Here is a 57,671-nt window from a genome sequence, read left to right as displayed (position 1 = left end):
TGTCCGGTCTCCGGGGCGCTGGCAGCGTCGATGAGCTGGTCAGGGGTGAGTCGGGGTCCGAGGAGGGGACGGGACCTCCGCACCGTCCGGTGGGGGCGCCCCGCATCCCCGAGGGTGGGGATCCCGAGGATGCGGGGCTGAGCCAGGCCCGGGGGACGGGCGGTGCCTGGCCTGTTCGCAGTATGTGGAGCCGAACGCGATTCCGGTGTGTGAACCGGGCGGGTCCCCAAGATGGGCTACGTGGGCGGCAGACGACGTCCCGCTGGACGATGGGTAACGTCGCCCTCTCGGGCACAGAGAAAGGGACGAGGCCGGTTCCAGACTTGGAAACCGGCCTCTCACCTGCGGTGCTACTGGTGGGCGATACTGGGTTTGAACCAGTGACCTCTTCCGTGTCAAGGAAGCGCGCTACCGCTGCGCCAATCGCCCGTGTGGAGTTGTGCGACGAGGTGGGTACGGGATTTGAACCCGTGTAGACGGATTTGCAGTCCGTTGCCTCGCCTCTCGGCCAACCCACCGCGGAGGCCAGGCCCCCAAGAAACCTGCCGGTTCTTACCGACCTCAGGTCGGCCAGTGGAACTGACCTCTCCGAGCGGACGACGAGGCTCGAACTCGCGACCTCAACCTTGGCAAGGTTGCGCTCTACCAACTGAGCTACGTCCGCCTGCGTTGCGCAGCCCGGGGGCTGCGGCGCGGTGAGAACAGTAGCCCATGGTCACTTCAGCAACAAAATGGGGGTCCGGTCGGGGCGGCGTGGGGGGAGTGCGGGGCTCCGGCGACGTGAGGTTTCCCCGGTCGACCGGGGAAACCTCAACATGTCGGGCAAAGCAATGCCGGACAAGTGGAGGTTTTGCCCGTCACGTCAGCGTCCCGGCGGCCGCGTCCCCCCGGACCCCGCGCCGCCCGCCCCCACCCACGCCCCCACTGCCGACGCCGCCCCACCCCACGCCCCGGCGCCCTACCCTGACGCCGTGCACCCGAGGAACCCCGCCCGGCCCTCGGGCCGGGCGATGCGGTCTTCGAGACGGTCAAGGTCGTCGGGGGGCGGCCGTTCGCGCTCGACCTGCACCTCGAGCGGCTGGCGAGCGGCGCGGAGATGGCGGGGCTCGGGGAGGTCGACGAGGCGGTCGTACGCCGGGAGGTCGCGGTCGCGCTCCAGGGCGGGCAGCCGCCGCTCGGCCGGCTCCGGATCACCGTGTCGGCCGGCCCCACCGTCACCGTGGCGGCCGGGCCGCTCGCGCCGCCGGCGCCGACGGCCGCGGTCGCGACCGTGCCGTGGCCCCGCAACGAGCGGGGCGCGCTGGTGGGCCTGGAAGTCGACGGCGTACGCCGAGAACGTGGTCGCCCTGGCCCACGCCCGGCGGCGCGGGGCCGACGAGGCGGTGTTCTCCGACGTCGCCGGTCACCTCTGCGAGGGCACGTCGACCAACGTCTTCTACGTCGTCGGCGGTGAGCTGCGCACCCCGACCCTTGCCAGCGGCTGCCTCCCCGGCGTGACCCGCCGGCTGCTGCTCGACTGGTTCGGCGGCACCGAGGTCGACGAGCCGCTCGCGGTCGCTGCCGCGGCCGACGAGGTCATCCTCGTCTCCACGACCCGCGACGTGCAGGGCGTCCACCGCTGGGACGACCGGGAGCTGCCGGCGCCCGGGCCGGTGACCCGCCGGGCGATGGACGTGTGGCGCCAGCGGGAGCCGGAGCTGCTGACGACGCCCACGATGTGAACGCCGGCCGGGGATGCGTTAAAGTCTCCGATCGCGGTCGGCATGGCCGCTCCGGGCGATTGGCGCAGTGGTAGCGCGCTTCGTTCACACCGAAGAGGTCACTGGTTCGAACCCAGTATCGCCCACCTCGAGAAACCCCGCCGGTCCGCCGACCGGCGGGGTTCTGCCGTTCCCCGGACCGAGAGCGACCTCAGGCGCTCTTGCGCCGCCGCAGCCCGGCGGCGTGCAGCCGGCGCACGAGCTCCCGGCTCCGGACGGGCTCGGCGCCGGCCGCGAGCGCGGCGTCGTAGACCTCGGCCGGTACGTCGTAGTGGTCGCGGTCGAACGCGCGCCGCGGCACACCGAGTGCGGCGGCGAACACGTGCAGCTCCTCGTACGACGTGTCCGAGACGAGGTGGGACCAGAGGCGTCCGCGCCAGGGCACGGACGGCGGGTCGATGAGCACGGCCACAGGAGCAGTATGTCCCGCGCGGTCCGCGGGGCCGGTCGATACGATCGACCTCCGGCCGCGACCGGCCGTTCGCCACCAACCCGAGGAGCCCCCGTGTCCGAGATCAAGGTCGTCCGCGTCCACGCCGGTGAGCGGCTGGAGCAGACCACCACGACCGGCACCAAGGCGTGGGAGCTGTTCACGGACGACCCGCAGGTGGTCGCCGCGCGGGTCGGCGGCGACCTGAAGGACCTGTCCTACGAGCTGCGGGACGGCGACGAGGTGGAGAGCGTCCCGATCGACAGCCCCGACGGGCACGACATCCTCCGCCACTCCTGCGCCCACGTGCTGGCGCAGGCCGTGCAGGACCTCTACCCGGACGCCAAGCTCGGCATCGGGCCGCCGATCAGGGACGGCTTCTACTACGACTTCGACGTCGAGACGCCGTTCACCCCGGACGACCTCGCCAAGATCGAGACCCGGATGCGCAAGATCATCAAGGAGAACCAGCGGTTCTCCCGCCGGGTCACCACCGACGACGACGCCCGCGTCGAGCTCGCCGACGAGCCGTACAAGCTCGAGCTGATCGGGCTGAAGGGCAGCGCCGCGGACGCCGCCGAGGGCGCCGGCGCGGAGGTCGGTGCCGGCGAGCTCACGATCTACGACAACATCGGCCGCAACGGCGAGGTCGCCTGGAAGGACCTCTGCCGCGGCCCGCACCTGCCGACCACCAAGCGGATCCCCGCGTTCAAGCTGATGCGCTCCGCCGCGGCGTACTGGCGGGGCGACGAGAAGAACAAGCAGCTGCAGCGCGTCTACGGCACCGCCTGGGAGTCGAAGGAGGCGCTCGACGGCTACCTGCACCGGCTCGAGGAGGCCGAGAAGCGCGACCACCGCAAGCTCGGCCGCGACCTCGACCTGTTCAGCTTCCCCGACGAGATCGGCTCCGGCCTGCCCGTCTTCCACCCCCAAGGGCGGCGTGATCAAGCGGGTGATGGAGGACTACGTCCGCCAGCGCCACATCGAGGAGGGCTTCGAGTACGTCGGCACGCCCCACATCTCCAAGGAGGGGACGTTCCACCTCTCCGGGCACCTGCCCTACTACGCCGACGGGATGTTCCCGCCCATGGAGTTCGAGGGCGCGAACTACTACCTCAAGGCCATGAACTGCCCGATGCACAACCTGATCTTCCGGTCGCGCGGGCGCTCCTACCGCGAGCTGCCGCTGCGGCTGTTCGAGTTCGGGCACGTCTACCGCTACGAGAAGTCCGGTGTGATCCACGGCCTGACCCGGGTGCGCGGGTTCGCCCAGGACGACTCGCACTCCTACGTGACCCCGGAGCAGGCTCCTGACGAGATCCGGCACCTGCTCGGGTTCATCCTCGGCCTGCTGCGCGACTTCGGCCTCGACGACTACTACCTCGAGCTCTCCACGCGCGACGACTCCAAGCCGGACAAGTTCGTCGGCAGCGACGAGGAGTGGGCGGTCGCCACGCAGGTGCTCGAGGACGTCTGCAAGGAGACCGGCCTCGAGCTGGTGCCCGACCCCGGCGGCGCCGCCTACTACGGCCCCAAGGTGTCGGTGCAGGCGCGCGACGCCATCGGCCGCACCTGGCAGATGTCGACGATCCAGTACGACTTCAACCAGCCCAAGGGCTTCGAGCTCGAGTACGCCGCCGCGGACGGCACCCGGAAGCAGCCGGTGATGATCCACTCGGCCAAGTTCGGGTCGATCGAGCGGTTCATCGGCGTCCTCGTCGAGCACTACGCCGGCGCGTTCCCTCCGTGGCTCGCCCCGGTGCAGGTCCAGGGCATCCCGATCGCCGAGCGGCACAACGACTACCTGGCCGACGTCGCCGGGCAGCTCCGGGCGCGCGGCATCCGGGTCGAGGTCGACGACTCCGACGACCGGATGCAGAAGAAGATCCGCAACCGCGCAGCTGCAGAAGGTGCCGTTCATGGTGATCGCGGGCGACCAGGACGTCGAGGCCGGAGCGGTGTCGTTCCGCTACCGCGACGGGCGCCAGGACAACGGCGTCCCGGTGGCGGAGGCGATCGAGCGGGTGACGGCCGCGATCGCCTCCCGCGAGCAGGTCTGACGACGGTGCGGCTCCGGGGGGCGGCGGCCACCGCGGCGGCGGGGGTGCTGCTGTCGCTCCTCGGCGCCTGTGCCGACGACGACCCCGGGAGCGGAGCCGACGACGGCCCGGCCGCGACCGCGTCGCCGACCCCGTCCGAGAGCCCGACCCGGCGCCGCGACCTCGACAAGCAGGGCGACGCGGGCCAGCCCGGCGAGGACGCGAGCGACCTGGCCGAGATGGCCGAGGACCTCGCCGGCGAGCAGGGAGAGATCCCGGCCCGTCTCGAGCCGGTGCAGGGTGCTGACGTCAGCTGGCCGCAGTGCCCGAAGGGCATGGGCATCCCGGAGAAGCGCACCCTCGGGCTGCCGATGCCGGTCGAGGAGGCCGAGTTCGTCGTCATCGGCCTGACCAACGGCCCCGCGTTCACGCCCAACCCGTGCCTGGCCGACCAGGTGGCGTGGGTGCGCGAGCGCGGCCTGATGGCGGCGGCGTACGCCGTCACCAGCTTCCCCGACCGCGCCACCCTGGAGACCTACGGCTGGGACGGCCCCTACCCGGCCCAGGACCGGCTGGGGCGGCTGAAGAACGCCGGCTACCAGCAGGCGCGGTTCAACCTGGACTCGATGTCGGAGGCCGGTCTCACCTCGCCGGTCGTCTGGATCGACGTCGAGCCGGTGCCGTCGTTCGAGTGGAGCGACGACAAGGCCGCCAACGCGGCGGTCGTCGAGGGCGTCGCCCGCGGCTACGCCGACGCCGGCATGGACATCGGCGTCTACTCCACGCCGTACCTGTGGGACGTCGTGGTCGGCGACTTCCGGCTCGGCGGCGTCCCCGAGTGGCGGGCGGCCGGCCAGACCTCGCGCGACGAGGCGCTGGCGCGGTGCGAGTCCGACTGGTCGATCCAGGGCGGGCTCGCCGTCATGGGCCAGTGGGTCGCCGACAGCCGCGACCACAACATCACCTGTCCCGGCATCTCGGCCGACCTCGGCCGCTGGTTCCACCAGTACTAGGAGCGGGGGAGCGGGATGGCCGGACGGCACGACGACGTCGTCGGCGGCGACGGTCGGCGGTTGCGGTGGCAGGAGCACAACCACGCACGCCAGCAGGTGATCATCGACGCCGCGGTCCGGGTGCTCGAGCGCGCGGAGCCGGGCCACGAGGTGCAGGTCCAGCAGATCGCGGACGAGGCCGGCCTCGCCCGCACCGTCATCTACCGGCACTTCCACGACCGCACCGAGCTCGACCGCGCGGTGCAGGAGCGGATCTGCGCCGACCTCGGCGCCCGGCTCCTGCCGCAGCTGTCGTACGACGACCGGCCGGTCGAGGTGATCCGGCGGGTCGTCCACGCCCTCGTGACCTGGGCGGAGGAGCACCGCACCCTGTTCTGGTTCGCCGAGCTCGACCTGCCGGGGCCGGGGCCGGGCCCCTGTCCGAGGCGACCGAGCAGATCGTCGGGCGGATCGAGGTCCTGATGACCGCCGTCTTCGACGACGTGGGCGTCGAGCTCACCGACGACGACCGGGCGGGGCTGGACCCGTGGGTGTTCGCCCTGATCGGCTCGGTCTGGTCGGGTGTCAAGCGGTGGACCATGCGGCCCGAGCGGGTGCCGCCGGCCGACCGCTTCGCCGACATCCTGGCCCACACCGTCTGGGTGCAGCTCGAGGGCATGGCCACCGTCCGGGGGATCCCGGTGCCCGACGTCCCCCTGACCCACCTGGCCCGGCTGCTGCAACAATCCGACCCGTGACCGACCCCGACGGCCTGGAGCGGCTGTGGACGCCGCACCGGATGGCCTACGTCCGTGGCGAGGAGGACGAGCCCGACCCCGAGCGCCCCGAGTGCCCGTTCTGCCGGATCACGCCCGACCCGGCCTCGTCGTCCGACGACGAGCTGGTCGTGGCGCGCGGCACCACGGCGTACGTCGTGCTCAACCTCTACCCCTACAACCCCGGCCACCTGATGGTGCTGCCCTACCGGCACGTCGCCGACTACACCGAGCTCGACGACGCCGAGACGCTCGAGCTGGCCGAGCTGACCAAGCGGGCGCTGGTCACCGTCCGCGAGGTCTCCCAGCCGCACGCGTTCAACGTCGGCCTCAACCTCGGTGGCGTCGCCGGCGGCTCGCTGTCCGGCCACCTGCACCAGCACGTCGTGCCGCGGTGGTCGGGCGACGCCAACTTCATGACCGTGGTCGCCGGCACCAAGACCCTCCCGCAGCTGCTCGGGGGAGACCCGCGACCTCCTCGCCCGGGCCTGGCCGGGGTAGCCTCCACCCTCGTGCTCGAGCGCTTCCGCGATTTCTGGACCCGGTTCTGGTCGCCGGTCGCCCACCTGCTGATCAGGCTGGGCGTGACGCCCAACATGGTCACGCTGGTCGGCACGCTCGGCGTGAGCACCGCTGCGCTCGTCTTCTTCCCCAGGGGCGAGCTGCTGGTCGGCGTGCTGGTCATCACCGCGTTCGTCTTCAGCGACCTGATGGACGGCTACATGGCGCGGCTGACCGGGAAGACGTCGAAGTTCGGCGCGTTCTGGGACTCCACGCTCGACCGGATCGGCGACGGGGCGATCTTCGGCGGCCTGGCGCTCTACTTCGCCGGCGACGGCGACAGCTACCTCTACCTCTGTGTCACCCTCTGGTGCCTGGTGATGGGGTCGGTCACCTCCTACGCCCGGGCCCGCGCCGAGTCGCTCGGGATGGACGCCAAGGGCGGGATCGCCGAGCGGTCCGACCGGCTGGTGTCGATCCTGGTGATGACCGGGCTGTCCGACATCTTCGACCTGCCCGAGCTCATGTACGTCACGCTGTGGGCGCTCGCGGCGGCCAGCACCTACACGGTGGTCTTCCGGATCGTGAAGGTCTACCGCCAGGCCGTCGCCGCCGACGCGGCGTCCGCTCCTGGATCGGAGGACGCCGGCGACGCCGGGCGGGCTTAGGATCCGGCCATGAGCGAGCAGCACGAGCAGGGCACCACGCGGGTCAAGCGGGGCATGGCCGAGATGCTCAAGGGTGGCGTCATCATGGACGTCGTCACCCCCGAGCAGGCGAAGATCGCCGAGGACGCCGGCGCCGTGGCGGTGATGGCGCTGGAGCGGGTGCCGGCCGACATCCGGGCGCAGGGCGGCGTCTCCCGGATGAGCGACCCCGACATGATCGACGGCATCATCGAGGCCGTCTCGATCCCGGTGATGGCCAAGGCGCGGATCGGCCACTTCGCCGAGGCCCAGGTGCTGCAGAGCCTCGGCGTCGACTACGTCGACGAGTCCGAGGTGCTCACGCCCGCCGACTACGAGAACCACATCGACAAGTGGGCGTTCACCGTGCCGTTCGTGTGCGGGGCGACCAACCTCGGCGAGGCGCTGCGCCGGATCACCGAGGGCGCGGCGATGATCCGCTCCAAGGGCGAGGCCGGCACCGGCGACGTGTCCAACGCGGTGACCCACATGCGCACCATCCGCCGCGAGATCCGCCGGCTCGGGTCGCTCGCGGACGACGAGCTGTACGTCGCGGCGAAGGAGCTCCAGGCGCCGTACGACCTGGTCGTCGAGGTGGCGCGAAGCGGCGGGCTGCCGGTCGTGCTGTTCACCGCCGGCGGCATCGCCACCCCGCCGACGCGGCGATGATGATGCAGCTCGGCGCTGAGGGCGTCTTCGTCGGCTCGGGCATCTTCAAGTCCGGCAACCCGGCCCAGCGGGCCGAGGCGATCGTCAAGGCGACGACGTTCCACGACGACCCCGACGTCGTCGCGAAGGTCTCCCGCGGGCTCGGCGAGGCGATGGTCGGCATCAACGTCGAGGAGCTGCCGCAGCCGCACCGGCTCGCCGAGCGCGGCTGGTGACGACCCCGGCCGTCGGCGTCCTCGCGCTCCAGGGCGACGTCCGCGAGCACCTGACGGTCCTGACGGCCCTCGGCGTCGACGCCTTCTCCGTACGGCGGCCGGAGGAGCTCGCCCGCTGCGACGGCCTCGTGCTGCCGGGCGGCGAGTCCACGACGATGGCCAAGCTCGCCCGCACCTTCGGCCTGCTCGACCCCCTGCGGGAGCGGGTCCGGGACGGAATGCCCGCCTTCGGCACCTGCGCGGGGATGATCCTCCTCGCCGACCGGATCGTCGACGGCGCCGAGGGCCAGGAGACCGTCGGCGGCCTCGACGTCACGGTGCGCCGCAACGCGTTCGGCCGCCAGGTCGACTCGTTCGAGGCCGACCTCGCCGTCGCCGGGCTCGACGAGCCGGTGCACGCCAGTTTTCATCCGGGCCCCCTGGGTGGAGGCGGTGGGCGACGGGGTGGAGGTGCTCGCCGAGGCGGCCGGCCACCCGGTCGCCGTACGCCAGGACCGGCTGCTGGCGACGTCTTTCCACCCCGAGGTCGCCGACGAGGGCCGGGTGCACCGGCTCTTCCTGGATCTGGTCCGGCGGTAGACTCGCCCGCCGGTAGCGAGTCGAAGCACTGCGGGAAGAGGGACTGATGTCAGGCCACTCCAAGTGGGCGACCACGAAGCACAAGAAGGCGGTCATCGACGCCCGCCGGGGCAAGCTGTTCGCCAAGCTGATCAAGAACATCGAGGTCGCCGCGAAGTCCGGTGGTCCCGACCCCGCCGGCAACCCGACCCTCTACGACGCCATCCAGAAGGCCAAGAAGCAGTCGGTCCCCAACGACAACATCGACCGGGCGGTCAAGCGCGGCGGCGGGCTCGACGGCGGCGCGGTGGCCTACGAGACGATCATGTACGAGGTCTACGGCCCGCAGGGGGTGGCCCTCCTCGTCGAGTGCCTCACCGACAACCGCAACCGTGCCGCGATGGAGGTCCGCACCGCGGTCACCCGCAACGGCGGCACGATGGCCGACCCGGGCTCGGTCTCGCGGCTGTTCAACCGCAAGGGCGTCGTGGTCGTGCCCAAGGCGCAGGAGGGGAAGGAGGTCACCGAGGACGACGTCCTCGAGGCCACCCTCGACGCCGGCGCCGAGGAGGTCGTCGACCTCGGGGAGTCGTTCGAGGTGCAGTCGGAGGCCAGCGACGTGGTGGCCGTGCGGACGGCGCTGCAGGCCGCCGGCGTCGACTACGACTCCGCCGAGGTGCAGTTCGTCGCGACGATGGACATCCCGGTGTCCGAGAGCGACGCCGCCGCGAAGGTGATCCGGCTGGTCGACGCGGTCGACGACCTCGACGACGTGCAGAACGTCTACTCCAACGCCGACATCCCCGACGACGTCCTCGAGACCGTCGACGCCTGACGCGCCGCCCGCCCCGCGTGTCCTTCGCCGGTCGCGCCGGGGCGCGCGATAGCCTGCGAACACACGTTCGACAGGCGGCGACGCGGGAGGGTGGCGTGATGCGGGTGCTCGGGATCGACCCCGGCCTGACCCGGTGCGGCACCGGCGTGGTCGAGGGAGCGGTCGGCCGACCGCTGCGGATGGTCGACGTGAGCGTGATCCGGACGTCGTCCGACCTCTCGGTGCCCGAGCGGCTGGTCTCGATCGAGGCCGGGCTGGAGGCGCGGCTCGACGAGTACCGCCCCGACGCCGTCGCCATCGAGCGGATCTTCGCGCGGTCCGACGTCAGCACGATCATGGGCACGGCCCAGGCCGCCGGCGTCGCCATGGTCTGCGCCGCCCGCCGAGGGCTGCCGGTCGCGCTGCACACGCCGAGCGAGGTCAAGGCCGCCGTCTCCGGCAACGGCCGGGCCGACAAGGGGCAGGTGGGCGCCATGGTCACCCGGATCCTCCGGCTCGACGCCGCCCCCCGGCCGGCCGACGCCGCCGACGCGCTCGCGCTCGCCATCACCCACATCTGGCGCGGCGGCGCGCAGGCCCGGATCGACGCCGCCCTCGCCGCCGCAGGGAAGAGGAGATGAACCCGTGATCGCCTACGTCCGCGGCCGGGTGGCCGCGCTCACGCTCTCCAGCGCCGTCGTCGACGTCGGGGAGTGGGCCTCGAGCTGATCTGCACCCCCGGCACGCTCGCCGGCCTCCGTCCCGACGCCGAGGCGACGCTGCCCACCAGCCTCGTGGTCCGCGAGGACTCGATGACGCTGTTCGGCTTCGCCGACGAGGACGAGCGGTCGGTCTTCGAGCTGGTCCAGACCGCGTCGGGCGTCGGCCCCAAGCTCGCCCAGGCGATGCTCGCCGTGCTGTCGCCCGACGACCTGCGCCGCGCCGTGGCCACCGACGACCTCAAGACGCTCACCCGGGTGCCGGGCATCGGGCAGAAGGGCGCGCAGCGCATCGTCCTCGAGCTCAAGGACCGCATCGGCGCCCCGACCGGCACCCGCTCGGCCGCGCCGGCGCCCGGTCCGGTGGCCGCCTGGCGCGACCAGGTCCACCAGGGGCTGGTCGGGCTCGGCTGGTCGGCGAAGGACGCCGACCGGGCCGTCGACGCGGTCGCCCCGCAGGCCGAGGCCGACGGTGCCCCGGACGTCGCGGCGCTGCTGCGGGCGGCCCTGCGCACGCTGAGCAAGGCCTGAGCCGGTGCACGAGCACGACCTGGCAGCCGGCGAGGAGGCCCACCTCCGCTCGCTCGTCGCCGCCGAGGCGGAGGGCGACGAGCGTGCCGTCGAGGCGGCGCTGCGTCCGCGCAGCCTCGACGAGGTGGTCGGCCAGGCCCGGGTGCGCGACCAGCTGGGCCTGGTCCTCGAGGCCGCCCGCCAGCGCGGCCGGGCGCCCGACCACGTGCTGCTCTCCGGACCACCCGGGCTGGGCAAGACCACCCTGGCGATGATCATCGCCCACGAGATGAACACCGCGCTGCGGCTCACCAGCGGCCCCGCGATCACCCACGCCGGCGACCTGGCGGCGATCCTCTCCGGGCTCAACGAGGGCGAGGTGCTCTTCGTCGACGAGATCCACCGGATGTCACGGCCGGCCGAGGAGATGCTCTACCTGGCGATGGAGGACTTCCGGGTCGACGTGGTGATCGGGGAAGGGGCCCGGCGCGACCGCGATCCCGCTCGACATCCCGCCGTTCACCCTCGTCGGGGCCACCACCCGCGCCGGGCTGCTCCCGGGGCCGCTGCGCGACCGGTTCGGCTTCACCGCGCACCTCGAGTTCTACGAGCCCGCCGACCTCGACCGGATCGTCCACCGCTCGGCCGGCCTCCTCGGCGTCGACCTGACCGACGAGGGGTCGGCCGAGATCGCCTCCCGCTCGCGCGGGACCCCGCGGATCGCCAACCGGCTGCTCCGCCGGGTCCGCGACTACGCCCAGGTGCGCGCCGACGGCGTCGTCACCCGGCCCGTGGCCGAGGCAGCGCTCGACCTCTACGAGGTCGACCAGCTCGGCCTCGACCGGCTCGACCGGGCCGTGCTCGACGCGCTGTGCCGCCGCTTCGGCGGGGGACCCGTCGGCGTCTCCACCCTCGCGGTCGCGGTGGGCGAGGAGCGCGAGACCGTCGAGGAGGTCGCCGAGCCGTTCCTCGTCCGCAACGGGTTCCTGGCCCGCACCCCACGGGGCCGGATCGCCACCCCGGCGGCCTGGGAGCACCTCGGGCTCACCCCGCCGCCGGCTCCGGCCGAACCCGCTGACCAGACCCTCTTCGACGAGTAGGCTCGATCGGGAACAACGGGTGGGGCCGATTCGTCGGAGTGGTGTGGGCCACGGCTACACTTTCCCGTCGGCCCGCCGCCTGCCCTCCGGCCCTGTCCGGGAACGGGTGGCCCGGCGCCGTACCCCTGCATCCTGCTTGAGAGGTTCCTGGTGGCAGAGCTCGCCCCCTTCCTGTGGATCGTCGCGATCGCAGCGATCTTCTGGTTGCTGATCATCCGACCCGCGTCGCGTCGCCAGAAGCAGATCGCGCAGGTCCAGGCGTCGGTCACCGTCGGCGACGAGGTGGTCCTGACGTCCGGGATCTTCGGCACCATCACCGAGACCGCCGACGCGCACGTCATGGTCGAGGTCGCGCCCGGCACCGCCATCAAGGTCGCCCGCGGCGCCATCGGCCAGGTCGTCCCCGACGAGCTCGCCCCGGACATCGCCGACCCGGAGGCCGTCGAGGTCTCCGACGACAACCAGAAGGAAGGCGAGCGCTGAGATGGCCGCCCGTCGTCAGCGGCCCGGCCGCGCCCCTCATCGCGTTCTTCGCAGGCGTCGCGATCCTCTTCGGGCTGGTCGCCATGGCCGGCACCTGGAAGCCCTCCCTCGGTCTCGACCTGCAGGGCGGCCTCCGGATCACGCTCACCGCGCTCGACAACCCGAGCGAGGAGAGCCTCGAGGAGGCGCGCCGGATCATCGACCAGCGCGTCAACGGCTCCGGCGTCGTCGAGGCGGAGGTGACCGCCCAGTCCGGTGAGTTCATCGTCGTCGAGATCCCGGGCTCCACCGAGAACCGGCGCCAGATGGAGGAGCTCGTCAAGCGGCAGGCGCAGCTGAGGTTCCGGCTGGTCGCGTGCTCCGACCAGGCTCCCGGCCCGTGCGCCACCGGCGGCGGCAACGTCCCGATGGGCCGCGCCCCGCTCGACCTGCGGTCCACGGCCACGGAGGAGCCGACCGGCTCGGAGACCCCGGACGGCAACGCCGACCAGCCCACCGACGGGCCGAGCGGCCAGCCGACCGACCAGCCGACCGACGGGCCGGCGACCGACAGCACCGTCGTCGTCCCGCCGGAGGGCGAGGACGCCGAGGGCGGCCAGGGCGGCGTACGCACCGCCGAGGACGAGCTGCAGTGGATCAACAGCCCCGACCCGCAGTCGGTCCAGCTCTTCAACGAGCTCCAGTGCACCCCCCGACGGCACCCTCGTCCGCCCCACCCAGGGCGGCGGCACCGAGCCGGCCGACATCGAGGACGACCCCGACCAGCCGCTGGTCGCCTGCGAGGTCCGTGACGACGACGCCGTCATCAAGTACCTCCTCTCCCGGTCGGTCATCGAGGGCACCGAGCTCGACGACGCCGACCACGGCATCCCGCAGGGTGAGGTCGAGTGGAGCGTCAACCTCGACATCGGCAACGACAAGAGCAAGGCGCGCCCGGAGGGCTCCACCGGCGGCGAGGACGACTTCGAGACGATCTCCCGCGCGCTGGTCGCGTCCGGCGGCCAGTTCGCCGTCGTGCTCGACGGCCAGGTGCTGTCGGCGCCCACCATGGAAGCCGCGATCACCGACGGTCGGTCGCGGATCACCGGTGACTTCACCGAGGAGTCCGCCCGCGACCTGGCCAACAGCCTCCGGTTCGGCGCGCTCCCGATCGCGTTCGAGAAGGACGCCACCACCGACGACATCGGCCCGTCGCTTGCCGGTGACCAGCTGACGGCCGGGCTCACCGCGGGCGGCATCGGCCTCGCGCTGGTGATGATCTACTGCCTGCTCTACTACCGCGGCCTCGGCACGGTGGTGTTCGCGTCCCTGCTGATCGCGGCCGCGATCACCTACGCCACGGTGCTCCTGCTGAGCGAGACGGCCGGCTTCACCCTGACCCTGCCCGGCATCGCGGGCTTCATCATCGCGGTCGGCGTGGTCGCGGACTCGTTCATCATCTACTTCGAACGGATCCGCGACGAGATGCGCGAGGGCAAGTCGATGCGGGTCGCGGTGGAGACGGGCTGGGCGCGTGCCCGGGTGACCCGGTTCGCGGCCAACACCGTCAACCTGCTCGCCGCGCTGATCCTCTACATCTTCGCCACCGGCGCGGTGAAGGGCTTCGGCTTCGCGCTCGGCCTCTCCACGCTGATCGACCTCGCGGTGCTGTTCTGGTTCACCAAGCCGATGGTGTCGTGGCTCGCCCGCTTCAAGGCGTTCAACTCCGGCCACCGGCTCTCCGGTCTCAGCCCGGAGACCCTGGGCATCGACGCCCCCAAACCCCGCAAGCCCGCGACCGCCGGAGGTGCTGCCTGATGGGCAAGATGTCGAGGCTCGGCAACGACCTCTACAACGGGCGGAAGTCGATCGACTTCATGGGCCGCCGTGCCCTCTGGTACGGCATCAGCGTCCTGCTGGTCGGGCTCGCTGTCACCGCGGTCGCGGTGAAGGGGCTCAACTTCGGCGTGGAGTTCACCGGCGGCACCGAGCTCCAGGTCACCCTGGCGCAGGGCGTCGACCAGGACGACGCCGACCGCCTCCGCGAGGCGGTCGCCGACGCCGAGATCGAGAACGCCGAGAACCCGACCGTCACCACGGCCGGCAGCAACTCGCTCGTGCTCACGACCGAGGACCTCGACGACGCCGAGGAGGAGGAGGCGCGGTCGATCATCGTCGACCTCTTCCCGGCGATCGACGAGACGCGGGACGTCTCCGTGCGTGACGTCGGCCCGAGCTGGGGCGCGGAGATCGCCGAGCGCGCGCTCATCGGTGTCGTCGTGTTCCTCGTGCTCGTGATGCTCTTCATCTGGGGCTACTTCCGCGAGTGGAAGATGTCGGTCGCGGCGATCGCTGCGCTCGCGCACGACGTGGCGATCACCATCGGTGTCTACGCGATGTCCGGCTTCCAGGTCACGCCGTCGGCCGTGACCGGTGTGCTGGCGATCCTCGGCTTCTCGCTCTACGACACCGTCGTCGTGTTCGACAAGGTTCGTGAGAACACCACGACCTTCCACAAGAACACCCGGTCCTACTCCGACGAGGCCAACCTGGCGGTCAACCAGACGCTGGTCCGGTCGATCAACACCAGCATCGTGGCGCTGATCCCGATCGGCGCGATCCTCTACGTCAGCACCGCCCAGCTCGGCGCCAGCTCGCTGCAGGACCTCGCGCTTGCCCAGTTCGTCGGCATGGCCGCCGGCGTCTACTCCTCGGTCATGCTGGCCCCGCGGATCCTGGTCCACCTCAAGTCGACCGAGACCGAGGTCAAGGAGCAGGCCCGCCGGGCGCGCGCCAAGAAGCGGGCGCTGGCCGACCGCTACGCCACCGTGCCGGCGTTCACCGAGGACCTCCCGGTGGCCGACCGCGGGCGCGACGAGGACCCGGAGCTCGAGCTCTACGACGATGAGGGAGGACCTCGACGACGACCGTCCGGCCACCGGGCCGTCGTCGAGCGCCGCCGTCGGCAAGGGCCGGGTCGCCCCGACCCAGGCCCGGCCGGTCGCACCGAGCACGAGCTCGGGGCGGCAGCAGCCGGTCCGCCAGCCGCGCTCCAAGCGCGGCAAGAGGTAGCGGGGTGGCGGCGCCGGACGCGCGGTCGGCGGTCGCCGAGGCCGGTGAGGTGATCGCGCGGCTGGTCCGCGACGTGCCCGACTTCCCCGAGCCGGGGGTCGTGTTCAAGGACATCACGCCGCTGCTCGCCGACGCCGACGGCTTCCGGGCGGTCGTCGCGGCCCTGGCGGAGCCGGGCCGCGGCCACGACGGGCGACCGGTGGTCGACAAGGTCGCCGCGATCGAGGCGCGCGGGTTCATCCTGGGGGCGCCGGTCGCGCTCGACCTCGACGTCGGGTTCGTGCCGGTCCGCAAGCAGGGCAAGCTGCCCGGTGAGACCCACGCCGCGTCGTACGCCCTCGAGTACGGCGAGGCGACGATCGAGGTGCACCAGGACGGCATCCTCCCCGGCGACCGGGTGCTCCTCGTCGACGACGTGCTCGCCACCGGCGGCACCGCCCGCGCGGCCCGCGAGCTGGTCGAGCGCAGCGGCGGCGAGGTCGTCGCGCTGGCCGTGCTGCTCGAGCTCTCCTTCCTTTCCGGACGAGCGGTGATCGAGGACCTGCGGCTGACGTCCCTGGCGACGGTGTGAGCCGGCGGTCCGCCTAGACTTCCTGCATGACCGAGGAACGGGCCCCGCAGCGGCCGGTTCCCGTGCGCCCGGCGGAGGTCCCGGCGGTCACCAGCGACACCGGGAGCGGCCCTCGGGGCATGCGCGCGCGGCTTGCCCGGATGGGCAGCCGCGGCCAGACCTCCAACCCGGTCCTCGAGCCGCTCTTCCGGGCCGTGCGCGCCAACCACCCCAAGGCCGACCTGGCCCTCCTCGAGCGCGCCTACACCACCGCCGAGCGCCTCCACGGCACCCAGATGCGCAAGAGTGGCGACCCCTACATCACCCACCCGCTCGCCGTGACGACCATCCTCGCCGGCATCGGGATGACCGAGCCCACCCTGGTCGCCGCGCTCCTCCACGACACGGTCGAGGACACGCCGTACACCCTCGACGAGTGCCGCCGCGACTTCGGCGACGAGGTCGCGCGGCTGGTCGACGGCGTCACCAAGCTCGACAAGGTCGTCTACGGCGACTCCGCCCAGGCGGAGACCATCCGCAAGATGATCGTGGCGATGTCGCGCGACATCCGGGTGCTCGTCATCAAGCTCGCCGACCGGCTCCACAACATGCGCACGCTGCGCTACGTGCCGCAGAAGAGCCAGGAGCGCACCGCCCGCGAGACGCTCGACATCTACGCCCCGCTCGCCCACCGGCTCGGCATGAACACGATCAAGTGGGAGCTCGAGGACCTGGCGTTCGCGACTCTCCACCCGAAGATCTACGACGAGATCGTGCGGATGGTGGCCGAGCGGGCCCCCCTCGCGCGACCAGTTCCTCGCCGAGGTGATCAGCCAGGTCGAGAAGGACCTGCGCGAGGCGAAGATCAAGGCGACCGTCACCGGCCGGCCCAAGCACTACTACTCGATCTACCAGAAGATGATCGTCGGAGGTCGCGACTTCTCCGACATCTACGACCTGGTCGGCATCCGGATCCTGGTCCAGGAGGACCGGGACTGCTACGCCGTCCTCGGCGTCCTCCACTCGCGGTGGAACCCGGTGCTCGGCCGGTTCAAGGACTACGTCGCGATGCCGAAGTTCAACATGTACCAGTCGCTGCACACGACGGTCATCGGCCCACAGGGCAAGCCGGTCGAGATGCAGATCCGCACCTTCGCCATGCACCGGCGGGCGGAGTACGGCGTCGCGGCGCACTGGAAGTACAAGGAGGACGGCCGGTCGGGTGCCGACACGGGCAGCAAGGAGCGCGGCGGCAGCGGCCCGTCCGGGGACGACATGTCGTGGGTGCGCCAGCTCCTCGACTGGCAGAGCGAGGTCGAGGACCCGGGGGAGTTCCTCGAGTCGCTGCGGTTCGAGATCAACCAGACCGAGACCTACGTCTTCACCCCGCGCGGCGACGTGATCGCCCTGCCGTCCGGGTCCACCCCCGTCGACTTCGCGTACGCCGTCCACACCGAGGTCGGCCACCACACGATCGGGGCGCGGGTCAACGGGCGGCTGGTGCCACTGGAGTCGACGCTGGAGAACGGCGACGTCGTCGAGGTGTTCACGTCGAAGTCGCCGACCGCCGGCCCCTCGCGCGACTGGCTCAACTTCGTGAAGTCGCAGCGCGCCCGCTCCAAGATCAAGCAGTGGTTCACCAAGGAGCGGCGCGAGGAGGCGATCGAGCACGGCAAGGACCAGATCGCCAAGCTGATGCGCAAGGAGGGGCTGCCGCTCAAGCGGCTGCTCACCCACGACTCGCTGACCCTGGTCGCCGAGCACTTCCGCCTGGCCGACGTCTCCCGCGCTCTACGCCGCCGTCGGCGAGGGCAACCTCGGGGCGCAGACCGTCGTGCGCAAGGTGATCGAGATCCACGGCGGCGACGAGGGCGCCCAGGAGGACCTCGCCGAGGCCGTCACGATCACCGGCCGGCCCCGCCGGCCCAGCCGGATCTCCTCCGGCAGCGGCGCCGGTGTGGTCGTGAAGGGTGCCCCGGACGTCTGGGTCAAGCTCGCGAAGTGCTGCACGCCGGTGCCGCCGGACCCGATTCTCGGCTTCGTCACCAAGGGCGGTGGGGTGTCGGTCCACCGCAAGGACTGCACCAATGCCGCCGACCTGATGTCACAGCCGGAGAAGGTGCTCGAGGTCGAGTGGGCCCCGACCGGCCAGACGACGTTCCTCGTCAACATCCAGGTGGAGGCGCTCGACCGCTCGCGGCTGCTCTCCGACATCACGATGGTGCTCTCCGACGCCCACCTCAACATCCTGTCGGCCAACCTCACCACCACGCGTGACCGAGTCGCCAAGACCCGCTTCACCTTCGAGATGGCCGACGCCAAGCACCTCGACACGGTGCTCAAGGCCGTCCGCGGCATCCCCGGCGTCTTCGACGCCTACCGCGTCACCCAGTAACCGGGTCAGGAGTAGTCGGCGGCGGCGCGGCGGGCCATCTCGAGGAAGGAGCGCCGGCCCTCGAGGTTGTCCTCGAGCTCGCGGACCAACTTCTCGTCACCGGCGGCGCGGGCCTTGTCGAGCCGGGCCTCGATGTCGGCGATGGCGGCCTCGAGCTTGGACACCATGTCGTCGGCGCGGGCGGACTTCTCCGGGTCGGAGCGCCGCCACTGCTCGTCCTCACGCTTGCGGATCGCGTTCTCGACGGCGCGCATCCGCCCCTCGAGCTCCCTTGACCCGGTCGCGGGGGACCTTGCCGGCGGCATCCCAGCGGTCGGCGACGTCGCGGAACGACCGCTTGACCGCGTCGAGGTCGGCGTCGGGACCCTCGAGCGCGGGCAGCAGGGCCTCGGCCTCGACGATCAGCTGCTCCTTCACCTCGGCGTTGGCGGCGAACTCGGCGTCGAGCGCCGCGTTGGCGGCGTCGCGTGCGCCGAAGAAGGTGTCCTGCGCGCCGCGGAACCGCTTCCACAGCTCGTCGTCGACCGCCTTCGGCGCCGGCCCGGCGGCCTTCCACTGGCGCATCAGGTCGCGGTAGCGGCCGGCGGTGGGGCCCCACTCGGTGGAGTCGGCGAGGCTCTCGGCCTCCTTGACCAGGCGCTCCTTGACGACGCGGGCCGCCTCCCGCTTCTCGTCCTGCTCCGCGAAGTGCGCCTTGCGGGCCTTGGTGTACGCCGACCGGGCGGAGGAGAACCGCTTCCACAGGGCGTCGTCGTCGGCCTTGTCGATGCGCGGCAGCTGCTTCCACTCGTCGAGCAGCTCGCGGAGCCGGTTGGCGCCGTGCTTCCAGTCGCGGCCGGAGGCGATCCGCTCGGCCTCCGAGGCGAGCCGCTCCTTCTGCTCGCGGGCCTCGCCGAGCCGGCGGGCCTTCTCGGCCCGGCGCGCCTCCCGCTGGGTGGCGATCACGGGCCCGAGCTCGTCGAGCTTGGCCCCGAGCGCGGCGAGGTCGCCGACCGCGTTGGCGTCGGTCACCTGCGCCCGCACCGTCTTGACCGCCTGCGTCGCCTCCTCGGGGGAGAGGACGCCGGAGTTGACCCGCTTGTGCAGCAGGTCGACCTCGAGCGCGAGCGCGTCGTAGCGGCGGGTGTAGAACGCCAGCGCCTCCTCGGGGGTCGCGTCGGGCATCTGACCGACCGGCCGCTCGCCGTCGGGCGTCCTCACGAAGACGGTGCCGTCGTCGCCGACCCGACCCCAGTCCGTGCTCGTCACAACCAGTTCCATCCTCACCTTGGGAAGCAGAGACACATGCTAGTCATGTACGGCGGCCGCGCACCGGCGGCTGCGGGTCCGAGGTGCCCGACCGATAGGCTGGCTCGGTGCTGATCGCCGGCTTCCCCGCAGGACCCTGGGGCACGAACTGCTACGTCGCGGCCACCTCTGCCGGGGCCGAGTGCGTCGTCATCGACCCCGGGAAGGACGCCGCCCCGGGCGTCGCGGAGCTGGTCCGCGAGCACCGGCTCAAGCCCGTGGCGGTGCTGCTCACCCACGGGCACGTCGACCACATGTGGAGCGTGACCCCGGTCGCCGGCACCTACGACGCCACCGCGTGGATCCACCCCGGCGACCGGCACCTCCTCACCGACCCGATGGCCGGGCTCTCGGCGGAGAGCGCCGCGATGCTCCTCGGCGGGCGCTACGAGTTCACCGAGCCCGACGACGTGCGCGAGCTGGGGGACGGCCAGACGGTCGAGCTCGCCGGGCTGCGGTTCGTCGTCGACCACACCCCGGGCCACACCGAGGGGTCGGTGACCTTCCGGACGCCGTACGAGGCCAGCAGCGACGTCAGCGAGGTCATGTTCTCCGGCGACCTCCTGTTCGCCGGGTCGATCGGCCGCACCGACCTGCCCGGCGGCGACCACCCGACGATGCTGCGCAGCCTGACGACCAAGGTGCTGCCGCTCGCCGACGACGTCGTCGTGCTGCCCGGCCACGGCGACCAGACGTCCATCGGCCGCGAGCGCGCGACCAACCCGTTCCTGCAGCAGCTCCTCGACCCGACCGGGGACACCGCCGCCCGAGCCACCCGGGGCCTCTGACCGATGGCCAGGCCGACGCCGCTCAGCGGCTTCCCCGAGCTGCTGCCCGAACAGCGGATCGTCGAGCAGCAGGTGGTCGACACCCTGCGCGCCACGTTCGAGCTGCACGGCTTCGCGGGGGTCGAGACCCGCGCGGTCGAGCCGCTGGACCAGCTGCTCCGCAAGGGCGACACCTCCAAGGAGGTCTACCTCCTGCGCCGGCTCCACGAGGAGTCGGCCGAGGGCCACGCCGGGCTGGGCCTGCACTTCGACCTGACCGTGCCGTTCGCGCGGTACGTGCTCGAGAACGCCGGCAAGCTGGAGTTCCCGTTCCGGCGCTACCAGATCCAGAAGGCCTGGCGCGGCGAGCGGCCCCAGGAGGGGGCGGTTCCGCGAGTTCACGCAGGCCGACATCGACGTGGTCGGCCGTGACGTGCTGCCGTTCCACCACGACGTCGAGGTGACCCGGGTGATGGTCGACGCGCTCACCCGCCTCGACTTCCTCCCCGGCTTCCGGCTACAGGTCAACAACCGCAAGCTGATCCAGGGCTTCTACGCCGGCCTCGGCATCCCGATGGAGGAGGGCGGCGTCGACGAGGTGATGCGCCTGGTCGACAAGCTCGACAAGCTGCCGGTCGAGAAGGTCCGCGCGCTGCTCCTCGAGGAGGCCGGTCTCGACGGCGACACCGCCGACCGGGTGCTCCGGCTGGCCACGATCCAGGCCACCGACGACTCGTTCGTCGCCACTGTGCGCGGGCTCGGGGTCGAGCACGAGCTGCTCGACGAGGGGTTGGCCGAGCTCGCCGAGCTGGTGCGCGCGTGCGCCGACCTGGTCAGTGACCGGGTGCGGCTGGTCGCCGACCTCTCGATCGCCCGCGGCCTCGACTACTACACCGGCACGGTCTTCGAGACCCGCCTCGACGGCTACGAGTCGCTCGGCTCGATCTGCTCCGGCGGCCGCTACGACGCACTGGCCAGTGACGGTCGCAGCACCTACCCCGGCGTCGGCATCTCGCTCGGCGTCAGCCGGGTGGTCGTGCCGCTGCTGGCCCGCACCGGCCTGGCCGCGGACCGCAAGGTCCCCAGCGCCGTCTACGTCGCGGTGTCCGACGAGCAGACCCGCGCGGCCTCCGACGCCGTCGCCACCGCGCTGCGCGCCCGCGGCATCCCGTGCGAGGTGGCCGCGTCGGCGCAGAAGTTCGGCAAGCAGATCCGCAACGCGGAGCGTCGCGGCATCCCCTACGTGTGGTTCCCGGCCGTCGGCGACGACGGGGCCACGAGCCACGAGGTGAAGGACATCCGGTCCGGAAACCAGGTCGCCGCCGACCCGGCCTCGTGGCAGCCTCCCTCCGAGGACCTCCGACCCCGAATCAAGGAGCAGAACCAGTGATCCGCACCCACGACGCCGGCGCCCTGCGCGCCGAGCACGTCGGCCAGACCATGACCCTCGCCGGCTGGGTGGCCAACCGGCGTGATCACGGGGGAGTGGCGTTCATCGACCTCCGGGAGTCGAGCGGTGTGGTCCAGGTCGTGATCCGCGACGAGGAGGTCGCGCACGCGCTCCGTGCGGAGTACTGCCTGCGGGTCACCGGAGAGGTGGTCGCGCGGCTCGAGGGCAACGAGAACCCCAACCTGCCCACCGGCTCGGTCGAGGTGGTGGCCGCCGAGGTCGAGGTGCTCTCGGCGTCGGCGCCGCTGCCGTTCCCGATCAGCGACCACGTGGAGGTGGGGGGAGGAGGTGCGGCTCAAGCACCGCTACCTCGACCTGCGCCGCACCGGCCCCGGCGCGGCGCTCCGGCTGCGCAGCAAGGTCAACCAGGCGGCCCGCGACGTGCTGCTCGCCCGCGACTTCGTCGAGGTCGAGACGCCCACGCTGACCCGCAGCACGCCCGAGGGCGCCCGCGACTTCCTGGTGCCGGCCCGGCTGCAGCCGGGCAGCTGGTACGCGCTGCCGCAGAGCCCCCAGCTGTTCAAGCAGCTGCTCATGGTGGCGGGCATGGAGCGCTACTTCCAGATCGCCCGCTGCTACCGCGACGAGGACTTCCGTGCCGACCGGCAGCCCGAGTTCACCCAGCTCGACGTCGAGATGAGCTTCGTCGAGCAGGACGACGTGATCGCGCTGTCCGAGGAGATCCTGGCCGCCCTCTGGAGCCTGGTCGGCTACGACGTCCCGCGGCCGATCCCGCGGATCACGTACGCCGAGGCGATGGCCCGCTACGGCTCCGACAAGCCCGACCTGCGGATGGGCCAGGAGCTCGTCGACTGCACCGAGTACTTCGCCGACACGCCGTTCCGGGTGTTCCAGGCGCCGTACGTCGGCGCGGTGGTCATGCCGGGCGGCGCCAGCCAGCCGCGCAAGCAGCTCGACGCCTGGCAGGAGTGGGCCAAGCAGCGCGGTGCCCGCGGCCTGGCCTACGTGCTGGTGCAGGAGGACGGCGAGCTCGGCGGCCCGGTCGCCAAGAACCTCTCCGAGGAGGAGAAGGCCGGCCTCGCGGCCCACGTGGGCGCCCGGCCCGGCGACTGCGTCTTCTTCGCCGCCGGCCTGCCGAAGCCGAGCCGCGGCCTGCTCGGCGCCGCGCGGCTGGAGATCGGTCGCCGCTGCGGCCTGATCGACGAGAGCGCGTGGAGCTTCGTCTGGGTGGTCGACGCCCCGCTGTTCGAGCCGGCCGACGACGCGACCGCGGCGGGCGACGTCGCGGTCGGCAGCGGCGCCTGGACCGCGGTCCACCACGCGTTCACCTCGCCCCAGGACCTCGAGGGCTTCGACCAGGACCCGGGCAACGCCCTCGCCTGGGCCTACGACATCGTCTGCAACGGCAACGAGATCGGCGGCGGCTCGATCCGTATCCACCGCGAGGACGTGCAGAAGCGGGTCTTCGAGGTGATGGGCATCGGCCCCGACGAGGCGCAGGAGAAGTTCGGCTTCCTGCTCGAGGCGTTCAAGTACGGCGCCCCGCCGCACGGCGGCATCGCCTTCGGCTGGGACCGGATCACCGCCCTGCTGGCCGGCAGCGACTCGATCCGCGACGTCATCGCGTTCCCGAAGTCCGGTGGCGGCTACGACCCGCTCACGGCCGCGCCCGCGCCGATCACCCCGGAGCAGCGGAAGGAAGCGGGGGTCGACGCGGTGCCGGAGAAGGACGTCCCGGCCTGACCGGGCGGCGGGCGGACACCTTCCGGCCAGCCAACGAGACCAAACCGTTACCGCCCCGGCATCGATTCGCGTCCGGACTTCGGCCTAGAGTCACGCACGGCGCAAAGGGCGCGCCGGGGTCGTGCACGAGGTGCCCCGGCCGGATCCGGGTCCGGGTAGCCGGGCGAGGAAGGTGAGCATGACCGACCCGACAGCGGGTGTGCAGGTCGCTGAGGCAACGGGCCACCCGGAGCCGGGAGAGGGATCGACCGCCGTCGAGGGGCGCTCACCGCTCCAGATCGCGTTCGGTCGCCTCAAGCGCGACAAGCTCGCGATGGTGTGCGCGATCGTCGTCCTGTTCTTCGTGCTCGTGGCGATCTTCGCCGACGTGCTCGCGGCGATCTTCGGGGTCTCCCTCGACCCGGTGCGCAACTGCGACGTGCTGGAGTGCAACGCCGCCAACCCCGGCGTGGGCTACCCGCTCACCGGCCCGCCGTACTACGGCTTCGACCCCGAGCACCCGTTCGGCATCGCGCCGCGCACCGGCGCCGACAACCTCGCGCACTGGCTCTACGGCTGCCGCACGTCGCTGATCATCGCCGGTACGGCGACCCTGATCGCGTCGCTGGTCGGCATCACGCTGGGCCTGGTCGCGGGCTTCGCCGGCGGCATCGTCGACAAGATCATCTCGTTCGTCATCGACTTCTTCCTCACGATCCCGTTCCTGCTCGCCGCGCTGACGATCGCGCCGATCGTGATCGACCGGTTCTCGCAGAGCGAGCACTACGCGCTCTACCAGGTGCTGTCGCTGATCGGCGTCCTGTCGGTCTTCGGCTGGATGGGCGTGGCGCGCCTGATCCGCGGCGAGGTGCTATCGCTGCGCGAGCGGGAGTTCGTGCTCGCCGCCCGGGTCGTCGGCATGCCGACCCGGCGGATCCTGCTCAAGGAGCTGCTGCCCAACCTGGTCGCGCCGATCGTGATCAGCACCTCGCTGATGCTCCCCCGCCTTCGTCGCCCTCGAGGCCGGTCTGGCGTTCCTCGGCATCGGCGTGAGCGGCGAGGGCAAGTGGGGCGCCTCGTGGGGCCAGACGATCGCCAACGCGACCCAGTACTGGTCCAACTACCCGCTGTACCTGATCGAGCCGATGGTCGGTGTCGTGCTGCTCGTGCTCTCGCTGAACCTGCTGGGTGACGCGATCCGCGACGCGCTCGACCCGAAGACCCGTCGCTGACCGTGGACCTGGACGTCGACACACACGTCGGCACACAGATGTCGCGCCCGCACCACCGGGCGCGCAAACAAGGAGAAAGGCTGGAAGGATGAGACGGACCAAGGCACTTGCCGCGTTCGCCACCAGCGCGGCCCTGGTCACCCTCGCCGCGTGCGGCGGAGGCGACGGGCCCGAGGGCGGAAGCGACAACCGCGAGTTCGAGGACGCCTCGGAGACGATCGACAAGGACCCGGATCGCCAGGGGCCCGCTCCCGAGATCGAGGGTGCGCAGCAGGGCGGGACGATCACCGTCTACCACCCCGACGACCCGGGACCCGAGGACCTCGACCCGACCAACGGCTGGTCCGTCACGGGCAACTCGATCCAGCAGGCGCTCACGCACCGGTCGCTCACGCAGTACGCGCGTGACCCGGAGAGCGGCGAGATGATCCTCGTCCCCGACCTCGCTGAGGACCTCGGTTCGCCCAACGAGGACTTCACTGAGTGGACCTTCACGATCCGCGACAACGCGACGTGGGAGACCGGCGCGCCGATCACCGCGGAGGAGGTCGCGTGGGGCATCGAGCGGTCGTTCGACTCCTCGACGTTCCCGTCCGGCCCGGGCACCGAGTACACCGAGCACTTCTTCGAGGGCGCCGACGAGTACGACGGCCCGTACTCGGAGCCCAAGGAGGCCGAGAACTTCGAGGGTGTCACCTTCGACAACGACGCCCGCACGGTGACCATCCGGATGTCCACCTCGTTCCCCGACATGGACTACTGGGGCGCGTTCATGGCGATGGGCCCGGCGCCGCTGGGCAACGCCTCGCAGCCGCCGGCCTACGGCCGCAAGCCGCTGTCGAACGGCCCCTACAAGGTCGAGTCGTTCCGGCCCAGCGAGGAGCTGGTCCTGGTGCGCAACGAGGCCTGGGTGCCCGAGTCCGACCCGGCCCGCCACCAGTACCCGGACCGCTGGGTCTTCAAGTTCGCTGCTGACCCGACCCAGACCGACGAGCTGATGCTCAGCGGCAACACCGAGTCGCAGACCGCGCTGTCGGCCTCGATCACCTCGGAGAACTACCAGGACTTCGTCGACGCCCTCGGCGACCGCCTGGTGCAGCAGTCGGCGCAGTGCGTGAGCTACTGGGCGCCCGACTACACCAAGATCACCGAGCCGGAGGTCCGCAAGGCCCTCGCCTACGCCTACGACTACGAGAGCGTCTGGACCGCGTCGGGCGAGGTTCCCGGCGTCACCCGGGTCCCCGCGAGCTCGATCATGCCCCCGGGCATGAGCGGCCGCGAGGAGGTCTTCGTCGACGGTGAGCAGATCACCTACGACCCCGAGCGGGCGAAGGAGCTGCTGTCCGAGGCCGGCTACGAGCCCGGCGACTTCGAGATCCACATGGCGTACAACACCGGTACGCCGACCACCGAGGCCGCGCAGGAGCAGATCAAGCGCGGTCTGGAGGAGGCCGGCTTCACGGTCAAGGAGTACCCGTTCCCGATCGAGACCTCGCTCTACACGGTCTGGACCGACCCGGACAACCCGACCAACAAGAAGCTCAACCTCCGTGGCGTCAACTGGTGCTCCGACTGGCCGTCCGGCCTGACGATGCTCCCGTCGCTGCTGCGCACGGGCGCGACCTACAACACCGCGTTCTTCTCCGAGGAGGGCGTGGACGCCCAGTTCGACGAGATCCCGCAGATGCCGCTGGAGGACCAGCCGGCCGCGTGGGGTGCGCTCGACGAGGAGATCCTGACGGAGTACTTCCCGCTGATCCCGCTCGCCTACCGCAACGACCTGTTCGCGTTCGGCGAGAAGATCGGCAACCCGACGGGTGACGGCGCCCTGGGTGCGCCCAACTACAAGGACCTCTTCGTCACCGAGTGACCGACGTAGAGTGATCCGAACCCGGGTCGGCGCTGCTGACCCGAACCACCAGTGCCGGTGGGGGTCCCGCGAGGGACCCCCCACCGGCCGGTGCGAGCCCGCTCCCGGGGACGACCGGGCGGCGGCCCTGAATCGTGATGGAGGGACCAGTTGTTCGCATACATCGTCAAGCGCCTGATCTCCGGCGTCGTGGTGCTGTTCCTGGTCTCGATGGCCATCTTCGTGCTCTTCTGGTACGGCCCCTCCGAGCCCGCCCGGGTGGTCTGCGACAGCCAGACCAGCAACCGGTGCACGCCGGAGCGGTTCGAGGTCTACAAGGAGAACCTCGGCTACAACAACCCGGTCTACGAGGAGTACGGCAAGTTCCTCGACGGCCTGTTCACGGGCCGCGAGGTGCAGTTCGGCAACCAGCAGCTCGAGTGCAACGCACCGTGCCTGGGCTACTCCTACTTCACCGTCCGCCCCGTCTTCGAGGAGATGAAGGAGCGGATGCCGGCGACGATCTCGGTCGCCGTCGGCGGTGCCGCGCTCTACCTGCTGCTCGGCATCCCCATCGGCATCGCCGCCGCCCGAAGACGCGGCACGCTGGGTGACAAGGCGCTCGTCTCCGGGTTCCTCGTGGTGAGCTCGATCCCGTACTACCTGTTCGCCCTCCTGGTGTGGTTGTTCCTGACGATCACGTGGGAGATCCCGCTGTTCGCCGAGACCGGCTACTTCCCGATCACCGACAACCCGGCGAAGTGGTTCTCCGGGCTGTTGCTGGCCTGGATCGCGCTCGGCATCTTCGGCTGCACCTCCTACACCCGCTACACGCGCGGCTCGATGGTCGAGGTGCTGGGGGAGGACTACATCCGGACGGCGAAGGCCAAGGGCCTGACCGCCAACCGGGTCGTCTACAAGCACGGGCTGCGCTCGGCGCTGGTGCCCGTGATCACGATCTTCGGCATCGACTTCGGCACGCTGCTGGCCGGCACCATCTTCACCGAGCGGATCTTCGACATCGAGGGCATCGGGCTGTGGGCGCTGCAGGCGGTCAACCAGAAGGACCTGCCGATCGTCTCGGCAACGGCGTTGTTCGGCGCCGCGGTGCTCATCATCTCCAACCTGGTCGTCGACGTCGTCTACAGCGTCCTCGACCCGCGGGTGAGGCTGTCGTGACCAGCCTGGACAAGCGCCCCAGCCCCACCAAGCCCGAGGGAGGCTCCGTGGACGGACCGCTGCTGGTCGTGGAGGACCTGACCGTCCGGTTCCCGACCGAGGACGGCGAGGTCACCGCGGTCCGCGAGCTCAGCTACCAGCTGGAGGTCGGCAAGACCCTCGGCATCGTGGGTGAGTCCGGCTCCGGCAAGTCGGTGTCGAGCATGGCCGTGCTCGGCCTGCACGACCCGCGGTCGACGCGGATCAGCGGCTCCATCCGGCTGCGCGGCGAGGAGATCGTCGGCATGCAGGAGGCGCAGATGCGCAAGCTGCGGGGCAACGACGTCGCGATGATCTTCCAGGACGCGCTGGCGGCGCTGCACCCGTTCTACCGGGTCGGCCAGCAGCTGGAGGAGGCCTACCTCGTCCACCACCCGAAGGCGACGAAGCGCGACGCCCGCCGCAAGGCGGTCGAGATGCTCGACCGGGTCGGCATCCCGCGGCCCGACCGCCGGGTCGACGACTACCCGCACCAGTTCTCCGGGGGCATGCGGCAGCGCGCGATGATCGCGATGGGGCTGATCAACGACCCGTCGCTGCTCATCGCCGACGAGCCGACCACGGCCCTCGACGTCACCGTGCAGGCGCAGATCCTCGACCTGCTCCAGGACCTGCAGCGCGAGTTCAACTCCGCGGTCATCATCATCACCCACGACCTCGGCGTGATCGCCGAGATGGCCGACGACGTGCTGGTGATGTACGCCGGCCGGGCGGTCGAGTACGGGCCCGGCAAGGAGGTCCTGGTGCACCCGGAGATGCCCTACACCTGGGGCCTCCTCTCCAGCGTCCCCCGACGTCACCTCGGACACGAGCGCGCGGATGATCCCGATCCCCGGCAACCCGCCGAGCCTGCTGGCGCCGCCGAGCGGGTGCCCGTTCCACCCGCGGTGCACGCACCGGTCGAAGGTGCCGGGCGATCTGTGCACGACCGTGCTGCCCGAGCTCACTCCCCGGTCAGCGCGGGGAGACCACCTGAAGCGCTGCCACATCGCGAACCCCGACGCGATCTACGAGGCCGAGGTGCTCCCCGAGATCGCCCCCGAGCTTGCTGAGGAGACCCGATGAGCCACGACCACCCCCGAGCGGGTGAGTGAGGCCCCCGAGCTCGGCACCGAGACCGACGAGGTCCAGGTGGCGCTGGAGGAGGAGCAGCCCGAGGCGTTCGACGAGCTGGCCGACCACGCCCACGCGGCCGCGGAGCGGGACCCCCGACGCGAAGCCGGTGCTGACGGTCGAGAACCTCCGGATGTACTTCCCCGTGAAGTCCACCGGCCTGGTGCGGCGCACGATCGGCCACGTGCAGGCCGTCGACGGCATCTCGTTCGAGGTGCCGAAGGGCGGCTCGCTCGGCCTGGTCGGCGAGTCCGGCTGCGGGAAGTCGACGACCGGCCGCCTGATCACCCGGCTCTACAAGCCGACCGGCGGCTCGATGACGTTCGACGGCGTCGACCTCGCGAAGCTCTCCAACCGCGAGCTGCGGCCGGTGCGGCGCGACGTGCAGATGATCTTCCAGGACCCCTACACCTCGCTGAACCCGCGGCAGACCGTGGGAGCGATCGTCGGTGCGCCGCTGGCCGTGCACGACATCGTGCCGCGCAACCAGGTCAAGAAGCGCGTCCAGGAGCTGCTCGAGGTCGTCGGCCTCAACCCCGAGCACTACAACCGGTACCCCAACGAGTTCTCCGGCGGTCAGCGGCAGCGCATCGGCATCGCCCGGGCGCTGACGCTCAACCCTAGCTGCTCGTCGCCGACGAGCCGGTGTCGGCGCTCGACGTGTCGATCCAGGCGCAGGTCATCAACCTGCTCCAGGACATCCAGAAGGAGTTCGGCGTCGCGTTCCTCTTCATCGCGCACGACCTCGCGGTCGTCCGGCACTTCTGCCCGGAGGTCGCGGTGATGTACCTCGGCAAGATCGTCGAGATCGGCGACCGCGACAGCATCTACGGCAACGCCCACCACCCCCTACACGCAGGCGCTGCTGTCGGCGGTGCCCGACGTGAAGCAGGCGGTGACCGGCGGCCGCCGGGAGCGGATCCGCCTCTCCGGCGACGTGCCGAGCCCGATCGACCCGCCGTCCGGCTGCCGGTTCCGCACCCGGTGCCCGATCGCGAAGGAGATCTGCGCGACGCACGAGCCGCCGCTGATCCAGATCGGCAAGCGGCACAAGGTGGCCTGCCACTTCCCCGGCCGGCTCGGCGAGCACCCCTACGAGCCGCTGACCGCCCGGCTCCTCGGCGTCGACTCCGCGGGCCAGCCCGACCCCGGGGCCTCCCCGGTGACCGACCTGGTCGAGCAGCCCGGCTACGCCGACACCTGGTTCGACCTGGATGCGAAGACGATTGGCCGCTCCTGACGACGGGCTGTTCGAGGTAGCGGGCGCCCCGCCGGCCCACGGGGGCGGCGGCTCCGCGGGCTCGCTGACCGACGCCGCGCACGCGGCGGCGCCGTTGGCCGTGCGGATGCGGCCGCGCTCGCTCGACGAGCTGGTGGGGCAGCCGCAGCTGCGGGCACCAGGGTCGCCGCTGCGCCAGCTGGTCGAGGGCGACCGGCCGATGTCGCTCCTGCTGTGGGGACCGCCCGGCACCGGCAAGACCACGATCGCCTCGATCCTCAGCCGCCAGACCGGCCGCCGCTTCGTCGAGGTCTCGGCGGTGGCGGCAGGGGTCAAGGAGGTGCGGGCGGCGATCGACGGCGCGCGCGCCGAGCTGGTCCGCTCCGGCCGCGAGACGGTGCTGTTCGTCGACGAGGTGCACCGGTTCAGCAAGGCCCAGCAGGACGCCCTGCTGCCTGGCGTCGAGAACCGGTGGGTGACGCTGGTCGCGGCGACGACCGAGAACCCGTCGTTCAGCGTCATCTCGCCCCTGCTCTCCCGCAGCCTCCTGCTCCGGCTCGAGTCGTTGACCGACGACGACATCCGCGAGGTCGTCGAGCGGGCCGTCGCCGACGAGCGCGGCCTGGCCGGCCGGTTCCTGCTCGACGACGAGGCCAGGGAGCACATCGTGCGGCTCGCCGGCGGCGACGCGCGACGGTCGCTGACCTACCTGGAGGCGGCGGCCGGGGCCGCGCAGACCACCGTCCGGACGACCGGTGAACCGGCCGACGACGGCCCCACCCCGATCACCCTGGAGACGGCGGAGGCCGCGGCCGACCGGGCGGCCGTGCGCTACGACCGCGACGGCGACCAGCACTACGACGTCGTCAGCGCGTTCATCAAGTCCGTGCGCGGCTCCGACGCCGACGCGGCCCTCCACTACCTCGCCCGGATGATCGAGGCCGGCGAGGACCCCCGCTTCATCGCCCGCCGGCTGATGATCCTCGCCAGCGAGGACATCGGGCTCGCCGACCCGACCGCGCTGCCCACCGCCGTGGCTGCGGCGCAGACGGTGCAGCTGATCGGGATGCCGGAGGCCCAGCTGACCCTCGCGCACGCCACGGTCGCGCTCGCCGTGGCCCCGAAGTCCAACGCGGTCACCACGGCCATCGGCGCCGCGCTGGCCGACGTCCGGGCCGGCAAGGTGGGCGCGGTCCCGCCGCACCTCCGGGACGCCCACTACGGCGGTGCGAAGAAGCTCGGCCACGGGGTCGGCTACAAGTACAGCCACGACGAGCCGTTCGGCATCGCCGAGCAGCAGTACGCCCCCGACGTCGTCGCCGACGCGGCGTACTACCGGCCCACCGAGCTGGGGGCGGAGGGCGCCGTGAAGCAGCGCTGGGAGCGGATCCGGAGCATCATCCGCGGCACCGGCCCCGCCGGGGTTGACCCCTCATCCGCGCCACGGGCCAACCGATAGGCTCGCCCACTGTGACGAGCGAGCTGGCGGTGCCGACCTGGCTGGCCGTCGCGACCGCCGGCGGCCTCGTGGTCCTGCTGGTCGCGGTGGCCGGGTTGGTGCTGTCGGTGCGGCGCTCGCGGCGCCGCACCGAGGAGCTGCTGGCGTCGGCCGCCCGCGACGCCGAGGAGCTGCGCGCCCAGCTGACGGCGCTGGAGGGCGCGGTCGCGGGGCGCACCGCCCCGGACCTCGTCGTGCGCGACGACCAGGAGTACGTCATCACCGACCTCGGGCACGACGACGGGGACGCACCGGCGCTGCCGGCACCGGTCTTCGCCGACATCCTCCTGCGCGAGAGCCTGATCCGCACGGTGTCGCTCGCCGCCGGGCTGCGACGGGCGCTGTCGCCGGAGGTGCGCCACCGGATCCGTGCGGAGATGCGCCGCGAGGTCAAGCGGGCCCGCAGGCAGCGCCGCACCGACCTCCGCCGGGCCCGCCGCGAGGTCGCGGACCGGCAGCGGGCCGCCGTACCGCTGACGGACGTGGCCGGATGATCGGCCCGGCCCGGGGGAGCGGACCGTGATCGGGCGCGGCGCGTGGTTCGCCGCCGGCGCCGCCGCCGGCGTCTACGGCGTCGTGAAGGTGCGCCGGCTCGTCGAGGCGTTCACCGTCGACGGGATGCGCGACCGGGTCGGCGCCGCCGTCGTCGGCGTGCGGCTGCTCCGCGAGGAGGTCGGCCAGGGGATGGCCGACGCGGAGCAGGACCTGCGCCGGCGCTACGAGGTGGCCGCCGCGCGACGCGGCCCCCGGGAGATCGAGCAGAAGACCGACCAGGAGAAGGAAGGCAACAGCTGATGGACGACGGACTGAGCACGGCCGAGATCCGGCGGCGGTTCCTCGCCCACTTCGAGGCCGCCGGCCACACGGTGGTGCCCTCGGCGTCGCTGCTCCTCGACGACCCCAACCTGCTGTTCGTCAACGCGGGCATGGTGCCGTTCAAGCCCTACTTCCTCGGGCAGGAGACGCCGCCGTACCCCCGCGCCACGAGCGTGCAGAAGTGCATCCGCACCCCCGACATCGAGGACGTCGGCCGGACCACGCGGCACGGCACGTTCTTCGAGATGTGCGGCAACTTCTCGTTCGGCGACTACTTCAAGGAGGGCGCCATCGAGCTCGCCTGGGAGCTCGTCACCAAGCCGGTCGCCGACGGCGGGTGGGGGTTCGACGAGAGCCGGCTCTACCCGAGCGTCTACGTCGACGACCCCGAGGCGGTCGCCCTGTGGCGCCGGGTCACCGGCCTCCCCGACGACCGGATCATCCGGCTCGGCAAGAAGGAGAACTACTGGTCGATGGGCGTCCCGGGCCCCGGCGGCCCGTGCTCGGAGATCCTCATCGACCGGGGCCCCGCCTACGGGCCCGACGGCGACTTCACCGCCGAGGACCGGTACCTGGAGTTCTGGAACCTGGTGTTCATGCAGGACGAGCTCTCCGCGGTGCGGTCGAAGGAGGACTTCGACATCGCGGGCTCGCTGCCCAAGCGCAACATCGACACCGGCATGGGCCTCGAGCGGGTGGCGTTCCTGCTCCAGGGCAAGGAGAACATGTACGAGATCGACGTCATGTTCCCCGTCATCGAGCGGGCCGAGGAGCTGACCGGGCGGAAGTACGGCGCCGACCCGACCGACGACGTCCGGCTGCGGGTCGTCGCCGACCACGTGCGCAGCTCGATGATGCTGATCGGCGACGGCGTCACCCCGGGCAACGAGGCCCGCGGCTACGTACTGCGGCGGCTGCTCCGCCGCGCGGTCCGCTCGATGCGCCTCCTCGGCTACGACGACCCGGCGCTGCCCGAGCTGCTGCCGATCAGCCGCGACAAGATGGGCGAGACCTACGCCGAGCTGCACACCGACTGGGACCGCATCTCGCGGGTCGCCTACGCCGAGGAGGAGGTCTTCCGCAAGACCCTCCAGGCCGGCACCCAGATCTTCGACCTGGCCGCCTCCGAGGTGAAGGCGCAGGAGAGCCGGGTGCTCCCCGGCTCGAAGGCGTTCGCCCTGCACGACACCTACGGGTTCCCGATCGACCTCACGCTGGAGATGGCCGCCGAGCAGGGCCTCTCGGTCGACGAGGACGGCTTCCGCCGGCTGATGGCCGAGCAGCGGGAGCGGGCCAAGGCCGACGCGCGCGCCAAGAAGGGCCAGCACGCCGACACGTCGGTCTACCGCGGCATCCTCGACGACCACGGCCCCACCGAGTGGCTGGCCTACGAGACCCTCGAGACCGAGTCGAGGGCGCTCGCGGTGCTGCGGGAGGGCCGACCGGTCACCACGCTCGGCAACGGCGAGATCGGCGAGGTCGTCCTCGACCGCACGCCGTTCTACGCCGAGTCGGGCGGGCAGGTCGCGGACGCCGGCATCATCGAGTTCGACGGCGGTCGGCTCGAGGTCGTCGACGTGCAGCGCCCGGTCCGCGGGCTGGTCGTGCACCAGGTGCGGGTCGTGGACGGCGAGCTCGACCCTTCCTCGACGCTCCACGCCCAGGTCGACCCCGAGTGGCGCACGGGTGCCCGGCAGGCGCACTCCGGCACCCACGTCGTGCACGCCGCCCTCCGGGAGGTGCTCGGCCCCTCGGCGCTCCAGTCGGGGTCCTACAACCGGCCGGGCTACCTGCGGCTGGACTTCGGGTGGCTCTCGGGCCTCACCGCCGAGCAGCTCCGCGACATCGAGCAGGTGTCCAACCACGCGCTGCGCGCCGACCTCCCGGTCGGGTGGCAGTACATGACCCTGGCCGAGGCGAAGGAGTGGGGCGCGCTCGCCCTCTTCGGCGAGACCTACGACGACCAGAAGGTCCGCGTCGTGGAGATCGGCGGCCCGTGGTCCCGCGAGCTGTGCGGCGGCACCCACGTCGACCACGCCAGCCAGATCGGCACGATCGTGGTCACCGGCGAGTCCTCGGTGGGCTCGGGTAACCGGCGGATCGAGGCGCTCACCGGCGTGGAGGGCTTCGGCTACCTCGCCCGCGAGCGCGACGTGGTCAGCCGGCTGTCGACCCTGCTCAAGACCCAGCCCGACGACCTCGTCGGGCGGGTGAGCTGACCTGGTGGAGCGGCTGCGCCGCACCGAGAAGGAGGTCGAGCGGATCCGGCTGGCCCAGCTGCTCGCCAGCGGCGCCGCGCTGGCGGCCGACGCCGCCGACGTGGCCGGTGTCAAGGTCGTCGCCCACCGGGTCGACGGCGCCGGCGGCGGCGACGTCCGCACACTCGCGCTCGACGTGCGCGGCCGGCTGCCCGCCGACGCGCCGGGCGTCGTGGTCGTGATCGGTGCGGCCGACGGGGAAGGTGTCGGTCGTCGCCGCGGTCAACGACCTCGCCCGCGACCGCGGTGTGTCCGCCAACGACCTGGTCCGCACGGTGGCGCCCTACGTCGACGGTCGCGGCGGCGGCAAGGCCGACGTCGCGCAGGGCGGCGGCAGCGACGCCTCGCGGATCGACGAGGCCCTGGCCGCGGTGACCGCCGCCGTCGGTGCCGCGGCCGGCTGAGGGCGATTCCGGTGCGGCACGGCGTCCGGCTGGGCATCGATCCCGGCGACGCCCGGATCGGCGTGGCCCGCAGCGACCCCTCGGGGACGCTCGCGACGCCGGTCGAGACGGTGCGGCGCGGCAAGGGCGACCTGCGCCGGATCCGGCAGCTGGTCACCGCCGAGGAGGCGGTCGAGGTCGTCGTCGGGATGCCCCGGTCGCTCTCGGGCGCCGAAGGTCCGGCGGCAGCGCGCGCCCGCGACTTCGCACGGCGGCTCGCCGAGCGGATCGCGCCGGTCCCGGTGCGGCTGCTCGACGAGCGGCTCACCACCGTGTCGGCGGAGGCTATGCTCCGCGGTCAACGCAAAGGGGCCAAGCGGCGCGCCGTGGTCGACCAGGTCGCGGCCGTCGTGATCCTGCAGCACGCGCTCGACACCGAGCGCGCAACAGGTCGCGCTCCGGGCGAGGAGGTGGTCACCGACGTGGCCGCCCCGAGCCCGGAGGGCGTCGAGGAGACGCATGAGTGAACCGTCCGTCCTGCCAGGGTCGACGCCGACGCCGCGCGGCGGCGCGCGCCGTGCCAAGCGGCGCTCCGGCTGCCTCCCGATGCTGCTGGCGCTGGTCGTCGTCGTCGCGGGCGGCTGGCTCGCCTGGACCCAGGTGGTCACGCCGTGGTGGGACGACGCCTTCGGTGAGCCCGACGACTTCGCCGGGCCCGGCTCCGGCGAGGTGCTCGTCGTGGTCGACCAGGGCCAGTCGGTCACCTCGATCGGCGAGGAGCTCGCGGACCTCGGCGTCGTCGCCTCGTCCGACGCGTTCGTCGACGCCGCGGACGGCCGGTCCATCCAGGCGGGGTCCTACCTGCTGAAGGAGCAGATGCGCGCCGCCGACGCGTTCACGCTGCTGGCCGACCCGGCCAACATGGCGCAGACGATGGTCACGGTGCCCGAGGGCGTGCGCGCCGCCGACGTGGTGGCCCTGCTGGCGAAGCAGACCGACTTCCGGCGGCCCGCGATCCAGCGGGCGCTCGAGGACACCGAGGCCCTCGGCCTGCCGCAGCACGCGAACGGCGACCCGGAGGGCTACCTGTTCCCGGCGACGTACGCGGTCACGCCGCAGGACACGCCCGCGACGGTGCTCCGCGCGATGGTGGAGCGGTGGGAGCAGGCCGCCTCCGACCTCGACCTCGAGGGTGCGGCGGCGGAGCTCGGCTACACCCCGCACGAGGTGATGACCGTGGCGTCGCTGGTCGAGGCCGAGGGGCGCGGCGACGACATGCCGCGGATCGCCCGGGTGATCTACAACCGGCTCGAGAACCCCGGCACCGCGGGCCAGGCCGGCTTCCTCCAGATCGACGCGACCGTCGACTACGCGCTGGGACGGCCGCTGACGGTCGGCCTCACCCAGGAGGAGCGGGAGACCACCGACTCGCCCTACAACACGTTCCGGGTGAAGGGCCTCCCGCCGGGACCGATCGGCAACCCGGGCGAGGACGCCATCCGCGCGGCGCTGCAGCCGGCCGAGGGCGACTGGTACTACTACGTGACCGTCAACCTGCGCACCGGCGAGACGAAGTTCGCGTCCTCCTACGAGGAGTTCGAGGGCTACCTCGCCGAGCTGCGGGAGTACTGCGCCAACGAGTCCCGCGCCTGCTAGGCCGACGATGAGGTGCGCTGTCCTGGGCGACCCGGTCGCCCACTCCCTGTCGCCGGTCCTGCACCGTGCGGCGTACGCCGCAGTCGGTCTCGACTGGCGCTACGACGCCGTCCGGGTGCCGGCCGGCGGGCTCGCCGGCTTCGTCGCGGGCCTCGACCCCGCCGAGTGGCGCGGCCTGTCGGTCACCGCACCGCTCAAGCGCGAGGCGATGGCGCTCGCCGGCGCCGTCAGCGACCGGGTGCGGCTGGCCGGGGCCGCCAACACGCTGCTCATCGCGGACGCGGAGGTCCACGCCGACAACACCGACCTGCCGGGCGCGGTCGCGGCGGTGCGCGAGCGGTACGACGGCCCCGTGCGCGAGGCGCTGGTGCTCGGCGCCGGGGCGACCGCGGCGTCCACGGGCCTGGCGCTCGCCGAGCTGGGCGCGACCGCGATCACCGTCGCGGCGCGCTCCGCGGCGCGGGCGACCGAGACGGTCGCCGCGATCGGCGCCCACCCGCGTCGGCCCGCCGTCCGCGTCGTCGACCTCGCGACCGTCGCCCTCGGCGGGGCGGACGTCGTCGTCTCGACGATCCCCGCGTCGGCCCAGGCCGACGACCTCGTCGCCCGGGTGGCCGGGGCTCCGGTGCTGTTCGACGTGCTCTACCACCCCTGGCCGACGCCGCTGGCCCGTGCCGCCACCGGTGCCCTGGTCGGCGGCCTGGACCTGCTCGTCCACCAGGCCGCGCTCCAGTTCGTCGCCTTCACCGGCGTCACCGCCCCGCTGGACACCATGCGGGCCGCGGGGGAGGCGGCGCTGCGGGACCGGGCCTCGTGACCGACGAGCTGCTGGCCGCCCTGGTCGGCCTCGTCGGCTGCGCGGCGGGCGGGGCGCTCGTGCCGCACGCCGTCCGCCGGCTGCCCGAGCCGCCGCCCGACCCCGAGCCCGAGGAGGGCGTGGAGCTCACGCCCGCCCAGCGGCAGCGCCTCGAGGAGCCGCCCAAGGAGCCCTACGCCGACCTCGGCCGGCGGCCCCGCCTCGCTGCGGGGTGCGCGCTCGTGTCGGGTGTCGCCGGAGCGGGGCTCGGGCTCGCGCTCGGCTGGGTGTGGCTGCTGTGCGTCGTCCTCCCGCTGGTGCCGGTCGGCACGCTGCTCGGCTACGTCGACTGGCGCACCAGGCTGCTGCCCTCGGTCGTGGTGCTGCCCGCCACCGCTCTCGCGCTGGGCTACGGCCTCGCCCGCTGGGCCGCGACCGGCGACAGCGACGAGCTGGTGCGCGGCGTGGTCAGCCTCGTCGTCGTACGCACGATCTTCTGGGTGCTGTGGTTCGTCCGGCAGGCCGGCATGGGGTTCGGCGACGTCCGCCTCTCCGCGCTGCTCGGCCTGGTGCTGGGCTACGCCGGCGGCACCGCCGTGCTCGTCGGCCTCTACGCCGCGTTCCTGCTGTTCGCCGTGCCCGGCGTGGTCTGGGCCGCGGTCAAGCGCGACCGCAGCATCCTCCGGCGCGCCTACCCGTTCGGCCCGTTCCTGCTCGCCGGTGCCTGGGTGGGGCTGGTGGTCGCCGGGTAGGGCGCGGCGGAGGCCGCGGTGCCGCGGGAGATCGGAGGGGTGGCGGGGCGTGAGGTTTCCCCGGTCGACCGGGGAAACCTCAACATGTCGGGCAAAGCAATGCCGGACAAGTGGAGGTTTTGCCCGTCACGTCGGACCCGGGACCGCATCCGGCGCGAACAGGCGACCGGTCTCGCCGCAGCCGACCGCGCCCGGGTCCGGGCCGGGTGGATGGGAGGATGGGGCACATGTTGCGCTGGCTGACCGCGGGGGAGTCCCACGGACCCTCCCTGGTCGCGATCCTCGAGGGCCTTCCGGCCCAGGTCGAGGTCACGACCGACGACATCTCCGACTCCCTCGCCCGCAGGCGCCTCGGCTACGGCCGCGGCGCCCGGATGAAGTTCGAGGCGGACGCGGTGCGGGTCATCGGCGGGGTGCGGCACGGTCGCACGCAGGGCGGGCCGGTCGCGATCGAGGTCGGCAACACCGAGTGGCCCAAGTGGGAGCAGGTGATGGCCGCCGACCCGGTCGACCCCGCCGTGCTCGAGGGCATGGCGCGCAACGCGCCGCTCACCCGGCCCCGGCCCGGGCACGCCGACCTCGCCGGCATGCAGAAGTACGGCTTCGCCGACGCCCGGCCGTGCTCGAGCGCGCGTCGGCGCGGGAGACGGCCGCCCGGGTGGCGCTCGGCCGGGTCGCGACCAACTTCCTCGAGCAGGCGCTCGACGTGCGGGTGGTCTCGCACGTGATCGAGCTCGGCGGCGTCCGCGCCCCGGCGGGCCTGTGGCCGCAGCCCGACGACGTGACCCGGCTCGACGAGGACCCGGTGCGGTGCCTCGATCCCGACACGTCGAAGCTGATGGTCGAGCGCATCGACCAGGCGCACAAGGACGGCGACACCCTCGGCGGGGTGGTCGAGGTCGTGGTGCACGGGCTGCCGCCGGGCCTCGGCTCCCACGTGCACTGGGACCGGCGGCTCGACTCCCGGCTGGCCGGTGCGCTGATGGGCATCCAGGCGATCAAGGGCGTCGAGGTCGGGGGACGGCTTCGAGCTGGCCGCCACCCCCGGGTCGCTCGCCCACGACGAGATCGTGCCCACCGAGGACGGTCTGCGCCGCGTCTCCGGCCGCTCCGGCGGCACCGAGGGCGGCATGAGCACCGGCGAAGTGCTGCGGGTGCGGGCGGCGATGAAGCCGATCGCGACCGTGCCCCGCGCCCTGCGCACCGTCGACGTCGCCACCGGCGAGGAGACCGTCGCCCACCACCAGCGCTCCGACGTCTGCGCGGTGCCCGCCGCCGGCATCGTCGCCGAGGCGATGGTGGCGCTGGTGCTGGCCGACGCGGCCGTCGAGAAGTTCGGCGGCGACTCGCTGCCCGAGACCCGGCGCAACGCGCAGTCCTACCTCGACACGCTGAGGTACCGGTGAGCGGCGGCCCCGTGTGCGTCCTGGTGGGAGCCATGGGCGCCGGCAAGACCACGGTCGGCCGGATGGTGGCCGAGACGCTCGGCGTCGGGTTCGTCGACACCGACCACCTCGTCGAGGAGCGGGCCGGCAAGTCGGTGCAGGAGATCTTCGTCGACGACGGCGAGGCGGCGTTCCGGGCGCTCGAGCACGAGACCGTCGCGCGCGCCCTGACCACCCACGACGGCGTCCTCGCCCTCGGCGGGGGAGCGGTGCTCGACCCGGCGACCCGCGAGCTGCTCGCCGCGCACCCGGTGGTGTTCCTCCGGGTCGGCCTGACCGACGCGGTGAAGCGGGTCGGGCTGGGGGAGAGCCGGCCGCTCCTCAACCAGGTCGTCGGCGGCATCCGCGGCCGCATCAAGCAGCTGCTCGACGAGCGCACCCCGGTCTACGAGAGCGTGGCCCGGGTGACCGTCGACACCGACGGCCGCAGCGCGAGCGAGGTCGCCGCCGAGGTCACCGAGAGGATCGGCGCATGACCGGGTCGACCCGGGTCCGGGTCGCCACCGGGGTGCCGTACGACGTGCTGATCGGCCACGACCTCCTGTCCGAGCTGCGCACGGTGCTGCCTCCCGGCGTCTCCCGGGTCGCCGTGGTCTCGCCGGAGTCGCTCGCCGACCTCCTGGACCCGCTGGCGGAGGCGCTGGAGGGGATCGACACGGTCGTCCTCCAGGTGCCGGACGGCGAGGAGGCCAAGGACATCGAGGTCGCCGCCGCGTGCTGGGAGGCGCTCGGCGAGGAGGGCTTCACCCGCTCCGACGCGGTCGTCACGCTCGGCGGGGGCGCCACCACCGACCTCGGCGGCTTCGTCGCCGCCGCCTGGCTCCGCGGCGTCGCGGTGGTCCACGTGCCCACGACGCTGCTCGCGATGGTCGACGCCGCCGTCGGCGGCAAGACCGGCGTCAACACCGGCGCCGGCAAGAACCTGGTCGGGGCCTTCCACGAGCCGGCTGCCGTCGTGTGCGACCTCGCCCTCCTGCGCACCCTGCCCCGGGCGGAGCTCGTCGCGGGGGCTCGCCGAGGTCGTCAAGTGCGGTTTCATCGCCGACCCGCGGATCCTGGAGCTGGTCGAGGAGACCGACCCCGAGCGGCTCGACGCCGACTCCCCGGTGCTCCGCGAGCTGGTCGAGCGCGCCGTGCAGGTCAAGGCCGACGTCGTCGCCGGCGACCTCCGGGAGACCGGAGGCGCCGCGGGCCACCCCGGGCGCGAGGCGCTCAACTACGGGCACACGCTCGCCCACGCCATCGAGCGGGTGGAGGACTACGGCGTCCGGCACGGCGAGGCGGTCGCGATCGGCTGCGTCTTCGTCGCCGAGCTCGCCGCCCGCACCGGTGGGCTGAGCCCCGCGCTGGTGGAGCGGCACCGCCGCGTGCTCGGCCGGGTCGGCCTGCCCACGACGTACGCCGCCGCGCCGTTCGACGACCTGCTCGCCGCGATGCGGGTCGACAAGAAGGCCCGCGGGTCGCAGCTGCGGTTCGTCGTGCTCGAGGACCTGGCCCGGCCGGTCGTGCTCGCCGGGCCGTCCGAGGACGACCTGCGCGCGGCGTACGCCGCACTCGCCCCCTCGGGTGCGCCGCGATGACCCGCGTGCTGGTGCTCAACGGGCCCAACCTCGGGCGCCTCGGGCGGCGGCAGCCCGAGATCTACGGGAGCACCACCCATGCCGAGCTCGCCGAGCAGTGCGTGGCCTGGGGGGCGGCGCTCGGCCTGCAGGTCGAGGTGCGGCAGACCAACCACGAGGGCCAGCTGCTCGACTGGCTCAACGATGCCGCCGACGACGCCACCCCGGTCGTGCTCAACGCCGCGGCGTGGACCCACTACTCGCTGGCGCTCTACGACGCCTGCGCGCAGCTCGCCGCGCCGCTGGTCGAGGTGCACATCTCCGAGCCCAAGCAGCGCGCCGAGCAGTTCCGGCACACGTCGTACGTCGAGCCGCACGCCGCGACGACCATCAGCGGCCAGGGCGTCGACGGCTACCGGCAGGCGCTCGAATTCATCGCCGACCGGGTCCGCCACTAGACTGGTCCGTCGGCCGCGCGGCTGCGCGCGGCGGGCCCCTGTCCGCGGGGCCCTCGCACCCTGACACCTGCATGAAGAAGGCTGGCGCATGGCAACGACGAACGACCTCAAGAACGGCATGGTTCTCAACCTGGACGGCCAGCTCTGGCAGGTCCTCTGGTTCCAGCACCACAAGCCCGGCAAGGGCGGTGCGGTCGTCCGCACCAAGCTGAAGGCCGTCGAGACCGGCAAGGTCGTCGACAAGACCTTCAACGCCGACGTCAAGGTCGAGGTCGCCAACGTCGACAAGCGCACCATGCAGTACCTCTACAACGACGGCTCGTCCTACGTGTTCATGGACACCGGCACCTACGACCAGGTCGAGGTCACCCCGGAGATCGTGGGCGACGCCAAGAACTTCCTCCTGGAGAACCAGGAGGCCATCGTCGCCACCAACGAGGGCCGCGTGCTCTACATCGAGCTCCCCGCCGCGGTCGAGCTCGAGATCACCTACACCGAGCCCGGCGTCGTCGGCGACAGCGCGACCGGCCGCACCAAGCCGGCGACGCTCGAGACCGGCCACGAGATCCAGGTGCCGCTGTTCATCACGCAGGGCGAGAAGATCAAGGTCGACACCCGCGACTCGTCGTACCTGGGGCGCGTGAAGTCCTGATGGCGGACGCTCCCAAGCGACCCGGCGGCGCCCGCACCCGGCGCGCAAGCGCGCCCTGGACCTGCTCTTCGCCGCCGACCTCCGGGGTGAGTCCGCGGTCGAGACCCTCGACCGCGCGATCGAGGAGGGCGCGGCGCCCACCAACCCCTACACCGAGACGCTCGTCCGCGGCGTCGTCGAGCACCTCGCACGGATCGACGAGGTGCTCGGCACCTACGCCGAGGGCTGGACGCTCGAGCGGATGCCCGCCGTCGACCGCAACGTCCTGCGGCTCGGCGCCTACGAGCTGCTCTGGGCCGACGACGTCCCCGACCCGGTCGCCGTGACCGAGGCGATGGCGCTCGTGCGGGAGCTGTCCACCGACGAGTCGCCGGCGTTCGTCAACGGCGTGCTCGGCGCGATCATCCGGAGCAAGCCGACCCTCGTCTGATCCGCCCGGCTCGCATAGCGTGTCGTCATGGCTGAGACCGTCGACGTCGCCGTGATCGGGCTGGGACCGGGAGGGGAGCACGCCGCCGCCGAGCTGGCCCGCGCCGGGCTCTCGGTGATCGGCGTGGAGAAGCACCTGGTCGGGGGCGAGTGCCCCTACTACGGCTGCATCCCCACCAAGATGATGATCCGCGCGGCCGGCGCCCTCGCCGAAGCCCGCCGGGTGCCCGGCCTCGCCGGCGACACCGAGGTCAGCCCCGACTGGGCCACGGTCGCCACCCGGATCTCCGACGAGGCCACCGACGCCTGGGACGACACCGCCGCCGTCAAGCGGCTGGCCGACGCCGGCGGCCGGCTGGTGCGCGGGAAGGGACGGCTGGCCGGGCCGGGGCGGATCGAGGTCGAGACCCCCGAGGGGACGCAGGCCTACGACGTCCGCCGCGGCGTGGTGCTCGACGTCGGCACCGCACCGGCCGTGCCGCCGGTCGACGGCCTCGCGGACACGCCGTACTGGACCAACCGCGACGTCGTGCAGCTGCGCACGCTGCCCGCCAGCCTGGCCGTGCTCAGCGGCGGCGCCATCGGCTGCGAGCTGGCGCAGGCGCTGGCGCGGTTCGGGGTCGCGGTGACCGTGCTCGAGGCCGGCGACCGGATTCTGGGGCCGGAGGAGCCGGAGGCGAGCGAGCTGGTCGCGGGCGTGCTCGAGCGGGAGGGCGTGAGCGTGCGCACCGGCGTGCGCGTGGAGCGGGTCGACCACGACGGCTCGACGTTCAAGCTGACGCTCGGTGACGGCTCGCTGACGGCCGCCGGGCTGCTGGTGTCCGCCGGCCGCCGGCCGAACTTCGCCGGGCTCGGCCTCGACAGCGTCGGGCTCGACCCCGACGCCCGGCACCTCGACGCCGACGAGCGGATGCGGGTCGCCGACGGCGTGTGGGCCGTCGGCGACATCACCGGGAAGGGCGCGTTCACCCACGTCTCGATGTACCAGGCCGACGTCGCGGTGCGCGACCTGCTCGGCCAGGACGGACCGTGGGCCGACTACACGGCGGTCTCCCCACGTCACGTTCACCGACCCCGAGGTCGGCACCGTGGGGCTGACCGAGGCGCAGGCCCGGGCCGCGGGGATCCGGGTCGCGACCGGCACGTCGCAGGTGCCGTCGTCGAGCCGCGGCTGGATCCACCAGGCCGGCAACGACGGTGTGATCAAGGTGGTCGCCGACGCCGACCGCGGCGTGCTGGTCGGCGCGACGACGGTCGGCCCGGCCGGCGGCGAGATGATCGGCCTGCTCGCGACCGCGGTGCACGCCGCGGTGCCCGTCGAGCGGCTGCGGACCATGCACTTCGCCTACCCGACGTTCCACCGCGGCATCGCCGACGCCCTCGCGGACCTCGGCTAACCTCGGACCAGCCTGGTCAACCGCTCTCGGAGGTTGCAATGAGCCCGTCACCCCTCAGCCCCGGCACGGGGGAGAACACCTCGGACCGGTTGTACACGCCGCAGGAGCTCGAGGAGTTCGCCCGGCGGCAGGTGGAGGCGGCCCGCAACGGCGCCGCCGTCGATCCGCTGAGCGACCCGATCTCCATCGACCCGCCGACGAATCCCGCCGGGTCGCCGCCCGTCAGCCCGCCGCCCGTCAGCCCGCCCGTCAGCCCGCCGCCGGCGAGCGCGGCTTCGGTGGGCCCCGCCTCCGCCGAGCGCGGCTCCGACGGGTCCGCCGCCGACGAGTCCTCCGCCTGTCGGCCCGCCGCCTGGCGCGGTGCCGGCCGCGGCACCGACCGCCGTACCTCCTCCCGAGCGGCCGGCCGCCGCGGCGCCTCCGGACCGGCCCGCGGAGCCGCGGCGGTTCATGACGGCCACCGACTTCCTCGACCGCCGCTCCGGCGACCAGCAGCTCGGGCCGGCGAGCTGGGGGTGGCGCGGCGGCGTGCGCCGGCTCAGCGGCGGGCTGATCAACCCCCGGATGGGCCGCAAGGAGCTCGCGTTCCACGCCGACCGGCAGGCCATCCAGAAGGACTTCTCGGGCCCGCGCACGATCGCGTTCGTCAACCCCGAGGGCGGCGCGGCCAAGACGACCGGCGTGCTCGCCGCCGGTTACACCTTCGGCACCGTGCGCGGCGGCGGCGTGGTGGCGTGGGACAACAACGAGACCCGGGGCACGCTGGGCATCCGTGGGCTGCGCGGCAGCCACCGCAACACCACCCGCGAGCTGCTGGAGGACCTCGGCCGGTTCAAGGACGTCTACCAGTCCCGGATCGGCGACCTCGGTGCGTTCGTGCGGTCGCAGGGCGACGCCCACTTCGACGTGCTCGCCTCCGACGAGCGGGCCGACGTCACCGGCATCATCCACGCCAGCGACTTCGCCGAGGTGCACGCCCTGCTCGAGCGGTTCTACCGGATCATCCTCGTCGACACCGGCAACAACATCCGCGCGGAGAACTGGCTCGCCGCCGCCGCGGCCGCCGACCTGCTCGTGGTGACCAGCACCATCCGCGAGGACACCGGCTACAGCGGCCTGTGGATGCTCGACGCGCTCCAGGACGCCGGCCACACCGACCTCAAGCACAAGACGATCACCGTGCTCTCCGACCCCAGCGACCGGGTCGACACCCGGCTTGCCCAGGACCTGGTCCAGGTCTACGAGCAGCGCACCCGCGGCGTCCACCGCGTCCCCCTACGACCCCGCCCTCGTCGGCGGCTCCGTCGTGCCCTACCACCAGCTCTCCGACGGCACCCGCCGCTCCTGGCTGCGCGCCTGCGCCGCGATGGCCCGCGCGCTGTAGGGGGTCGGCGAGGGCGGGGGCTCGGTCGCCGCGACTCGGCCGCCGCGACTCGGCCGCCGCAGGCTCGGTCGCCGCAGATTCATCAAGGTATGTCGACGAACCTGCGCCTCCCACGGTGGGTACGCCGTGGGAGGCGCAGGTCGACCGACATCCCTTGATGAACCTGCGCCACGTGTGACGAGTGCTGGATGCGCCGGACCCGTGCGGGTACCACTCCAGCTGACCACGGCAACCCGTCGAGAAGGGAGTCCGTCATGAGCAACAAGGACAAGCTGGAGAACACCGCCCAGGAGAAGATGGGCGAGGCCAAGGAGGCGATGGGCAAGGCCTCCGACGACGAGGACCTCCAGGCCGAGGGCAAGGCCGACCAGTCGAAGGGCAGCCTCAAGCAGGCAGGCGAGAAGATCAAGGACGCGTTCAAGTAAGTCTTGCGCGAGCGTGTCGCAGACGGTGCGGCGGCGCACGGGCCTCCGGCCCGCGGCCGCCGCACCGTGCGGCTTCGCCGCGTGCGCCACGCTGCCGCGCCGCGGTCGAGGGCGGCTGGGTGCAGGGTCGTCCGGCGGCCGGACCGGGCGGCGCACGGGCCTTCGGCCCGCGGCCGCCGCACCGTGCGGCTCGGCCGCGTGCGCCACGCTGCCGCGCCGCGGTCGAGGGCGGCTGGGTGCAGGGTCGTCCGGCGGCCGGACCGGGCGGCGCACGGGCCTTCGGCCCGCGGCCGCCGCACCGTGCGGCTCCGCCGCGTGCGCCACGCTGCCGCGCCGCGGTCGAGGGCGGCTGGGTGCAGGGTCGTCCGGCGGCCGGACCGGGCGGCGCACGGGCCTTCGGCCCGCGGCCGCCGCACCGTGCGGCTTCGCCGCGTGCGCCACGCTGCCGCGCCGCGGTCGAGGGCGGCTGGGTGCAGGGTCGTCCGGCGGCCGGACCGGGCGGCGCACGGGCCTTCGGCCCGCGGCCGCCGCACCGTGCGGCTCCGCCGCGTGCGCCACGCTGCCGCGCCGCGGTCGAGGTCCGCTGGGTGCAGGGTCGTCCGGCGGTCGAGCGAGCCCCAGCTGCCGCAGATTCATCACGGTATGTCGCTGGGTCTCCGCTTCCCACGGTGGGTACGGCGTGGGAAGCGCAGGTTCGTCGACATACCTTGATGAATCTGCGCCACCCGTGACTCCACCCCCCCGTCACGGCCCCCACCCCACCCACCCGCCCCCCGCCCCCACCCGCCGCGTGCCACTTGCCGAGGCGGACCCACCACCCGTTAGGGTGGAGCCGATCGACATCCTTTAACGAGCCGTCCCGTGAGGCGGAGAAGGAGGTCCGGCGCACTGATGCCTGCCGCCCCGTCGGCCCCGGATGCAGGGGTCCCCGTCAGCAGCACGGTCCACACCGTCCTCGATGCCCGTGACATCGCCCGGGCCCTGACCCGGATCTCGCACGAGATCCTCGAGCGCAACAAGGGTGCGGGTGACCTCGTGCTCCTCGGGATCCCGCGCCGGGGGTGCCGCTCGCGCACCGGATCGCCGAGCGGCTGTCCGCGGTCGAGGAGGTCGACGTCCCCGTCGGCTCGCTCGACGTCACGATGTACCGCGACGACCTGCGGATGAAGCCGGCGCGGGCGCTGCTGCACACCGAGATCCCCGCCGGCGGCGTCGACGGCCGGGTGGTGGTGCTGGTCGACGACGTGCTGTTCTCCGGCCGCACCATCCGGGCGGCGCTCGACGCCATCAACGACGTGGGACGTCCGCGTGCCGTGCAGCTCGCGGTGCTGGTCGACCGCGGTCACCGGGAGCTCCCGATCCGCGCCGACTTCGTCGGCAAGAACCTGCCGACGTCGCTGGTCGAGCGGGTGAGCGTGCACCTCGCCGAGATCGACGGGCCCGACGCCACCGACGCGGTCACGATCGACGGCCCCGCGGGAGGCACCGAGTGAAGCGCCACCTGCTGAGCGCCGCCGACCTCACCAAGGACGACGCCGAGCTGGTCCTCACCACCGCGGCCGAGCTGCGGTCGTTGGCCGACCGGCCGATCAAGAAGCTGCCGGCGCTGCGCGGCCGCACGGTCGTCAACCTGTTCTTCGAGGACTCCACCCGCACCCGGATCTCGTTCGAGGCCGCGGCCAAGCGGCTGTCGGCCGACGTGATCAACTTCGCGGCCAAGGGGTCGAGCCTGAGCAAGGGCGAGAGCCTGAAGGACACCGCGCTGACGCTCGAGGCGATGGGCGCCGACGCCGTCGTCATCCGCCACGGCGCCAGCGGTGCGCCGCACCGGCTGGCCAACTCCGGCTGGGTGCGCTCGAGCGTCGTCAACGCCGGCGACGGCACCCACGAGCACCCGACGCAGGCGCTGCTCGACGCGTTCACCCTGTGGCGGCACCTCGGCAAGGAGCGTCCCGGCGGGGCTCGAGGGACGCCGGGTCGCCGTCGTCGGCGACGTGCTGCACAGCCGGGTGGCGCGGTCCAACGCGCTGCTGCTGCAGACCCTCGGCGCCGAGGTCACCCTCGTCGCCCCGCCGACGCTGCTCCCGGTCGGCGTCGACGGCTGGGGCGTGGCGACGGCGTACGACCTCGACGCGGTGCTGCCGAAGGTCGACGCGGTGATGATGCTGCGGGTCCAGCGCGAGCGGATGAGCGGCGGGTTCTTCCCGACCGCCCGCGAGTACTCCCGCCGCTACGGCCTCGACGGCCGCCGGATGGCGAGCCTGCAGGACCACACCATCGTGATGCACCCCGGTCCGATGGTGCGCGGCATGGAGATCACGGCCGACGTGGCCGACTCCGACCGGTCGGTGATCGTCGAGCAGGTGACCAACGGCGTCGCCGTCCGGATGGCCGTCCTCTACCTCCTCCTCGGAGGATCCGAAAGCGAGAGCAGCGAGTGACCAGCAGCACGACGTACCTCCTCCGCAACGCCCGCGTCCTCGGCGCCGAGCCGACCGACGTCCGGCTCGAGAACGGCGTCGTTGCCGCGGTGGGGAGCGACCTCCCGGTCGACGGCGCGACGACCGTCGACGCCGACGGCCTGGTGGCGCTGCCGGGGCTGGTCGACCTCCACACCCACCTGCGCGAGCCGGGACGGGGAGGACGCCGAGACCGTGGCGACCGGCACCCGCGCGGCGGCGCTGGGAGGGTTCACCGCGGTCCACGCGATGGCCAACACCGACCCGGTCGCCGACACGGCGGGCGTCGTCGAGCAGGTGCACCGGCTGGGGCGCGACGCGGGCCACTGCGACGTCTTCCCGGTCGGCGCCGTGACCGTCGGGCTGCGGGGCGAGCGGCTGGCCGAGCTGGGCGCGATGGCCGACTCCGCCGCCCGGGTGCGGGTGTTCTCCGACGACGGCCACTGCGTCAGCGACCCGCTGCTGATGCGCCGGGCGCTGGAGTACGTCAAGGCGTTCGACGGCGTGATCGCCCAGCACGCGCAGGACCCGCGGCTCACCGAGGGCGCCCAGATGAACGAGGGCGAGCTCTCGGGCCGGCTCGGGCTCGCCGGGTGGCCGGCGGTCGCCGAGGAGGCGATCATCGCCCGCGACTGCCTGCTGACCGCGCACGTCGGCTCCCGGCTCCACGTCTGCCACGTCTCGACGGCCGGTTCGGTCGAGATCGTGCGCGACGCCAAGCGCAAGGGCTGGAACGTCACCGCCGAGGCCTGCCCGCACCACCTGCTGCTGACCGACGACCTCGCGGCGACCTACGACCCGGTCTACAAGGTCAACCCGCCGCTGCGCTCGACCGCGGACGTCGAGGCGCTGCGCCAGGGCCTGGCCGACGGCACGATCGACGTCGTCGCCACCGACCACGCCCCGCACCCCCACGAGGACAAGGACTACGAGTGGGCGGCGGCGGCGTTCGGCATGCTCGGGCTCGAGACCGCGCTCTCGATCGTGCAGCACACGATGGTCGACACCGGTCTGCTCGACTGGGCCGGGGTCGCCGAGCGGATGTCCGCGGCTCCGGCACGGATCGGGCGGCTGACCGACCACGGGCGGCCGATCGAGGTCGGCGCCCCCCGCCAACGTGGTGCTCTACGACCCGTCGGTCACGCGGGTCGTCGACCCCGCCACGTCGGCCAGCCTGAGCCGCAACACCCCGTACGCCGGCCGCAAGCTCCCCGGCCGGGTGGTCGCGACCTTCCTGCGCGGGCGTCCGACGGTCCTCGACGGTGCCCTGACCTGATCCGGTGACCCGGGGCAGCACCGCGTCGGCTGCCCCACCCCTCGCTTTCACGAATCTGTGACGGCCCCTTTCCGAGACTGCGGCCGCGGGCGAGTCTCGCCCGCACCGCGTCGAGCAGCGGGGACAACGAGGGGGCTCACATGACGAAGGACGTCAGAAGTACGACGCGACGGGCACGACGTGTCCGGCGCGTGCTCGGGGGCATCGCCGTGCTGGCCTGCGGGGTCAGCGGCGTCGGCCTCGGGGCGGTGCCGGCCGCGGCCGTCACGGACACGGATCCGGACTTCCTGCTCATCGAGGAGGACCTGGAGCACATCCTGAAGCAGATCCAGGTGGCGGAGTCGCACGCCGCCGGCAACCGGCTGCTGTGCGACGAACCCACCGACACCAGCGGCAAGTGCGTGACCGACCCGGCACTGCCGACCGGCCTGCGCACCGTCGACGGGTCGTTCAACAACCTCGCGCACCCGACGTACGGGGCCTCCGACCAGCCGTTCCGGCAGATGCTGCCGCCGGCGTGGCGGCCCGGTGAGGCGCCGCCGACCGGTGCGCCGCCCAACCCGCCGGGTGCGACCGACCCGTGCGAGGGCGCAGCCCCGACCTGCTACGCGCAGACGTCCGGGTTCGTGTACGACTCCGACCCGCGGATGATCAGCAACCTGATCGTCGACCAGTCCGAGGCCAACCCGGCCGCGCTCAACGCCTACGAGGCCTCGGTCGCCGCAGGACAGCCGGCGACGCTGGAGAACGGTCAGGTCTTCGTGCCCAACAGCGCCCCGGACGAGGCGCTCTCCGCGCCGTTCAACGCGTGGTTCACGTTCTTCGGGCAGTTCTTCGACCACGGCCTCGACCTCGTGGACAAGGGTGGCAACGGCACGATCGTGGTCCCGCTGCAGCCCGACGACCCGCTGATCGCCGGCCCCGACGGCCAGGCCGGCACCGAGGACGACCTCCCGCCCGCCCGCCGGTTCCTGATGCTGACGCGGGCGACCCGGCTGCCGGGCCCGGACGGTGAGCTCGGCACGCCCGACGACCAGCACAACAACCAGACCACGCCGTACATCGACCAGAACCAGACCTACACCTCCCACCCGTCGCACCAGGTCTTCCTGCGTGAGTACGAGCTCGTGGACGGCCGCCCGCACGACACCGGCCGGATGCTCGACGGCACGCTCCCCGGCGGCGGGGTGGGCGGGCTGCCCACCTGGAACGACGTCAAGCGGCAGGCGCGGGAGGTCCTCGGCATCGACCTCGTCGACACCGACGTGCTCGACGTCCCGATGCTGGCCACCGACCTCTACGGCAACTTCGTGCCGGGTCCGGACGGGTTCCCGCAGCTGATGACGGAGGACGGCGCCGTCGAAGGGGACGCCGGTGCCGCGGTCGCGACCACCGACGCCCTGCGCACGGGCCACGCGTTCCTCGACGACATCGCCAACGGCGCCACACCGATCCCCAACGCCGACCCGAACGCGCCGCCGGGCTACGACAACGTCGCCCTGGGTGAGCACTTCGTGACCGGCGACGGTCGCGGCAACGAGAACATCGGGCTGACCGCCGTCCACCACGTCTTCCACTCCGAGCACAACCGGATGGCGGGCGAGATCAAGGAGATCCTCGACGAGCCGGGGAACGAGGAGCTGCAGAAGGCGTTCCAGGGCCTCGCCAACGACTACGACGAGCTGCTCGGCGAGCCGCTGCCCTCCGGGCCCGAGGCCGACGACTGGTCCTACGAGCAGCGGGTCTTCCAGGCGGCCCGGTTCTCCACCGAGATGCAGTACCAGCACCTGGTGTTCGAGGAGTTCGCCCGCAAGGTGCAGCCGGCGATCGACGCCATCGTGCTGAACGAGAACAGCTACGACGCCACGATCAACCCGGCGATCAGCGCCGAGTACGCGCACGTCGTCTACCGGTTCGGCCACTCGATGCTCACCGAGGAGATCGAGCGCAACCTGCCCGGTACCGACGTCGGGTCGGTCAGCCTGCTCGACGGGTTCCTCAACCCACGGGCCTACGACGACGACGGCGCCCTGACGCCGGAGCAGGCCGCGGGGGCGATCATCAACGGCACGACCAACCAGGTCGGGGGCCAGATCGACGAGCTGGTCATCGGCACCCTGCGCAACAACCTGCTCGGCCTGCCGCTCGACCTGGCGACGATCAACATCGCCCGGAGCCGCGACGCCGGCGTCCCGCCGTTGCAGGTGGCCCGCCGCACCTTCTTCGAGGAGAGCGGCGACCCGATGCTGGAGCCGTACAGCAGCTGGATCGACTTCGGGCTGAGCCTGAAGAACGGCGACAACTTCGGCCGGGAGACGAACTACCCCAACGCGTCGCTGGTCAACTTCGTCGCGGCGTACGGGACGCACCCGTCGGTGGCCGGCGCCGCGACGGTCGCGGCCAGGCGCGCCGCGGCCGACCTCCTCGTCAACGGGGGAGCAGGCGCGCCCGGCGACCGCGAAGCGTTCATGAACAGCACCGGGAGCTGGGCTGTCCCGGAGGGCACCAACACCGGCCTCGAGAACGTCGACTTCTGGGTCGGCGGCCTCGCCGAGGCACTGGAGCCGTTCGGAGGCATGCTCGGGTCGACGTTCAACTACGTCTTCGAGAAGCAGATCGAGGACCTGCAGTTCGGCGACCGGTTCTACTACCTGTTCCGCAACCAGGGCAACCAGCTGTTCTCGGCGCTCGAGGGCAACTCGTTCTCGGGCCTGATCCAGCGCAACACCGACGCCTCGCTGCTGCCGGCGGACATCTTCGCGATCCAGGACCCCTACCTGGACCTGGAGAACCTGCCCACGCCGTGGCCGACCGGCCTCACCCAGGCGCCGGACGGCACCTGGCGCTGGGACGGTGACGAGCACATCGAGATCCACGGCAACCGCACCGAGGCCGACCGGATGCGCGGCGGCCAGGGTGACGACGCGCTGTGGGGCTACGGCGGGGACGACCGCATCGAGGGCGGCTCCGGCAACGACTCGCACGTCGGCGGCCAGGGCGACGACATCCTGACCGACACCTTCGGCGACGACAACATCAAGGGCGGCTTCGGCAACGACGCCATCAAGGCGGGCTCCGGCGACGACCTGGTCCTGCTCGGGCACGGCGACGACTTCGTCACCACCGGCAACGACTTCAAGACCGTCTTCGGCAGCACCGGTGACGACGTCGTCGTCGGCGGCAACGGGCGGGACACCGTCTTCGCCGGCGAGGGCCACGACTGGTTGCAGGGCGGCGCGCACGCCGACCTGCTGCAGGGCGACAACGCCAACCAGTTCCAGAACAACCCGCACGGCGGCCACGACATCGTCGACGGCGGCGCCGGGAACGACGACATGGAAGGAGAGGGCGGCGACGACATCCTGATCGGGCGCAGCGCCGGCACCGACCGGATGGAGGGCATGCACGGCTACGACTGGGTCACCTACCGTGGTGACGAGACCGGTGTCGACGTGGACCTCCGGTTCACCACCCTGCAGCGGCCGGACAACCAGGCGCTCCGCGACCGGTTCGACCTGGTCGAGGCGGTCTCCGGCGGCGGCGGCGACGACGTCCTCCGCGGCATGGCGACGTCGGTCGACGACCTGCCCGACTCCGAGCTCAACCTGCACAAGATGACGCAGGCGTCGCTCGACCGCATCGACGGGCTGCAGGCCCTGCTCGACCCCGGGCACGTGCAGAACTACGCCGAGCGGTTCATGGTGCAGCACATCGGCTTCGACACCGACGGCGTCAGCAACCTGTTGCTCGGCGGCTCGGGGAGCGACCTGTTCGAGACCCGTGTCGGCGACGACTTCGTCGACGGCGACGCCTACCTCGACGTCTACCTCGTGGTCGACGGGGTCCGGTACGACGACGCGTCCGACCCGGCCCTCCAGGCCGGCATCTTCGACGGGACGATCGACCCGGGCACCATCGACATCGTCCGGGAGATCGCGGTCGACCCCGACCAGGAGGGGGTGCTCGACACGGCCGTCTTCAGCGCGGATCGCGCTCAGTACACGATCCGCGACCTGGGCGACGGCTACTGGGAGGTCGCGCACAACCTGACCGACGAGGAGGCCGAGGAGGCCGAGGGCCAGGACATCCTCCACGATGTGGAGCTCGTCCGGTTCGCCAACGGCTGCTTCGTGCTCGCCACGATGGAGCCGTGCGGGGAGCTACGGCACCGCCGCCATCACCTACGAGGGCGCAGCGCCGGTCGAGGACCAGCCCGTGACCGGGACGGTGACCTTCGACAGCAGCCGGGTGGCGGACCCGCGGGACATCCAGTTCCGCTGGAGCGCCACGGACTTCGAGGACGTCAACGGGCTCGGCGACTGGCTGACGGCGGGCGTGCAGCGGATCGACCGGGCGGCCGACTGCACGACGACGGGTCAGGAGCTGACGTGCACGGGCACCCTGGTGCCCGGTGACGCCGAGTTCGACACGGCGCTGCGCCTCGAGGTGACCTTCCTCGACGAGGAAGGGGTCATGCGGTCCATCCTGTCGCCGGTGACGACGGCCGGTGTGGTCGGCGTCAACGACCCGCCGACCCGGCCGGTCCTGAGCACCGACAACCCGGTGGTCGGACAGCGGGTCAGCGCCTCGGGCCTGGCCGACGACGACGGCCTCGAGGAGGCCGGCGAGACCCTCGTGTGGGAGTGGCAGACGGCGCCGGCGCCCGGAGGTCCGTGGACGACGGTCGCGACGCAGCCCTACAACATCACGGGGTTCATCCCGGCCGACGCGCACGGCAACCGGTTCCTCCGCGTGGTCGCGGCCTACACCGACGACCACGGCACGGCGGAGCGCGCCGAGTCGGAACCGGCTCCCCAACCGGATCGCGGGTGGGTCCGGCGTGGAGGTCACGCCGCCTGCCGCTCCGGCACTGCTGTCGCTGCAGCGCACGGCCGCCGGCATCACGGTGACCTGGCAGCCCCCGGAGAACGACGGAGGCGCGCCGATCACCGGGTACCGGGTGAACGTCCTGCGCAGGGGCGCCGTGGTCGACACCCGGTCCACGGGTGCCGAGGCGACGAGCCTGCTCGTCGACGGGCTCGACCCGGCCGTCACCTACCGGTTCTCGGTCAAGGCGGTCAACGACGCCGGCGCCGGACCCGACTCGGGCCACAGCGAGCCGGTCAAGGTGGCCGACGGTCCCGTCAACAACGCCGCCACCGGAGCCCCCGCGGTCCGGCTCGCGGCACGGGGCACCGTCCTCGCCGTCTCGGGCGGGACGGTCGCCGACGCCGACGGCGTCGGTGATCTCACCTGGGTGTGGCAGCAGCGCGCGGCCGGCGGCTGGGAGGACGTGGCCACCGGGCAGCGCCTGACGGTCACCGACCGGCTGCGGGGCTCGAAGGTGCGGGCGCTCGTCCGGTTCACCGACGACGAGGGATTCACCGAGGAGCGTGCCTCCGCAGCGGTGAGGATCCGCGTCGTCGCGCCCGGCAAGCCGGGCGTCCGGGTCCGTCCCGGTCCGCGGGGCGGCGCTCGGACCGTGACCGTGCGGATGTCGGCACCGGCGACCACCGGCGGCTCGGACCTCCGCGGCTACCGGGTGGTCGTCACCCGGGCAGGCAACGGCAAGGTCAAGGCGGTGCGCCGGGTGACCACCGGCACGGCGGCTGTCTCGATCCGGCTGCCGAAGGGCACCTACCGGGTGCGGGTCACTGCCTGGAACGGCGTGGGCCACGGCGCCGCGACCGTCTCCGGGAAGGTGGCGGCCCGCTGAGGTAGCCCGCTGACACGGGAAGCGACGCGGCCCGGACCGGCACCGCCGGTCCGGGCCGCTCGCTGCTCCGACGGCTCTACCCAAAATTGCGGATTCGACCTCGGTACGCCCGGGCCGCGGCGACCACGGGCGTTCAGTTCGCGGTGGGTAAAGAAGTCGGCGCGGACGGAGGAGGTCGTCATGGGGAGAGCGTGGCTGCTGGGAAAGATGGCGTTCCTGCGCGACGACGGCACCTACGTCGAGGTCCGGGCCCTGCCGACCGTGAAGGTCATGGACCTGCTGCTGCTCCTCGCCGGCAGTCCGGGCTGGAGGTGTGCCGACCAGGTCATCGCCCAGCTGTGGCCCGACGCGGACGCCGACCACGGTCGGGGCAGCCTCCGGACGGCCGTCTCCCACCTGCGCAAGATCGTCGGCCCGGAGGGCGTGCGGAGGTCGGGCGACCTGGTCAGCCTGGGGGACGTGCTGACCGACGTCGCCGAGCTCCGCGACGCGGTGCGGGCCGTCGACGCCGCCCGCCGCGGCGGCCACGACCGGGAGGTCGCCGCCCTGGCGCGGGACGTCGCGGACCGGCTCGGCGGCGACCTCGTGGTCGGCGGCGGCTCGTGCGACGCCGTCTACCGGCTGCGCGACGAGCTGCGCGAGCTGCGGTGCCGTGCGCTCCTCGACGGTGCGGCGGCCAGCGCCCGGCTCGGCTGGATGCGCGAGAGCCTCGAGCTGGCCCGTGCCGCGGACGCCGAGGCCAGCACCGAGGAGTCCGCGCTCGCCCTGATGACCGCCTACGCCGGGCTGGGCGAGACCCAGCGGGTGGTCGACACCTTCGAGCGCCTGCGCCGCCACCTCGACGAGACCTACGGGGTCCAGCCGTCGCCCCGCTCCCGTGCGCTCTACCTGCAGGTCGTGACCGCCGGGCAGGAGGAGCGGCTCGCACCGCCGCTCTTCCACCACGACCTCGCTGCCGAGGCGGCGTCGGCGATCAGCCGCCTCGCCGGGGGCCGCTGCCCGGCGGCGTCGTCTGGCTCTACGGCGAGCCGGGCGCCGGCCGTGGCACGATCGCCCGCCGCGCGCGGCAGCTGGTCGCCGAGGCCGGTGTCGTCGCCGCCGTCGAGCTGTGCCCCGAGCTGGTGGCCGTCGACGCGGTCGAGGCGGAGCGCCTGCGCGCCGAGGCCGCTGCGACCGAGCGGGTGCTCGTCGTGCCCGTGCGCAACCGGGTGGTCGTCCCGGCCGGCGCGCCGGACGTCGTCGTCGCCGTGCCGCGACTGGACTGCGGGGAGTTCCGCTCCCTGCTGTGCGACCTGCTGCAGGAGCGGCCGTCGCCCCGGCTGGAGGCCCGGGTCTGGGCGGCGTCGGGCGGGCTCGCCGGCCGGGTGTGCCGCACGGTGCGGCGCCTGCTCCGCAACCGCGAGCTCACCTGGTCGCCCGACGGCCTCGACGTCGCGGCCCGCGAGCTGCTGCGGCCGGGGTCGACGGCGCCCGCCCGCGTCCGCGCCCTCCTGCTGCCCGTCCTGGTCCAGCTGTCGTCGTGGGCCTCGTCGCTCGAGGTGGGCATCGCCCACGCGTCCGGCCTCTGACCAGCCTCCACCGGGGACCGGACCGGCCCGGGCGCGTGTCATTGCGGGGGTCGCCGCTGTTAGGCTGGGGCCCGTCCGACATCCTTTAACGATCCGTCCCGTGAGGCGGAGAAGGAGGTACGGCGCGTGCCACCGCATGCCGCTGCCAGCCCGGGCCGCCCGGGCACCGCGATCCTGGTCCTCGAGGACGGGCGCACCTTCCACGGCGAGCCGTACGGCGCCGAGGGCGAGACGTTCGGCGAGGCGGTCTTCAACACCGGCATGACCGGTTACCAGGAGACCCTGACCGACCCGTCGTACCACCGCCAGGTGGTGGTGATGACCGCCCCGCACATCGGCAACACCGGGGTCAACGACGAGGACCTCGAGTCCCGCCGGATCTGGGTGGCCGGCTACGTCGTCCGCGACCCCGCCCGCCGGCCGAGCAGCTGGCGGTCGCGGCGTTCCCTCGACGAGGAGCTCGTCGCCCAGGGTGTCGTCGGGATCAGCGGCATCGACACCCGCGCCCTGACCCGGCACCTGCGTGAGCGCGGCGCGATGCGGGTCGGCATCTCCACGACCGAGACCGACCCGGAGGCCCTGCTCGAGCGGGTGCGCAGCCAACCGCCGATGAAGGGTGCCGACCTCGCCGCCGAGGTGACCACGCCGGAGCCCTACGTCGTGCGGCCGCACGGGGAG

42 protein-coding genes, 4 tRNA genes and 19 pseudogenes (1 of these 65 running past the window's edge) are annotated in these 57,671 nt (G+C 72.6%); 58 read left to right on the top strand and 7 right to left on the bottom strand.

Annotation, left to right across the window (positions count from 1 at the left end; all coding sequences use genetic code 11):
• Positions 1-354 precede the first annotated feature (354 nt).
• From MF408_RS23425 to MF408_RS23415, 3 genes are all read right to left on the bottom strand, one after another.
• Positions 355-429 (bottom strand) — tRNA-Val (locus tag MF408_RS23425).
• Positions 430-447: 18 nt separating this feature from the next.
• Positions 448-518, bottom strand: a tRNA-Cys gene (locus MF408_RS23420).
• 73 nt (positions 519-591) lie between these two features.
• Positions 592-664: transfer RNA gene (locus MF408_RS23415), tRNA-Gly, on the bottom strand.
• A 399-nt stretch (positions 665-1,063) separates the two neighbouring features.
• On the opposite strand from MF408_RS23415, the gene MF408_RS26225 reads away from it, so the two are divergent.
• The 3 genes from MF408_RS26225 (at position 1,064) to MF408_RS23405 (ending at position 1,846) form a co-directional block, all read left to right on the top strand.
• On the top strand, positions 1,064-1,453 hold the full coding sequence (locus MF408_RS26225) for a hypothetical protein (RefSeq protein ID WP_275693526.1): 390 nt from the start codon (positions 1,064-1,066) through the stop codon (positions 1,451-1,453).
• Positions 1,338-1,721, top strand: a complete 384-nt coding sequence (locus MF408_RS26220) for an aminotransferase class IV (protein WP_275693282.1) — start codon at positions 1,338-1,340, stop codon at positions 1,719-1,721. Before MF408_RS26225 ends, MF408_RS26220 begins: the two co-directional genes overlap by 116 nt.
• A 53-nt stretch (positions 1,722-1,774) precedes the next feature.
• Positions 1,775-1,846: transfer RNA gene (locus MF408_RS23405), tRNA-Val, on the top strand.
• A gap of 65 nt (positions 1,847-1,911) precedes the next feature.
• Here the strand turns inward: MF408_RS23405 and MF408_RS23400 are convergent.
• Complete coding sequence (locus tag MF408_RS23400; protein WP_240249595.1) at positions 1,912-2,172, bottom strand: DUF4031 domain-containing protein; 261 nt, start codon at positions 2,170-2,172, stop codon at positions 1,912-1,914.
• A gap of 135 nt (positions 2,173-2,307) precedes the next feature.
• Here MF408_RS23400 and thrS point away from each other — a divergent pair.
• The 17 genes and pseudogenes from thrS (at position 2,308) to MF408_RS23310 (ending at position 18,248) form a co-directional block, all read left to right on the top strand.
• Positions 2,308-4,250 (top strand): annotated as a pseudogene (gene thrS / locus MF408_RS23395) (threonine--tRNA ligase).
• A 5-nt stretch (positions 4,251-4,255) separates the two neighbouring features.
• Positions 4,256-5,242 (top strand): hypothetical protein, encoded by a 987-nt coding sequence (locus MF408_RS23390; RefSeq protein ID WP_240249594.1) that lies wholly within the window; start codon positions 4,256-4,258, stop codon positions 5,240-5,242.
• Positions 5,243-5,257: 15 nt separating this feature from the next.
• Positions 5,258-5,704: a TetR family transcriptional regulator gene (locus tag MF408_RS23385; RefSeq protein WP_240249593.1), complete on the top strand. Its 447-nt coding sequence runs from the start codon at positions 5,258-5,260 to the stop codon at positions 5,702-5,704.
• Positions 5,704-5,979, top strand: coding sequence for a hypothetical protein (locus MF408_RS23380; protein WP_240249592.1), 276 nt, complete (start codon positions 5,704-5,706; stop codon positions 5,977-5,979). Before MF408_RS23385 ends, MF408_RS23380 begins: the two co-directional genes overlap by 1 nt.
• A complete protein-coding gene (pgsA, locus tag MF408_RS27475) occupies positions 5,976-7,166 on the top strand; it encodes a phosphatidylinositol phosphate synthase (RefSeq protein ID WP_345893803.1) in 1,191 nt (396 codons plus the stop codon). The genes MF408_RS23380 and pgsA overlap by 4 nt, the downstream gene beginning before the upstream one ends.
• Positions 7,167-7,175: 9 nt before the next feature.
• Positions 7,176-8,068, top strand: a pseudogene (gene pdxS / locus MF408_RS23365) (pyridoxal 5'-phosphate synthase lyase subunit PdxS).
• Positions 8,062-8,647: pseudogene (pdxT, locus tag MF408_RS23360) on the top strand (pyridoxal 5'-phosphate synthase glutaminase subunit PdxT). Before pdxS ends, pdxT begins: the two co-directional pseudogenes overlap by 7 nt.
• A gap of 46 nt (positions 8,648-8,693) precedes the next feature.
• Entirely contained in the window at positions 8,694-9,461 is a 768-nt protein-coding gene (locus MF408_RS23355; RefSeq protein ID WP_240249591.1) for a YebC/PmpR family DNA-binding transcriptional regulator, read from the top strand.
• 98 nt (positions 9,462-9,559) lie between these two features.
• Positions 9,560-10,081 carry a crossover junction endodeoxyribonuclease RuvC gene (gene ruvC, locus MF408_RS23350; protein WP_240249590.1) on the top strand — a complete coding sequence of 174 codons (522 nt, stop codon included), beginning with the start codon at positions 9,560-9,562 and terminating at the stop codon, positions 10,079-10,081.
• 4 nt (positions 10,082-10,085) lie between these two features.
• Positions 10,086-10,690 (top strand): annotated as a pseudogene (gene ruvA / locus MF408_RS23345) (Holliday junction branch migration protein RuvA).
• Between the two features lie 19 nt (positions 10,691-10,709).
• Positions 10,710-11,769 (top strand): annotated as a pseudogene (gene ruvB / locus MF408_RS23340) (Holliday junction branch migration DNA helicase RuvB).
• A 150-nt stretch (positions 11,770-11,919) separates the two neighbouring features.
• On the top strand, positions 11,920-12,252 hold the full coding sequence (gene yajC / locus MF408_RS23335; RefSeq protein ID WP_240249589.1) for a preprotein translocase subunit YajC: 333 nt from the start codon (positions 11,920-11,922) through the stop codon (positions 12,250-12,252).
• A gap of 83 nt (positions 12,253-12,335) precedes the next feature.
• Positions 12,336-13,043, top strand: coding sequence for a hypothetical protein (locus tag MF408_RS23330; RefSeq protein WP_240249588.1), 708 nt, complete (start codon positions 12,336-12,338; stop codon positions 13,041-13,043).
• The gene (secD, locus tag MF408_RS23325; RefSeq protein WP_345893978.1) at positions 12,997-14,049 is read left to right on the top strand and encodes a protein translocase subunit SecD; all 1,053 of its coding nucleotides are present in this window, start codon (positions 12,997-12,999) and stop codon (positions 14,047-14,049) included. The genes MF408_RS23330 and secD overlap by 47 nt, the downstream gene beginning before the upstream one ends.
• The gene (gene secF / locus MF408_RS23320; protein WP_240249587.1) at positions 14,049-15,356 is read left to right on the top strand and encodes a protein translocase subunit SecF; all 1,308 of its coding nucleotides are present in this window, start codon (positions 14,049-14,051) and stop codon (positions 15,354-15,356) included. The genes secD and secF overlap by 1 nt, the downstream gene beginning before the upstream one ends.
• Positions 15,308-15,874, top strand: coding sequence for an adenine phosphoribosyltransferase (locus MF408_RS23315; protein WP_240249586.1), 567 nt, complete (start codon positions 15,308-15,310; stop codon positions 15,872-15,874). The genes secF and MF408_RS23315 overlap by 49 nt, the downstream gene beginning before the upstream one ends.
• Before the next feature lie 22 nt (positions 15,875-15,896).
• A pseudogene (locus MF408_RS23310) lies at positions 15,897-18,248 on the top strand (bifunctional (p)ppGpp synthetase/guanosine-3',5'-bis(diphosphate) 3'-pyrophosphohydrolase).
• 5 nt (positions 18,249-18,253) lie between these two features.
• On the opposite strand, the gene MF408_RS27470 reads toward MF408_RS23310, so the two are convergent.
• Entirely contained in the window at positions 18,254-18,502 is a 249-nt protein-coding gene (locus MF408_RS27470; RefSeq protein WP_345893802.1) for a hypothetical protein, read from the bottom strand.
• The gene (locus MF408_RS23305; protein ID WP_345893801.1) at positions 18,468-19,508 is read right to left on the bottom strand and encodes a DUF349 domain-containing protein; all 1,041 of its coding nucleotides are present in this window, start codon (positions 19,506-19,508) and stop codon (positions 18,468-18,470) included. The genes MF408_RS27470 and MF408_RS23305 overlap by 35 nt, the downstream gene beginning before the upstream one ends.
• A gap of 95 nt (positions 19,509-19,603) precedes the next feature.
• Here MF408_RS23305 and MF408_RS23300 point away from each other — a divergent pair, with 95 nt between their 5' ends.
• The 29 genes and pseudogenes from MF408_RS23300 (at position 19,604) to MF408_RS23180 (ending at position 44,165) form a co-directional block, all read left to right on the top strand.
• Positions 19,604-20,323, top strand: a complete 720-nt coding sequence (locus MF408_RS23300) for an MBL fold metallo-hydrolase (RefSeq protein WP_240249585.1) — start codon at positions 19,604-19,606, stop codon at positions 20,321-20,323.
• A gap of 3 nt (positions 20,324-20,326) precedes the next feature.
• A pseudogene (gene hisS / locus MF408_RS23295) lies at positions 20,327-21,692 on the top strand (histidine--tRNA ligase).
• Positions 21,689-23,456: pseudogene (gene aspS / locus MF408_RS23285) on the top strand (aspartate--tRNA ligase). Before hisS ends, aspS begins: the two co-directional pseudogenes overlap by 4 nt.
• Positions 23,457-23,634: 178 nt before the next feature.
• Entirely contained in the window at positions 23,635-24,627 is a 993-nt protein-coding gene (locus MF408_RS23280) for an ABC transporter permease (protein ID WP_240249584.1), read from the top strand.
• Positions 24,628-24,755: 128 nt separating this feature from the next.
• Positions 24,756-26,537 (top strand): ABC transporter substrate-binding protein, encoded by a 1,782-nt coding sequence (locus tag MF408_RS23275; RefSeq protein WP_240249583.1) that lies wholly within the window; start codon positions 24,756-24,758, stop codon positions 26,535-26,537.
• A 150-nt stretch (positions 26,538-26,687) separates the two neighbouring features.
• Complete coding sequence (locus MF408_RS23270; protein WP_240249582.1) at positions 26,688-27,695, top strand: ABC transporter permease; 1,008 nt, start codon at positions 26,688-26,690, stop codon at positions 27,693-27,695.
• Positions 27,692-28,237, top strand: a pseudogene (locus MF408_RS27465) (ATP-binding cassette domain-containing protein); the annotation flags it as partial. The gene MF408_RS23270 and the pseudogene MF408_RS27465, both read left to right, overlap by 4 nt.
• A 316-nt stretch (positions 28,238-28,553) precedes the next feature.
• On the top strand, positions 28,554-28,799 hold the full coding sequence (locus MF408_RS27460; protein ID WP_345893800.1) for a hypothetical protein: 246 nt from the start codon (positions 28,554-28,556) through the stop codon (positions 28,797-28,799).
• Positions 28,800-28,956: 157 nt separating this feature from the next.
• Positions 28,957-29,631 carry a dipeptide/oligopeptide/nickel ABC transporter ATP-binding protein gene (locus tag MF408_RS26215; protein WP_275693281.1) on the top strand — a complete coding sequence of 225 codons (675 nt, stop codon included), beginning with the start codon at positions 28,957-28,959 and terminating at the stop codon, positions 29,629-29,631.
• Positions 29,632-29,676: 45 nt separating this feature from the next.
• Positions 29,677-30,087, top strand: a pseudogene (locus MF408_RS26210) (oligopeptide/dipeptide ABC transporter ATP-binding protein); the annotation flags it as partial.
• A gap of 7 nt (positions 30,088-30,094) precedes the next feature.
• On the top strand, positions 30,095-31,525 hold the full coding sequence (locus MF408_RS23255; RefSeq protein ID WP_240252140.1) for a replication-associated recombination protein A: 1,431 nt from the start codon (positions 30,095-30,097) through the stop codon (positions 31,523-31,525).
• A gap of 11 nt (positions 31,526-31,536) precedes the next feature.
• Positions 31,537-32,058, top strand: coding sequence for a hypothetical protein (locus tag MF408_RS23250; RefSeq protein WP_240249580.1), 522 nt, complete (start codon positions 31,537-31,539; stop codon positions 32,056-32,058).
• A 25-nt stretch (positions 32,059-32,083) separates the two neighbouring features.
• Positions 32,084-32,359 (top strand): DUF6167 family protein, encoded by a 276-nt coding sequence (locus MF408_RS23245; protein ID WP_240249579.1) that lies wholly within the window; start codon positions 32,084-32,086, stop codon positions 32,357-32,359.
• A gap of 11 nt (positions 32,360-32,370) precedes the next feature.
• A pseudogene (gene alaS / locus MF408_RS23240) lies at positions 32,371-35,042 on the top strand (alanine--tRNA ligase).
• Positions 35,043-35,053: 11 nt separating this feature from the next.
• Complete coding sequence (ruvX, locus tag MF408_RS23235; protein WP_240249578.1) at positions 35,054-35,548, top strand: Holliday junction resolvase RuvX; 495 nt, start codon at positions 35,054-35,056, stop codon at positions 35,546-35,548.
• The gene (gene mltG, locus MF408_RS23230; protein WP_240249577.1) at positions 35,541-36,677 is read left to right on the top strand and encodes an endolytic transglycosylase MltG; all 1,137 of its coding nucleotides are present in this window, start codon (positions 35,541-35,543) and stop codon (positions 36,675-36,677) included. The genes ruvX and mltG overlap by 8 nt, the downstream gene beginning before the upstream one ends.
• Before the next feature lie 7 nt (positions 36,678-36,684).
• Complete coding sequence (locus tag MF408_RS23225) at positions 36,685-37,494, top strand: shikimate dehydrogenase (protein WP_240249576.1); 810 nt, start codon at positions 36,685-36,687, stop codon at positions 37,492-37,494.
• Positions 37,491-38,225 (top strand): A24 family peptidase, encoded by a 735-nt coding sequence (locus tag MF408_RS23220; RefSeq protein ID WP_240249575.1) that lies wholly within the window; start codon positions 37,491-37,493, stop codon positions 38,223-38,225. Before MF408_RS23225 ends, MF408_RS23220 begins: the two co-directional genes overlap by 4 nt.
• Positions 38,226-38,452: 227 nt before the next feature.
• Positions 38,453-38,953, top strand: a complete 501-nt coding sequence (locus MF408_RS26205) for a chorismate synthase (protein WP_275693280.1) — start codon at positions 38,453-38,455, stop codon at positions 38,951-38,953.
• Positions 38,845-39,189: pseudogene (locus tag MF408_RS26200) on the top strand (chorismate synthase); the annotation flags it as partial. The gene MF408_RS26205 and the pseudogene MF408_RS26200, both read left to right, overlap by 109 nt.
• 61 nt (positions 39,190-39,250) lie before the next feature.
• Positions 39,251-39,631: pseudogene (locus tag MF408_RS26195) on the top strand (chorismate synthase); the annotation flags it as partial.
• Complete coding sequence (locus MF408_RS23210; RefSeq protein WP_345893977.1) at positions 39,628-40,146, top strand: shikimate kinase; 519 nt, start codon at positions 39,628-39,630, stop codon at positions 40,144-40,146. The pseudogene MF408_RS26195 and the gene MF408_RS23210, both read left to right, overlap by 4 nt.
• Positions 40,143-40,619: pseudogene (locus MF408_RS27455) on the top strand (iron-containing alcohol dehydrogenase); the annotation flags it as partial. The gene MF408_RS23210 and the pseudogene MF408_RS27455, both read left to right, overlap by 4 nt.
• Positions 40,618-41,250 carry a hypothetical protein gene (locus MF408_RS27450; RefSeq protein ID WP_345893976.1) on the top strand — a complete coding sequence of 211 codons (633 nt, stop codon included), beginning with the start codon at positions 40,618-40,620 and terminating at the stop codon, positions 41,248-41,250. The pseudogene MF408_RS27455 and the gene MF408_RS27450, both read left to right, overlap by 2 nt.
• A complete protein-coding gene (locus MF408_RS23200; RefSeq protein WP_240249574.1) occupies positions 41,247-41,687 on the top strand; it encodes a type II 3-dehydroquinate dehydratase in 441 nt (146 codons plus the stop codon). Before MF408_RS27450 ends, MF408_RS23200 begins: the two co-directional genes overlap by 4 nt.
• Before the next feature lie 88 nt (positions 41,688-41,775).
• Positions 41,776-42,339 (top strand): elongation factor P, encoded by a 564-nt coding sequence (gene efp, locus MF408_RS23195; protein WP_240249573.1) that lies wholly within the window; start codon positions 41,776-41,778, stop codon positions 42,337-42,339.
• Positions 42,340-42,388: 49 nt separating this feature from the next.
• Positions 42,389-42,769 (top strand): annotated as a pseudogene (gene nusB / locus MF408_RS23190) (transcription antitermination factor NusB); the annotation flags it as partial.
• 27 nt (positions 42,770-42,796) lie between these two features.
• Positions 42,797-43,699 (top strand): annotated as a pseudogene (locus tag MF408_RS23185) (FAD-dependent oxidoreductase); the annotation flags it as partial.
• 157 nt (positions 43,700-43,856) lie between these two features.
• On the top strand, positions 43,857-44,165 hold the full coding sequence (locus tag MF408_RS23180; RefSeq protein WP_240249572.1) for a hypothetical protein: 309 nt from the start codon (positions 43,857-43,859) through the stop codon (positions 44,163-44,165).
• 16 nt (positions 44,166-44,181) lie between these two features.
• Here MF408_RS23180 and MF408_RS23175 read toward each other — a convergent pair whose 3' ends face one another.
• Positions 44,182-44,541: a hypothetical protein gene (locus tag MF408_RS23175; RefSeq protein WP_240249571.1), complete on the bottom strand. Its 360-nt coding sequence runs from the start codon at positions 44,539-44,541 to the stop codon at positions 44,182-44,184.
• A gap of 74 nt (positions 44,542-44,615) precedes the next feature.
• On the opposite strand from MF408_RS23175, the gene MF408_RS23170 reads away from it, so the two are divergent.
• The 9 genes and pseudogenes from MF408_RS23170 to carA form a co-directional block, all read left to right on the top strand.
• The gene (locus MF408_RS23170; RefSeq protein WP_240249570.1) at positions 44,616-45,707 is read left to right on the top strand and encodes a hypothetical protein; all 1,092 of its coding nucleotides are present in this window, start codon (positions 44,616-44,618) and stop codon (positions 45,705-45,707) included.
• Positions 45,708-45,803: 96 nt separating this feature from the next.
• Positions 45,804-45,974, top strand: a complete 171-nt coding sequence (locus tag MF408_RS23165) for a CsbD family protein (protein WP_240249569.1) — start codon at positions 45,804-45,806, stop codon at positions 45,972-45,974.
• An 891-nt stretch (positions 45,975-46,865) separates the two neighbouring features.
• Positions 46,866-47,467, top strand: a pseudogene (pyrR, locus tag MF408_RS23160) (bifunctional pyr operon transcriptional regulator/uracil phosphoribosyltransferase PyrR).
• Positions 47,464-48,415 (top strand): annotated as a pseudogene (locus MF408_RS23155) (aspartate carbamoyltransferase catalytic subunit). Before pyrR ends, MF408_RS23155 begins: the two co-directional pseudogenes overlap by 4 nt.
• Positions 48,412-49,709: pseudogene (locus MF408_RS23150) on the top strand (dihydroorotase). Before MF408_RS23155 ends, MF408_RS23150 begins: the two co-directional pseudogenes overlap by 4 nt.
• A gap of 140 nt (positions 49,710-49,849) precedes the next feature.
• Positions 49,850-54,124 carry a peroxidase family protein gene (locus tag MF408_RS23145; RefSeq protein WP_240249568.1) on the top strand — a complete coding sequence of 1,425 codons (4,275 nt, stop codon included), beginning with the start codon at positions 49,850-49,852 and terminating at the stop codon, positions 54,122-54,124.
• Positions 54,125-54,549: 425 nt separating this feature from the next.
• The gene (locus MF408_RS23140) at positions 54,550-55,425 is read left to right on the top strand and encodes a fibronectin type III domain-containing protein (protein WP_240249567.1); all 876 of its coding nucleotides are present in this window, start codon (positions 54,550-54,552) and stop codon (positions 55,423-55,425) included.
• 602 nt (positions 55,426-56,027) lie between these two features.
• Positions 56,028-56,993 (top strand): hypothetical protein, encoded by a 966-nt coding sequence (locus tag MF408_RS23135; RefSeq protein ID WP_240249566.1) that lies wholly within the window; start codon positions 56,028-56,030, stop codon positions 56,991-56,993.
• Between the two features lie 126 nt (positions 56,994-57,119).
• Positions 57,120-57,671, top strand: partial view of a glutamine-hydrolyzing carbamoyl-phosphate synthase small subunit gene (carA, locus tag MF408_RS23130; RefSeq protein WP_240249565.1) — the 5' end (the start) only. 603 nt of this gene lie beyond the right edge of the window; only the first 552 of its 1,155 coding nucleotides appear in the window; it begins with the start codon at positions 57,120-57,122; its stop codon lies beyond the right edge, outside the window.

Origin of the sequence: Nocardioides sp. TF02-7 (assembly GCF_022437945.1) — a bacterium.
In the GTDB taxonomy this organism is placed as follows: Bacteria; Actinomycetota; Actinomycetes; order Propionibacteriales; family Nocardioidaceae; genus Nocardioides.
Note: the sequence above shows the minus strand (reverse complement) of the source record. Positions and strands in the feature narration are given on the sequence as shown.

What these genes read in the sequence shown, in the direction of transcription:
- efp (WP_240249573.1), top strand. Translation starts at nt 41,776, where the DNA reads ATGGCAACGACGAACGACCTCAAGAACGGCATGGTTCTCAACCTGGAC.
- MF408_RS23380 (WP_240249592.1), top strand. Translation starts at nt 5,704, where the DNA reads ATGACCGCCGTCTTCGACGACGTGGGCGTCGAGCTCACCGACGACGAC.
- MF408_RS26205 (WP_275693280.1), top strand. Translation starts at nt 38,453, where the DNA reads ATGTTGCGCTGGCTGACCGCGGGGGAGTCCCACGGACCCTCCCTGGTC.
- MF408_RS23330 (WP_240249588.1), top strand. Translation starts at nt 12,336, where the DNA reads ATGGCCGGCACCTGGAAGCCCTCCCTCGGTCTCGACCTGCAGGGCGGC.
- MF408_RS23305 (WP_345893801.1), bottom strand. Translation starts at nt 19,508, where the DNA reads ATGGAACTGGTTGTGACGAGCACGGACTGGGGTCGGGTCGGCGACGAC.
- MF408_RS23275 (WP_240249583.1), top strand. Translation starts at nt 24,756, where the DNA reads ATGAGACGGACCAAGGCACTTGCCGCGTTCGCCACCAGCGCGGCCCTG.
- MF408_RS23280 (WP_240249584.1), top strand. Translation starts at nt 23,635, where the DNA reads ATGACCGACCCGACAGCGGGTGTGCAGGTCGCTGAGGCAACGGGCCAC.
- MF408_RS23355 (WP_240249591.1), top strand. Translation starts at nt 8,694, where the DNA reads ATGTCAGGCCACTCCAAGTGGGCGACCACGAAGCACAAGAAGGCGGTC.
- MF408_RS23170 (WP_240249570.1), top strand. Translation starts at nt 44,616, where the DNA reads ATGACGGCCACCGACTTCCTCGACCGCCGCTCCGGCGACCAGCAGCTC.
- secF (WP_240249587.1), top strand. Translation starts at nt 14,049, where the DNA reads ATGGGCAAGATGTCGAGGCTCGGCAACGACCTCTACAACGGGCGGAAG.
- MF408_RS27470 (WP_345893802.1), bottom strand. Translation starts at nt 18,502, where the DNA reads ATGCGCGCCGTCGAGAACGCGATCCGCAAGCGTGAGGACGAGCAGTGG.
- MF408_RS27460 (WP_345893800.1), top strand. Translation starts at nt 28,554, where the DNA reads ATGATCCCGATCCCCGGCAACCCGCCGAGCCTGCTGGCGCCGCCGAGC.
- MF408_RS23200 (WP_240249574.1), top strand. Translation starts at nt 41,247, where the DNA reads ATGACCCGCGTGCTGGTGCTCAACGGGCCCAACCTCGGGCGCCTCGGG.
- MF408_RS23165 (WP_240249569.1), top strand. Translation starts at nt 45,804, where the DNA reads ATGAGCAACAAGGACAAGCTGGAGAACACCGCCCAGGAGAAGATGGGC.
- ruvC (WP_240249590.1), top strand. Translation starts at nt 9,560, where the DNA reads ATGCGGGTGCTCGGGATCGACCCCGGCCTGACCCGGTGCGGCACCGGC.
- MF408_RS23225 (WP_240249576.1), top strand. Translation starts at nt 36,685, where the DNA reads ATGAGGTGCGCTGTCCTGGGCGACCCGGTCGCCCACTCCCTGTCGCCG.
- MF408_RS23145 (WP_240249568.1), top strand. Translation starts at nt 49,850, where the DNA reads ATGACGAAGGACGTCAGAAGTACGACGCGACGGGCACGACGTGTCCGG.
- MF408_RS23385 (WP_240249593.1), top strand. Translation starts at nt 5,258, where the DNA reads ATGGCCGGACGGCACGACGACGTCGTCGGCGGCGACGGTCGGCGGTTG.
- mltG (WP_240249577.1), top strand. Translation starts at nt 35,541, where the DNA reads ATGAGTGAACCGTCCGTCCTGCCAGGGTCGACGCCGACGCCGCGCGGC.